Origin of the sequence: Aeromonas sp. FDAARGOS 1416, assembly GCF_019048085.1 — a bacterium.
In the GTDB taxonomy this organism is placed as follows: domain Bacteria; phylum Pseudomonadota; class Gammaproteobacteria; order Enterobacterales; family Aeromonadaceae; genus Aeromonas; species Aeromonas veronii.
Genome location: NZ_CP077301.1, coordinates 3,895,001 through 3,952,671, shown reverse-complemented (window position 1 = coordinate 3,952,671; position 57,671 = coordinate 3,895,001). Strand labels below are relative to the sequence as shown.

46 protein-coding genes, 1 tRNA gene and 3 rRNA genes (1 of these 50 cut by a window edge) are annotated in these 57,671 nt (G+C 60.9%); 15 read left to right on the top strand and 35 right to left on the bottom strand.

Annotated elements, in window-relative coordinates; genetic code table 11:
* Positions 1–146: 146 nt before the first annotated feature.
* The 5 genes from I6L46_RS17950 to I6L46_RS17930 form a co-directional block, all read right to left on the bottom strand.
* Positions 147–986 carry a PfkB family carbohydrate kinase gene (locus I6L46_RS17950; protein ID WP_100647089.1) on the bottom strand — a complete coding sequence of 280 codons (840 nt, stop codon included), beginning with the start codon at positions 984–986 and terminating at the stop codon, positions 147–149.
* A gap of 105 nt (positions 987–1,091) precedes the next feature.
* On the bottom strand, positions 1,092–2,063 hold the full coding sequence (locus tag I6L46_RS17945; RefSeq protein WP_216976592.1) for a LysR substrate-binding domain-containing protein: 972 nt from the start codon (positions 2,061–2,063) through the stop codon (positions 1,092–1,094).
* A gap of 183 nt (positions 2,064–2,246) precedes the next feature.
* Positions 2,247–2,975 carry a glutamine amidotransferase gene (locus I6L46_RS17940; RefSeq protein ID WP_005357481.1) on the bottom strand — a complete coding sequence of 243 codons (729 nt, stop codon included), beginning with the start codon at positions 2,973–2,975 and terminating at the stop codon, positions 2,247–2,249.
* 83 nt (positions 2,976–3,058) lie between these two features.
* Positions 3,059–4,555: a CoA-acylating methylmalonate-semialdehyde dehydrogenase gene (locus I6L46_RS17935; RefSeq protein ID WP_216976590.1), complete on the bottom strand. Its 1,497-nt coding sequence runs from the start codon at positions 4,553–4,555 to the stop codon at positions 3,059–3,061.
* An 81-nt stretch (positions 4,556–4,636) separates the two neighbouring features.
* Complete coding sequence (locus tag I6L46_RS17930) at positions 4,637–5,968, bottom strand: aspartate aminotransferase family protein (protein WP_216949825.1); 1,332 nt, start codon at positions 5,966–5,968, stop codon at positions 4,637–4,639.
* Positions 5,969–6,154: 186 nt separating this feature from the next.
* Between I6L46_RS17930 and I6L46_RS17925 the strand changes: the two genes are divergently transcribed.
* From I6L46_RS17925 to I6L46_RS17900, 6 genes are all read left to right on the top strand, one after another.
* On the top strand, positions 6,155–6,697 hold the full coding sequence (locus tag I6L46_RS17925; protein ID WP_005339643.1) for a cupin domain-containing protein: 543 nt from the start codon (positions 6,155–6,157) through the stop codon (positions 6,695–6,697).
* A gap of 124 nt (positions 6,698–6,821) precedes the next feature.
* Positions 6,822–8,318, top strand: a complete 1,497-nt coding sequence (locus I6L46_RS17920; protein ID WP_216976588.1) for an aldehyde dehydrogenase — start codon at positions 6,822–6,824, stop codon at positions 8,316–8,318.
* 126 nt (positions 8,319–8,444) lie between these two features.
* A complete protein-coding gene (locus tag I6L46_RS17915; protein ID WP_005341999.1) occupies positions 8,445–8,615 on the top strand; it encodes a hypothetical protein in 171 nt (56 codons plus the stop codon).
* A 125-nt stretch (positions 8,616–8,740) separates the two neighbouring features.
* Positions 8,741–9,637 carry an EamA family transporter RarD gene (gene rarD, locus I6L46_RS17910; protein WP_005356175.1) on the top strand — a complete coding sequence of 299 codons (897 nt, stop codon included), beginning with the start codon at positions 8,741–8,743 and terminating at the stop codon, positions 9,635–9,637.
* Between the two features lie 181 nt (positions 9,638–9,818).
* Entirely contained in the window at positions 9,819–11,438 is a 1,620-nt protein-coding gene (locus I6L46_RS17905) for a methyl-accepting chemotaxis protein (RefSeq protein ID WP_216976586.1), read from the top strand.
* Between the two features lie 122 nt (positions 11,439–11,560).
* Positions 11,561–12,670 (top strand): YeeE/YedE thiosulfate transporter family protein, encoded by a 1,110-nt coding sequence (locus I6L46_RS17900; RefSeq protein ID WP_216976585.1) that lies wholly within the window; start codon positions 11,561–11,563, stop codon positions 12,668–12,670.
* Between the two features lie 79 nt (positions 12,671–12,749).
* On the opposite strand, the gene ompA is transcribed toward I6L46_RS17900, so the two are convergent.
* From ompA to ilvG, 6 genes are all read right to left on the bottom strand, one after another.
* Positions 12,750–13,844: a porin OmpA gene (ompA, locus tag I6L46_RS17895; RefSeq protein WP_216976583.1), complete on the bottom strand. Its 1,095-nt coding sequence runs from the start codon at positions 13,842–13,844 to the stop codon at positions 12,750–12,752.
* A 302-nt stretch (positions 13,845–14,146) separates the two neighbouring features.
* Positions 14,147–15,667, bottom strand: coding sequence for a threonine ammonia-lyase, biosynthetic (ilvA, locus tag I6L46_RS17890; RefSeq protein WP_216976581.1), 1,521 nt, complete (start codon positions 15,665–15,667; stop codon positions 14,147–14,149).
* A 3-nt stretch (positions 15,668–15,670) separates the two neighbouring features.
* Positions 15,671–17,512 carry a dihydroxy-acid dehydratase gene (gene ilvD / locus I6L46_RS17885; RefSeq protein ID WP_216976579.1) on the bottom strand — a complete coding sequence of 614 codons (1,842 nt, stop codon included), beginning with the start codon at positions 17,510–17,512 and terminating at the stop codon, positions 15,671–15,673.
* A 143-nt stretch (positions 17,513–17,655) separates the two neighbouring features.
* Positions 17,656–18,600, bottom strand: a complete 945-nt coding sequence (locus I6L46_RS17880; protein ID WP_204380370.1) for a branched-chain amino acid transaminase — start codon at positions 18,598–18,600, stop codon at positions 17,656–17,658.
* 12 nt (positions 18,601–18,612) lie between these two features.
* Complete coding sequence (gene ilvM, locus I6L46_RS17875; protein ID WP_005342011.1) at positions 18,613–18,891, bottom strand: acetolactate synthase 2 small subunit; 279 nt, start codon at positions 18,889–18,891, stop codon at positions 18,613–18,615.
* Complete coding sequence (ilvG, locus tag I6L46_RS17870) at positions 18,888–20,534, bottom strand: acetolactate synthase 2 catalytic subunit (RefSeq protein ID WP_216976577.1); 1,647 nt, start codon at positions 20,532–20,534, stop codon at positions 18,888–18,890. Before ilvG ends, ilvM begins: the two co-directional genes overlap by 4 nt.
* 384 nt (positions 20,535–20,918) lie before the next feature.
* Between ilvG and I6L46_RS17865 the strand changes: the two genes are divergently transcribed.
* The 3 genes from I6L46_RS17865 to I6L46_RS17855 all read left to right on the top strand — a co-directional run bounded on the left by I6L46_RS17865 (position 20,919) and on the right by I6L46_RS17855 (position 24,431).
* On the top strand, positions 20,919–22,433 hold the full coding sequence (locus I6L46_RS17865) for a YifB family Mg chelatase-like AAA ATPase (protein ID WP_216976575.1): 1,515 nt from the start codon (positions 20,919–20,921) through the stop codon (positions 22,431–22,433).
* Between the two features lie 126 nt (positions 22,434–22,559).
* Complete coding sequence (locus I6L46_RS17860) at positions 22,560–23,459, top strand: acyltransferase (RefSeq protein ID WP_158110869.1); 900 nt, start codon at positions 22,560–22,562, stop codon at positions 23,457–23,459.
* 6 nt (positions 23,460–23,465) lie between these two features.
* Positions 23,466–24,431: an acyltransferase gene (locus tag I6L46_RS17855; protein WP_158110870.1), complete on the top strand. Its 966-nt coding sequence runs from the start codon at positions 23,466–23,468 to the stop codon at positions 24,429–24,431.
* Here the strand turns inward: I6L46_RS17855 and I6L46_RS17850 are convergent.
* Both I6L46_RS17850 and I6L46_RS17845 read right to left on the bottom strand, forming a co-directional pair.
* Entirely contained in the window at positions 24,356–24,859 is a 504-nt protein-coding gene (locus I6L46_RS17850; protein ID WP_005342016.1) for a DUF523 domain-containing protein, read from the bottom strand. The two genes, I6L46_RS17855 and I6L46_RS17850, sit on opposite strands and share 76 nt — an antisense overlap.
* On the bottom strand, positions 24,856–25,506 hold the full coding sequence (locus I6L46_RS17845) for a DNA mismatch repair protein MutT (protein ID WP_005339607.1): 651 nt from the start codon (positions 25,504–25,506) through the stop codon (positions 24,856–24,858). The genes I6L46_RS17850 and I6L46_RS17845 overlap by 4 nt, the downstream gene beginning before the upstream one ends.
* Positions 25,507–25,580: 74 nt before the next feature.
* Between I6L46_RS17845 and I6L46_RS17840 the strand changes: the two genes are divergently transcribed.
* Complete coding sequence (locus tag I6L46_RS17840; protein ID WP_216976573.1) at positions 25,581–26,216, top strand: nicotinamidase; 636 nt, start codon at positions 25,581–25,583, stop codon at positions 26,214–26,216.
* Positions 26,217–26,317: 101 nt separating this feature from the next.
* Positions 26,318–27,496, top strand: a complete 1,179-nt coding sequence (gene pncB / locus I6L46_RS17835; RefSeq protein WP_216976571.1) for a nicotinate phosphoribosyltransferase — start codon at positions 26,318–26,320, stop codon at positions 27,494–27,496.
* A gap of 73 nt (positions 27,497–27,569) precedes the next feature.
* On the opposite strand, the gene I6L46_RS17830 is transcribed toward pncB, so the two are convergent.
* The 9 genes from I6L46_RS17830 to rph all read right to left on the bottom strand — a co-directional run bounded on the left by I6L46_RS17830 (position 27,570) and on the right by rph (position 37,035).
* A complete protein-coding gene (locus I6L46_RS17830; protein ID WP_005339604.1) occupies positions 27,570–28,178 on the bottom strand; it encodes a thiol:disulfide interchange protein DsbA/DsbL in 609 nt (202 codons plus the stop codon).
* A 137-nt stretch (positions 28,179–28,315) separates the two neighbouring features.
* Positions 28,316–29,305, bottom strand: coding sequence for a serine/threonine protein kinase (locus tag I6L46_RS17825; protein WP_040095068.1), 990 nt, complete (start codon positions 29,303–29,305; stop codon positions 28,316–28,318).
* A 103-nt stretch (positions 29,306–29,408) separates the two neighbouring features.
* On the bottom strand, positions 29,409–30,860 hold the full coding sequence (ccoG, locus tag I6L46_RS17820; RefSeq protein WP_005356121.1) for a cytochrome c oxidase accessory protein CcoG: 1,452 nt from the start codon (positions 30,858–30,860) through the stop codon (positions 29,409–29,411).
* Positions 30,861–31,015: 155 nt separating this feature from the next.
* Positions 31,016–31,279, bottom strand: a complete 264-nt coding sequence (locus I6L46_RS17815; protein WP_005339598.1) for a YihD family protein — start codon at positions 31,277–31,279, stop codon at positions 31,016–31,018.
* 30 nt (positions 31,280–31,309) lie between these two features.
* Positions 31,310–32,464 (bottom strand): GGDEF domain-containing protein, encoded by a 1,155-nt coding sequence (locus I6L46_RS17810; protein WP_216976569.1) that lies wholly within the window; start codon positions 32,462–32,464, stop codon positions 31,310–31,312.
* Positions 32,465–32,591: 127 nt separating this feature from the next.
* Positions 32,592–32,981 (bottom strand): Cu(I)-responsive transcriptional regulator, encoded by a 390-nt coding sequence (cueR, locus tag I6L46_RS17805; RefSeq protein WP_005356117.1) that lies wholly within the window; start codon positions 32,979–32,981, stop codon positions 32,592–32,594.
* Positions 32,982–35,411 (bottom strand): heavy metal translocating P-type ATPase, encoded by a 2,430-nt coding sequence (locus I6L46_RS17800; RefSeq protein WP_216976566.1) that lies wholly within the window; start codon positions 35,409–35,411, stop codon positions 32,982–32,984. It abuts the gene before it with no gap.
* A gap of 178 nt (positions 35,412–35,589) precedes the next feature.
* Positions 35,590–36,243 carry an orotate phosphoribosyltransferase gene (pyrE, locus tag I6L46_RS17795; protein ID WP_203120137.1) on the bottom strand — a complete coding sequence of 218 codons (654 nt, stop codon included), beginning with the start codon at positions 36,241–36,243 and terminating at the stop codon, positions 35,590–35,592.
* Positions 36,244–36,318: 75 nt separating this feature from the next.
* Positions 36,319–37,035, bottom strand: coding sequence for a ribonuclease PH (rph, locus tag I6L46_RS17790; RefSeq protein ID WP_005339589.1), 717 nt, complete (start codon positions 37,033–37,035; stop codon positions 36,319–36,321).
* A gap of 147 nt (positions 37,036–37,182) precedes the next feature.
* Here rph and I6L46_RS17785 point away from each other — a divergent pair, with 147 nt between their 5' ends.
* A complete protein-coding gene (locus I6L46_RS17785; RefSeq protein ID WP_216976564.1) occupies positions 37,183–38,046 on the top strand; it encodes a YicC/YloC family endoribonuclease in 864 nt (287 codons plus the stop codon).
* Positions 38,047–38,166: 120 nt separating this feature from the next.
* Here the strand turns inward: I6L46_RS17785 and I6L46_RS17780 are convergent, their stop codons facing one another.
* Positions 38,167–39,072 carry a LysR substrate-binding domain-containing protein gene (locus I6L46_RS17780; protein ID WP_042055364.1) on the bottom strand — a complete coding sequence of 302 codons (906 nt, stop codon included), beginning with the start codon at positions 39,070–39,072 and terminating at the stop codon, positions 38,167–38,169.
* A gap of 120 nt (positions 39,073–39,192) precedes the next feature.
* Between I6L46_RS17780 and I6L46_RS17775 the strand changes: the two genes are divergently transcribed.
* Positions 39,193–40,320: an S-(hydroxymethyl)glutathione dehydrogenase/class III alcohol dehydrogenase gene (locus I6L46_RS17775; protein WP_120416233.1), complete on the top strand. Its 1,128-nt coding sequence runs from the start codon at positions 39,193–39,195 to the stop codon at positions 40,318–40,320.
* Between the two features lie 48 nt (positions 40,321–40,368).
* Positions 40,369–41,205 carry an S-formylglutathione hydrolase gene (gene fghA, locus I6L46_RS17770; protein WP_216976562.1) on the top strand — a complete coding sequence of 279 codons (837 nt, stop codon included), beginning with the start codon at positions 40,369–40,371 and terminating at the stop codon, positions 41,203–41,205.
* A gap of 50 nt (positions 41,206–41,255) precedes the next feature.
* On the opposite strand, the gene I6L46_RS17765 is transcribed toward fghA, so the two are convergent.
* Positions 41,256–41,978: a head GIN domain-containing protein gene (locus I6L46_RS17765; protein WP_216976560.1), complete on the bottom strand. Its 723-nt coding sequence runs from the start codon at positions 41,976–41,978 to the stop codon at positions 41,256–41,258.
* 363 nt (positions 41,979–42,341) lie between these two features.
* Here I6L46_RS17765 and ovoA point away from each other — a divergent pair, with 363 nt between their 5' ends.
* Positions 42,342–44,492 carry a 5-histidylcysteine sulfoxide synthase gene (ovoA, locus tag I6L46_RS17760; protein ID WP_216976558.1) on the top strand — a complete coding sequence of 717 codons (2,151 nt, stop codon included), beginning with the start codon at positions 42,342–42,344 and terminating at the stop codon, positions 44,490–44,492.
* A 79-nt stretch (positions 44,493–44,571) separates the two neighbouring features.
* Here the strand turns inward: ovoA and I6L46_RS17755 are convergent, their stop codons facing one another.
* From I6L46_RS17755 to I6L46_RS17705, 11 genes are all read right to left on the bottom strand, one after another.
* Positions 44,572–45,522, bottom strand: a complete 951-nt coding sequence (locus I6L46_RS17755; RefSeq protein WP_058056266.1) for a bile acid:sodium symporter family protein — start codon at positions 45,520–45,522, stop codon at positions 44,572–44,574.
* Between the two features lie 295 nt (positions 45,523–45,817).
* Positions 45,818–47,263: an amino acid permease gene (locus tag I6L46_RS17750; RefSeq protein WP_216976556.1), complete on the bottom strand. Its 1,446-nt coding sequence runs from the start codon at positions 47,261–47,263 to the stop codon at positions 45,818–45,820.
* A 166-nt stretch (positions 47,264–47,429) separates the two neighbouring features.
* On the bottom strand, positions 47,430–47,768 hold the full coding sequence (locus tag I6L46_RS17745; RefSeq protein WP_026080427.1) for a tRNA-binding protein: 339 nt from the start codon (positions 47,766–47,768) through the stop codon (positions 47,430–47,432).
* Between the two features lie 76 nt (positions 47,769–47,844).
* Positions 47,845–49,290, bottom strand: a complete 1,446-nt coding sequence (locus I6L46_RS17740; protein WP_216947691.1) for an amino acid permease — start codon at positions 49,288–49,290, stop codon at positions 47,845–47,847.
* A 103-nt stretch (positions 49,291–49,393) separates the two neighbouring features.
* A complete protein-coding gene (locus I6L46_RS17735; protein ID WP_194759672.1) occupies positions 49,394–49,849 on the bottom strand; it encodes a beta-galactosidase subunit beta in 456 nt (151 codons plus the stop codon).
* Complete coding sequence (gene ebgA, locus I6L46_RS17730) at positions 49,846–52,920, bottom strand: beta-galactosidase subunit alpha (protein WP_216976554.1); 3,075 nt, start codon at positions 52,918–52,920, stop codon at positions 49,846–49,848. Before ebgA ends, I6L46_RS17735 begins: the two co-directional genes overlap by 4 nt.
* Positions 52,921–53,241: 321 nt before the next feature.
* Positions 53,242–54,207 (bottom strand): transcriptional regulator EbgR, encoded by a 966-nt coding sequence (ebgR, locus tag I6L46_RS17725; RefSeq protein ID WP_005342046.1) that lies wholly within the window; start codon positions 54,205–54,207, stop codon positions 53,242–53,244.
* A 165-nt stretch (positions 54,208–54,372) separates the two neighbouring features.
* A 5S ribosomal RNA gene (gene rrf, locus I6L46_RS17720) occupies positions 54,373–54,487 on the bottom strand.
* Positions 54,488–54,514: 27 nt separating this feature from the next.
* Positions 54,515–54,590 (bottom strand) — tRNA-Thr (locus I6L46_RS17715).
* A 47-nt stretch (positions 54,591–54,637) separates the two neighbouring features.
* A 5S ribosomal RNA gene (rrf, locus tag I6L46_RS17710) occupies positions 54,638–54,752 on the bottom strand.
* 78 nt (positions 54,753–54,830) lie between these two features.
* Positions 54,831–57,671 (bottom strand): 23S ribosomal RNA (locus I6L46_RS17705) (it continues 48 nt past the right edge of the window).

Genomic DNA, 57,671 nt, shown 5'->3' with positions numbered 1-57,671 from the left:
GATTGATCGCAAACTTGCCGGGTTAGCCCGGCGTTTACCCGCTTTATAGCGGGTAAATCTCCCGAATAGTCCCCCTCGCCAAGCCCCTTCGACCAGCAGCCAGATGGCCTGAGAACCGCCCCTCAATCGACCGTCAAAGAGATGGTTCAGTGGGGTTGTTTCAGCCAGTTTTTCAGGGCGACCGAGGGGATGGAGCTCTCGGAGGCGACGGCAAACGCCCCCCAGTCCACCGCGCACTGCAACGCATCCTTGATCGCCATACCCCGCGCCAATCCGTGTATCAATCCGCCGGCGAAAGCATCCCCCGCCCCCGTGGTATCGACCACCGAGACCGGCCGGGCAGCGACCCGGATCTGCTCGTCGCCATGGATCGCTACCGCCCCCGCCTTTCCTTCGGTCAACACCAGCCATTCGAGCTGCTCCCCCGCCAGCTGGCGGGCATGTTGCCAGGGGTCGCTCACCTCGCCGAGATCGGAGCGGGAGGCCACCAGCACATGACAGGGGCGGCGCGCTTGGCCGCCCTTGGGATACTGGGCTACCACGAAGCTCTTGCCGAGCATCTGGCGCATGTAACTGATGATGGCGGTGCCGGGATAGTTCACATAGAGGCAATCCACCCCATCCAGCGGCAGATCGCCGGGCAGGTCGGGACGCCGCGGGCGGCGCAGTATGGTGCGCTCGCCGGTGGAGTCCACCAGGATCAGCAGCTCGCCGGTCTCGCCGCCAAAGCGCTCCACATGGCTGCAATCCAGCCCGTAACCGGCCGCCTGCTCCAGCAGCCAGTCGCCGGTCTCGTCCAGCCCGATGCGGGAGGCAATGGTCACCTCGTGACCTGCCCACACCAGCCCGATGCCGGTATTGGCGGCGCCACCGCCGAGCCTGCGCCCCTGATCCACATATTGCAGCCGGGCCCCCGCCACCAGCGGTTCGGAGAGGGAGAGCACATGATCACAGTTGAGATTGGCAAGCAGCAGAATGCGGGACATAGAGACCTCGGACGATGGAGATAGCCCAAAAGAGACAGGCTAACCCCGAGTAGAGCCCAGCCTGACAGAAGAGACAACCGGCAGCGATCGGGAATCCGATCGGGATCAATAGATGGGCAGCTCTACCCCGGCCAGCAGCTCGTCGATGCGCGCCTGGGTCGGCTGCTGCATCACGCTCTGGATCACCTCCTTGGTGAGGTGGGGCGAGAAGGAGCTGATGAAGTCATACATGTAGTTCTGCAGCAGAATACTCTTGCTGAAGCAGATCTGGGCCGGGCAGGGCTTGAACAGGTGCTCCAGATTGATGGAGACCAGCCCGGGGGTGTCATTGTCGTTGGCCACCAGCGAGGAGATGATGCCGATGCCAAAGCCCAGCTCCACGTAGCGCTTGATCACTCCGGCATCCATTACCGTCATGTAGTAGCTCGGGGTCAGGCCCGCCGCCTGAAACACCTCGTCCTGCACCTGCCGACCGGTGGCACCGCTCTCGTAACTGAGGATCGGGTAGTGGCAGAGCTGCTCCAGCGTCGGCTTCTTCACCTTGGCCAGCGGGTGATCCTGCGGCACCACCAGCGAGAGGGTCCAGAGGTAGGCAGGCAGCGCGATCAGCTCCTTGTCGAAGCCAATTTCGTGGGCAACGATGGAGAAATCGGAGTACCCCTTGCTTATCTGCTCCTTGCTCGCCGACATCACCGGATGGAGGTGGAACGAGATCTTGGGATACTTCTTGGTGAAGTAGGTGACCGACTTGGGCAGCAGATAGCGGGCGATGGTGTGGGTGGTGTGGATGTTGAGAGTGCCCACGGTCGGATCCAGATACTCGCGGGAGATCGCCTTGATCTTGCTCTCGATGTTGAGCATCGCCTCGGCACACTTGATGATCTCTTCCCCCACCGGCGTAATGCGGTGCAGGTGCTTGCCACGGCGCTCGAAAATCCGCACCCCCAGCTCGCTCTCCAGCAGGCCAATCTGTTTGCTGACCCCCGGCTGACTGGTGAAGAGCGCATCGGAAGCCACGGACACATTGAGGTTGTGGTCCCGGATCGCGATCAAATACTTCAATTGCTGTAGTTTCAAGGCGTCACACTCTCACACTGGTTTGGCTCAGACAGGTTTGGCTCAGGCCGGGACGGCAATCAAGCCAGACAAACAGGCCGCCACATGGGCGGCCAGTGTACCATCCGATCCCGACATCTCAGCGCTTGATCCTTCATTTTGCTACAAAATCTAGCATCCGAAGGGGTGGCTGACAAACCGGGCTCAGGCCGCGCCAGCCCGCAGCGGCAGGATCCCCAGAAACTGCAGCAGCCACTGCATCATGGTCGCCGAATCCACCTCTCCCTCCAGCGAGGAGAGGCTGCTCTGGTAGCGCTCGTCGGGCAACAGGCCACGGCGCCGCTCGATCAGCGCCCGGTTGTACTCCACCGAGAACTCCGGATGCCCCTGAATGGCGACGATGTGATCCCCCTGCAAAAACATGAAGTTGGGACAAAAATCGTTACCCGCCAGTCGGGTTGCCCCCGGCGGCAGCAGGGCCACCTGATCCTGATGGCTGGCCAGAATGCGGATCTGATCCCGCGCCGGCGCCATCCAGGGCTCATCTGCCAACATGGGATGTACCGACACTCCCAGTCCCCACCCCTTGGTAGACTTCACCACCTCGCCGCCCAGCGCCTGGGCGATCACCTGATGACCGAAGCAGACACCTGCCAGCTTGACGTCGGCATCGTGCGCCTGGCGGATCCACGCCCGCAGTGCCTGAATCCAGGGAATATCGCTGTAAGCATCGTGGCGCGAGCCGGTGATGAGCCAGGCATCGCACTCATGCAGGTCCTCCGGCAATTCCCCATCAAGAGCCGACCAGACCCGAAATTCCAGTTCGGGGGCCAGGGCCGCAAAGCCCCTGATAAACATCTCGGAGTAAACGGGGCCAAAACGATCCGCCAGATCGGGATCGAGCCGGTCACAATCGAGAATTCCCAATCGCATCTGTTGTTCCTTTACAGAGTTCGCCCCCGCCAATCATTGACCGGCGAGGGCAAGAGGTTAGGCCATGAGCACGCGCCAGCGCGTCACTTCATGGTCGGCATGGAGAACTCGGCACCACTACGCAGGCTCTGGGGCCAGCGCGCCGTCACCGTCTTCATCCGGGTATAAAAGCGAACCCCGTCCGGCCCGTGCATGTTGAGCGGCCCGAAGATGGAGCGCTTCCAGCCGCCAAAGCTGTGAAACGCCATCGGCACCGGAATGGGGACGTTCACCCCTACCATACCGACCTGCACCCGCGCCGTGAAGTCCCGCGCGGTGTCACCATCACAGGTAAAGATGGCGGTACCGTTGCCATACTCATGTTCGTTGATAAGGCGCAGCGCCGTCTCGTAGTCCGGCACCCGCACGATGGAGAGCACAGGGCCGAAGATCTCCTCGCGGTAGATGCGCATCTCGGGGGTCACCTGGTCAAACAGGCAGCCACCGATGAAGTAACCCTCGTCGTGGCTCAGCGTGCGACCATCGACCCGCAGCGCGGCCCCTTCGGCCACCCCCTGATCCACGTAGCCGCACACCTTGGCCAGATGCTCCTTGCTGATGAGCGGCCCCATTTCGTTCTCCGGGCTCTGGCCCAGCCCCGGACCCACCCGCAGTTTTTCCACCAGCGGCGTCAGCTTGGCCGCCAGCGCATCGGCGGTCTCGTCACCCACCACCACGGCCACCGAAATAGCCATGCAGCGCTCACCCGCGGCCCCATAAGCGGCCCCCATCAGGGCGGAGACCGCCTGATCGAGGTCCGCATCCGGCATCACCACCATGTGGTTCTTGGCGCCGCCCAGCGCCTGCACCCGTTTGCCGTGGGCAGAGGCGGTGGCATAGATGTACTGGGCGATGGGGGTGGAACCGACAAACGACACGGCACCTACTCGCGGGTCGGTCAGCAGCACATCCACCACCTCCTTGTCACCGTTCACCACGTTGAGCACGCCGTCAGGCAGACCTGCCTCCTTGAGCAGCTCGGCCATCCGCAGCGAGAGAGAGGGATCCTTCTCGGAGGGTTTGAGAATAAAGGTATTGCCGCAGGCAATCGCGACCGGGAACATCCAGAGCGGCACCATGGCCGGGAAGTTGAACGGGGTGATGCCGGCGCAGACCCCCACCGGCTGCATCATGGAGTAGCTGTCCACCCCGCGCCCCACGTTGAGAGAGTGCTCCCCCTTGAGCAGATGGGGAATACCGCAGGCAAACTCCACCACCTCCAACCCGCGGGTCAGCTCACCCTGCGCATCGGAGAAGACTTTGCCGTGTTCGCGACTGATGAGCTGGGCAAGCTCGTCCCTGTGCTGCTCCATCAACTCCTTGAAGCGGAAAAAGACCCGGGCCCGCACCAGCGGGGGGGTTTGCGACCAGTCAGCAAAGGCACGCTCGGCAATGGCGATCGCCTCCTGACACTCGGCGGCGCTGGAAAGCCCCACGCTCCCCTGTTGCTTGCCACAAGCGGGATTGAAGATGGCCCCGTGGCGCTCGCTGCGACTCTCCTGCGGCTGGCCGTTGATGAAGTTGCTGACCCGATATGTCATGTATCCTCCGTGATAACTGATGTGGTAAATGCGCTGAGCAAACCAACGCAAGGCCCCGCCAGTGCGGGGCCATCAAATGGGTTAGGGTTGTGCCTGCAGGGCATCCTGCAGCAGGGTGAAGAGATCATCGATCTGGCTGCGCTCGATGATGAGGGGTGGCGACAGGGCGATGATGTCGCCGGTCACCCGGATCAATGCCCCCTTCTCGAAGCAGCGCACGAACACCTCGTAGGCGCGCTTGCCCGGCGCATCGGGCATCGATTCCAGCTCGATACCGGCCACCAGCCCGTAGTTGCGCACATCCTTCACATGCTTGCAGCCCTTCAGCGAATGGGCCGCCTCCTCCCAGTAGCCCGCCAGATCGGCGGCGCGGCTGAGCAGGTTCTCGTTGCGATAGATCTCGAGGGTCGCGAGCCCCGCAGCCGCAGCCACCGGATGGCCGGAGTAGGTGTAGCCGTGGAACAGCTCGATGGCCCCCTTGCCTGCCGCCATCATGTCGTCATAAATGTGCTTCTGCACCAGCACCGCCCCCATGGGGATGGCGCCGTTGGTGAGCCCCTTGGCGCAGGTGATCATGTCGGGAATGACATCGAACTCCTGCGCGGCGAAGGGGGAACCGAGGCGGCCGAAACCGGTGATCACCTCGTCAAAAATCAGCAGGATGCCGTGCTTGGTACAGATCTCCCGCAGCCGCTTGAGGTAGCCTTTGGGGGGCATCAGCACGCCGGTACTGCCAGCGATGGGTTCGACGATCACCGCCGCGATATTGCTGGCATCGTGCAGAAAGACGATCTTCTCCAACTCGTCGGCCAGCGCCACATCCTCCTCGGGCAGCCCTTTGGTGAAGGCATTCTTGGCGATATTGAGGGTATGGGGCAGATGATCCACCCCGGTCAGCAGGGAGCCGAACCACTTGCGGTTGCCGGGAATCCCCCCCACCGAGATGCCGCCAAAGCCGACCCCGTGATAGCCACGCTCGCGGCCAATCAGCCGGGTGCGGGTGCCCTGACCGCGAGCCCGCTGCCAGGCCAGCGCGATTTTGAGCGCGGTATCGACCGACTCGGAACCTGAGTTGGTGTAGAAAACGTGGCCAACCCCCTTGGGAGCGATCTCCACCAGCTTGTTGGCCAGCTCGAACGGCAGGGGGTGGCCCATCTGGAATGTGGGGGCGAAATCGAGGTGGGAAATCTGCTGGGAGACCGCCTCGGCAATCTCGCGCCGACCATGGCCCGCGTTGCAACACCAGAGTCCGGCTGTGCCATCCAGTATCTTGCGGCCATCCTCTGAGTGATAATACATCCCCTCTGCCGACTTCAGGATACGCGGCGCCGCCTTGAACTGCTGGTTGGCGGTGAACGGCATCCAGAAGGCGGACATGTCGGAGGGCGTATTGATGTCGCTGATCGGTTTCATGGTCACCTCATCCTTAAGGTGTTTAGCAACTGTCGGCCAATGCCTATTAAATTAAACACCTGAATCCATAAAAAAGGGCCCGTTATCGCCCTGTCTGGTGCCACCCCTAGCTAGACGCATCAGCAGGGTGGTATAAGATATTTAACACAATTTTAATAATAGTAAACAGTCAAGGAGTGTCTATAGATGGATATCGGTCACCGCCTCAAGGCGGTTCGCACCAAGGCAGCCCTCTCCCAGCGCGAGCTGGCCAAGCGCTCCGGTGTGACCAACGGATTTATCTCCCAGATCGAGAAAAATCAGGTGAGCCCCTCTGTCGCCTCCCTGCGCAAGGTGCTGGAAGGCATCCCCATGTCGCTGGCCAGCTTCTTCACCGAAGAGACCGAAATGGGCACCGAAGTGATCTTCCGCGCCGCCGATATGCCGGATCTCGGCACGCATCCCATCAGCTACCGGCTGGTCGGGCACAGCCGCGCCAACCGCGCCATCGGCATGTTGCAGGAGGTGCTGCCACCGGGCGCCGACACCGGCGACGACATGCTGAGCCACGAGGGTGAAGAGTGCGGCATCGTCATCAAGGGCGAGGTTGAAGTGACCGTGGGCGAGCAGATCTACCTGCTGGGCGCCGGGGATGGCTACTACTTCGACAGCCGCACCCCCCACCGTTTTCGCAATAGTGGTGAACAGGAGTGCGTGCTGATCTCGGCCAACACCCCCGCCAGTTTCTGACATTCAGAGGCGCATCGGCAGGGGAGCAATGTTTAATGAATTGTTACAAGATGGATTTACAAGCGGCAGGATGTTTAGCATATTGATACGCGGAAACTGACTTTTGCCGGTTCAAGGAGTGAACATGAGTGACCTGACCCTGGCCCAGTGGCAACACAAGGCCGCCCATCTGACCCTGCCCTCGCAAGCCTTTATCAACGGCAGCTATCGGGATGCCGTCAATGGCGCCACCTTCGATTGCATCAACCCGGCCAACGGCAAGCTGCTGACCAAGGTAGCAGCCTGCGATGCCGCCGATGCCGAACTGGCGGTACAGGCTGCACGTGACGCCTTCAACGACAAGCGTTGGAGCGGCCTGCCGCCGAAACAGCGCAAACAGATCATGCAGCGCTTCGCCGAGCTGATGCGCCTTAACAAGGTTGAGCTGGCGCTGCTGGAGTCGCTGGATATGGGCAAACCCATCGGCGATGCCATGGGCTATGACGCTCCCGCCGCCGCCAACTGCATCGCCTGGAACGCCGAAGCGATCGACAAGATCTACGACCAGGTCGCCCCGGTGGAGGAATCCGCCCTGGCACTGGTGACCCGCGAAGCGCTCGGGGTGGTCGCCGCCATCGTGCCATGGAACTTCCCGCTGGTGATGGCCTGCTGGAAGCTGGGCCCGGCGCTCGCGACCGGCAACTCGGTCATTCTCAAACCTTCCGAGAAATCCCCCCTGACCGCCCTGCGCATCGCAGGTTTGGCCAAGGAAGCGGGCATTCCGGACGGTGTGTTCAACGTGCTACCGGGCTTTGGCCACACCGTGGGCGAGGCGCTGGCCATGCACATGGACGTGGATTGCATCACTTTCACCGGCTCCACCAAGATCGGCAAACATCTGGTGGAGTGCTCTGGCAAGTCCAACCTCAAGCGCGCCTTTATGGAGTGCGGCGGCAAGAGCCCCAACATCATACTGGCGGATGCGCCGGATCTGGACGCCTCAGCCAAGAGCGCCGCTGGTGCCATCTTCTACAACCAGGGCGAGGTGTGCACCGCCGCCTCCCGCCTGCTGGTGCAAAACAGCATCAAGCCGCAATTTATGGAGCGACTGCTGGCCCATGCCCGCGAGTGGATCTCGGCCAACCCGCTCGACCCTGCGACCCGCATCGGCGCCATGGTGGATCACATCCAGATGGAACAGGTGCTGCGCTATATCGAGATTGGCAAGCAGGAGGGGGCCAAGCTGCTGCTGGGGGGCAAGCGCACCAATACCGAGAGCGGCGGCTTCTATATCGAGCCCACCATCTTCGACGAGGTAACCCCCGAGATGCGCATCTTCCGCGAGGAGATCTTCGGCCCCGTGCTGGCGGTGACCGGCTTCGACACCCTGGAAGAGGCCATTGCGCTGGGCAACGACACCGACTACGGTCTGGCGGCCGCAATCTGGACGGCGGATCTCAACAAGGCGGTGAAGGGCTCCCGCGCCCTGCGCGCCGGTACCGTGTTCGTCAACAACTGGGATGGCGGCGACATGACCATGCCGTTCGGCGGTTTCAAGCAGTCCGGCAACGGCCGCGACAAGTCACTTCATGCGCTGGAGAAGTACACCGAGCTGAAAAGCACCTGGATTCAGCTGGAATAACACGACAAAGCAGCACTATCGGATCAAAAAGGGGGAGAAATCCCCCTTTTGCATTTTTGGCCTTCCATCACCGGGCTCAATCCTTATAATGATAAAAAAGCCAACATGTTAAATATAAAGACAAAAATGCTATTTTTTCTGGGAAGCGTACTTTTTCTGGTGATCGGTTTGCCCCTGCTGTTCTTCGTGCTGGGGCACGGCGAGGCCTACGTGACCTGGGGCCCCTGGATCTCAGCCATCGCCCTGATGTTGTGGCTGTTGATGGACGTCGACAAGATCCGCCGCGGTAAAGGCTGACCTGCCAGCCACACTCCTCCTATCCCTCAAACTTCGTTTATTCGCTTCTTTCCCCGCAAAAGGATCGCTACACTGATTTTTTGCGATGTTTTCCCGCATCCAACGCTTCAGTAAAGGTCATCTGCATGCCGCAACAGATCCAGCGTCAGGGCGTCATCTACGCCCTGTGCGCCTATACCCTTTGGGGCATAGCCCCCATCTATTTCAAGACCATCTCTGCCGTCCCGGCCGCCGAGATCCTGACCCACCGGATGATCTGGTCCTGCGTGCTGCTGATGGTCCTGACCCTGGCAGGCCGTCAGTGGCACAAAGTGCAGGCGGTGCTGCGCCAGCCAAAAGTGCTGCTCACCCTGGCGTTTACCTCGGTTACCGTCGGCGGCAACTGGCTGCTGTTCATCTGGGCCATCAACAACGGCCATATGCTGGATGCCAGCCTCGGCTACTACATCAACCCGCTGTTCAACGTACTGTTGGGAATGGTGTTTCTGAGCGAGAAGCTGCGCCGCCTGCAGTGGTGGGCTGTGGCGCTGGCCTTTGCCGGGGTGGCGATCCAGCTTATCGCCTTTGGCTCCTTGCCCTGGATTGCGCTGGTGCTGGCATCGAGTTTTGCCATCTATGGACTGGTGCGCAAAAAACTGGCACTCGATGCTCTCACCGGTCTGCTGATCGAAACCATGATCATGCTGCCGCCAGCGGCCATCTATCTGTGGGGCTTTGCCGACAGCCCCACCAGCCATCTCACCCAGAACGATTGGCACCTCAACCTGCTGCTGATCGCCGCAGGCGCCGTCACCACGGCCCCCCTGCTTTGCTTCACCGCCGCCGCGACCCGGCTCAAGCTCTCCACCCTGGGCTTCTTCCAGTACATAGGCCCCAGCCTGATGTTTATCCTCGCAGTCACCCTCTATGGGGAAGCGCTGGCGATGGACAAACTGCTCACCTTCGCCTGCATCTGGAGTGCGCTGGTGCTGTTCAGTCTGGATGGGCTGCGCAGCGGCAAAGCCGCGCCAAGCCGAACCTGACACCGCCTCACCACCATCGACCCCGGCTCATCAGCCGGGGTTCTTTTTCGTGCCACCAGTGACCTTCAGACTGCGACTTCCCCTTCTCCAGAGCCGACTGACCATCAACAGACCACATTCGAGTCTCACCATCCCGCCAGAGAGCTATGCTATCCATGGAACGGAGCCGAATGGAGGCAACATGCTCAAGCACATTCACGACAGATCCCTGCTTTTTGGTCAGATTCTGGGGATCATGGTCATTATCACGCTGATCTCCATCAGCTTTTTCGGGCTTTACTCGGTCCGGAGCGCAGCCGATCAGATGGGACAGGGGAAGGATGTGGTAGCCGATATTCTGCCGCCGCCTCTCTACCTCATCGAATCCCAGTTGCAGGTCTACACCCTGCTCCATGCCAAACCGGAGGAGCGGGAGGCCCTGCTGCAAACCCTCGCTCGACTGCAGCAAGAGTTCGAGAGCCGTAACCGTTTCTGGCAAGAGAGCAGCCTGAACGAGCCGCTCAGGGAACTGCTGCTGGGGGAGCAAAAAGTGCAGGGGGAGCTGTTCTGGCAGTTACTCAACGATAAGTTTGTCCCCGCCATCAAGGTGGGGGATCTGGCGCAGGCGGGCGCGATTGCAGCACGCCTGCACACCCTCTATAACGCCCACCGGCTAGGGGTGGACGCCACCGTCATCCGCGGCAACGAGTATGCCGCCGAGCAGATGGCCCATCTCGCCAACACCACTCGACTCTGCTACGGCCTGCTGTTGTGCGCTGCACTGCTGGGGGCCGGGCTCATCTTCTGGCTGGGACGCCCCACCCAACAGCGACTGCTGGCCGCAGGCAAGGCGACCGCCGCCATCGCCGAAGGGGAGTTGAACCGCCCCATGCCGGAGCCGGGCCTTGATGCCATCGGCGAGCTGATCCGCCAGATCGGGGCCATGCGTGACCAGCTGGCAACCCTGGTGGAGTCCCTGCAGCGCAGCGCCAGTACGCTGGATGATCGCGCCACCAGCCTGACCACCATGGCACAACGGCACACCGATGACAGTCAGGCGCAGGTCGGGGCGGCCCACCATATCGAACAGGCCATCGAACTGCTCACCCACTCCATTGAACAGGCGGGTAGCCAGCTGCATCAGGTGGGGGAGCAAACCCTGCAGTCAGCAGAGCGGGCACAAGAAGCATCGCGCGCCATGCGCACCGTGGAGCAGGTGATCGAGGAGCAAGCCACTGGAGTGAAGCGGGTATCCAGCACCATTTCAGATCTGGCTGGCCTTTCGCAGCAGATTGCCGGGCTGGCGGGCGCCATTCACGATATTGCGGAGCAGACGAATCTGCTGGCGCTCAACGCCGCCATTGAAGCGGCGCGGGCAGGTGAACAGGGACGCGGTTTTGCTGTGGTGGCCGATGAAGTGCGCTCGCTGGCGACCCGTACCGGCAGCGCCACCACCGAGATCAACACCATCATCGGCAAGATCCAGGATGTCAGCCTGCGCGCCGCCAGCGAGATGGATACCGAGCTGGCCCGGGTCGAACAGGCGGTCACTCACACGATGACAGCGCGCCAAAGCGTCGCCCGGATCGCGCAGAGCTGCGAGGAGATCAACCAACGCATCGCTCAGGTCGATCAGTTGATGAGCGATGAGACCCGGCTGGTGCAGGGGATCCACCATCAGGTCGGCGAGATGTCGCGGTTGGCGGCCGAGGCCAACCAGAGCGCCAGTCAGGCCGCCGAAGAGGCGACCATGGTCGCCCAGCACGCCCGCATCCTGACCAGGCAGACTCACCACTTCCATCTCGACGCCACCCGCCATTGATCCCCGGCGCTGACGGGAGTCAGCGCCCCCCTTTTTCTCTGCACTGGTTAAATGGGTAGCATTAGACTCCATGAGGGAATAGGATCCGCCCCTCTGAAAACCAACTGCAAGGATCAACTGACATGACTCGAAAATGGTCGCTCCCCATCGTGGCAATCGCGGGGGGAGCGTTACTCTGGCTTGGCAATACTTTTGGTATGAAATGGGCTCTGATGGCCCTGATCGGATTCGGCTTCGGCTTTACCCTCTCCTTCAGCCGCTTCGGCATCGTATTCGGTTGGCGCGAAATGCTGACCAAACGCAACAGCTACTATGTGCGGGTTCACCTGCTCACCATTGCCATCGAAATTCTGCTGTTCACCACCTTCCTCTCCTTTAGTCACGCCCTGTTTGGCGATGCCATGGTGGGTAACGTGATGGCTATCGGCATTCCCTTCATCGTCGGTGCCTTCCTGTTCGGCATCGGCATGCAGCTGGCAGGCGTCTGCGCCACCGGCACTCTTTATTGCTGCGGCGAGGGGCAACCCCGCTTCTGGCTGGTGCTGATCTGCTACGGCATCGGCACCCTTATCAGCAACCAGTTCCGCCCCGAACTGGAGGCCACCTTCTCCAGCCATGTGGTGCTGGCCCGGGATCTGACCGGCAATATCTGGAGCGGCATGCTGCTCAACCTGGCGCTGGTCGCCGCGCTGTTCCTGCTGTTTCGCAACAGCGAACTCAAGCGTACCGGTGAACTCAAGCCCCTCTTCAGCGGCGGCAATCTGTTCTGGCGCGATGGCCGATTCACCGTGCTGACCGGCGGCATCATCATCGCCATACTCAACTCCACTGTCGTCGCTCTGCACGGCTCGGCCTGGACCATCACCGGCGCCGTCTATGACATGGCGCTGCGCGGCGCCTCTCTGTTCGGCCTGTTCGAGGGCAACCCCAAGCTGGCCCAGCCACTCTTCATCAATCCCATGGTCGGCATGTTCTGGCTCGGCATTCTGGGGGCCATGCTGGCTCGTTGCATCAGCGGTGGCGGCAACTTCGCCCCGATGCGGCTCGGCAACAGCCTGGCCTCCATCATTGGCGGTCTGCTGATGGGGATGGGCGCCATGTACGCCGCCTGCAACCTCGGCGGCTTTTTCGATGGCACCGCCTCTGGCAGCCTGCACGGCTGGGTCTGGATGTTGATGGCCCTGGCTGGCAGCTTGATCGGCATTCGCCTGCGGCCGCTGTTCGGGCTCTGAGGCTCAACATCGTAAACACCCCATAAGAAACGGGAGGCCAAGCCTCCCGTTTTTACATTTATGGCTCCCGTCGCTCTGCTTATTGGACAGGCTGGGAAACCCCTTCCAGATGGATTTCCACCCGGCGATCCGGTGCCAGACAGGCGATCAGCTCTTGCTTGGAGCGGCTGGCACAGCTGTTGCCAGTGACCGGATTGGCCTTGCCACGCCCCTCGACCCGTACCTTGTCGGCATACAAGCCTTTGGATACCAGATAGCTGGCCACGCTCTGGGCCCGCTTCTCGGAGAGGGCCAGGTTGTAGTTGTCGGAACCTATGCGGTCGGTATAACCGATGACAGTTGCGACACCATCTTTCGGATTGGCTGCCACAATCTGGCTGAACAGGGCATCGAGCGCCTGATTGGCTGCCGGTTTCAGGGTCGCCTTGTTGAACTCGAACAGCACATCGGAACTCAGACTGAAGGTCTTGGGCTCAACCACGGCTACAGGTGCCGGTTCGGCGGCCGGAGCGGGAGCCGGTGCTACGACCTCGCCACCTTGCTGACCGAAGCGATAGAGCATCCCGAACGAGATCAGGCCGTTATCCATTTCGATACCGGAACGATCGAGAGAGGCATCTCCCAGCGGCGTGGTGTACTGGTACTCCAGACGGGCAGCCCAGTCACGATCGATAGCGTATTCGGCACCCAGCGCACCAACGAAGGCGGCGCCATGCTTCTTGCCGGTCTCGCTGGTATTGGCGAAGCTGATCTCGCTATCCGTCCAGGCATAAGCACCGCCCAGTCGGCCATAAAGATCGAGCACGTTCGTTGCCGGGAAGCTGATCTTCATGGTGGCCTGAATCATCTGGCTCTTGGCTTCGGTCTTGAGGGTATTGGCGCCAGTGCCCGAAGTGGTGTCGTATTTGCCAAGCCAGTCATAACCCAGCTCGAAGCCCAGATTGGGGTTGAGCTGGTAACCGGCGAACAGACCCAGACCCAGATCATCCGTGTTCTCACTGGTATTACCCAACGTCTGGGTAATCGACTCGGCATACTGGTTGTGGTCAACGCCATAGTAATTGGACCAACCGGCCTTGCCACCGACATACCAGGTATTGTCCTGAGCGGCGGCATGTACGGCTCCGGCCGCCAGCAAACCACTGACCAATACGGCAAGCATGGATTTATTCATATTTTCGCCTCTGCAATAAGTCGTTATGGGCGCCTGAGTGCGCACTTTCCCTGTGTGAAGCCGTCAGGCGGCCTCTCCGCTATTCAGGGTATCCCATCCGAACGCAGCCTCAAATGACCAAGCCATCAGGAGTGTGAGCTTGCCAGCAATATCCGGCGTAAAAATCACCTGTGTACCTATTCACACTGTTTTGCCAGCTAAACCATGACGTTGCGTCGTACGGAGTGAACCTATCCACACGCAGCAATAGAAAAGGGAGGCATAACGCCTCCCTCCCGATGAGTTGTTGAAGCCCCCCTTGCTCAACTGGCCAGGAACAGCCGGTAGGCGGGGTCGTCGCTCACCTCTTTCCAACCGTAGCCAATCTCGCGCAGGTAGTCGTGGAAGGCGGCCACGTCCTCGTCCGGCAGCTCGAAGGCGCAGAGCACCCGACCGTAGTCAGCACCGTGGTTACGGTAGTGGAACAGGCTGATGTTCCAGCGACAGCCCAGGGTCTCGAGGAAACGCATCAGGGCGCCCGGCTGCTCCGGAAACTTGAAGCTGTAGAGCCGTTCACCGAGGGGCCGGGCCGGGCGGCCGCCAATCATGTAGCGCACGTGGTTCTTGGCCAGTTCGCTCTCGGTCATGTTGACCACCGGGTAGCCGTTGCCGCCGAGCTGATCGATGATCTGCCCGAGCTCCTCGTCACCGCCGGTGAGGCGCACCGAGACGAACAGCGACGCCTGCTCGGCATCGGCGTAGCGATAGTTGAACTCGGTCACCATGCGCGGCCCGAGCTGACGGCAGAAGTCGAGGAAGGCCCCTTTGCGCTCGGGGATGATCACCGCCAGCATGCCCTCGCGCTTCTCGCCAATCTCGCAGCGCTCCGACACATAGCGCAGGCTGTGGAAGTTGACGTTGGCGCCGGAGAGAATGGCCGCCATCCGCCCCCCTTTCACCTGCTCCCGCTCGCTGTAGGCCTTGAGGCCCGCCAACGACAGGGCGCCCGACGGCTCGGCAATGGCGCGGCAGTCATCGAAGATATCTTTCAGCGCGGCGCAGATCTGGTCGTTGGAGACGGTCACCACCTCGTCCAGATACTGGTTGCACAGGCGGAAGGTCTCCTCGCCGATGCGCTTGACCGCTACACCATCCGCAAACAGCGAGACCCGCTCCAGATTGACCGGCTCGCCAGCCGCCAGCGCGGCCTTGAGGCAGGCAGACCCTTCAGCCTCCACCCCGATCACCTTCACATCCGGCAGCAGCTGCTTGATATAGACCGCCACCCCGGCGGCCAACCCGCCCCCCCCCACCGGCACGAATACGTGGGTGAGGTGGGTATCCTGCTCCAACAGCTCCTTGCCGATGGTGCCCTGCCCGGCGATCACCTCAACGTCGTCAAACGGCGGGATCAGGGTGTAGCCCTCAAGCGTGGAGAGGCGGCGACTCTCGCCATAGGCCTCGTCGAAGCTGTTGCCGAACAGCATTACGTTGCCGCCCTGACGGCGTACCGCATCGATCTTGATGTCCGGCGTGGTCTTGGGCATCACGATGATCGCCTTGATGCCGAGCTTGGCGGCAGACAGGGCGACCCCCTGCGCGTGGTTGCCCGCAGAGGCGGCGATGACGCCGCGCGCCTTCTGCTCCTCGGTCAGGGTGGCGATCTTGTGGTAGGCACCGCGCAGCTTGAAGGAGTGGACCGGTTGCAGATCCTCCCGCTTCAGGCTGACGTGGTTGCCGAGCCGCTCGGAGAGTTTCTTCAGGGTTTGCAAGGGGGTGACCCGCGCCGCCTCATAGACGGGAGAGAGCAACACCTTGCGTAGATAATCAGCCGCAGAGACCATGGTTTATTCCCCCAGCATCGAGCGATCGCGCACCGCACCTTTATCGGCGCTGGTGGCGAACATGGCGTAGGCGCGCAGGGCAAAGGAGACCTGACGCTGGCGATCGAGCGGCTTCCAGCCACGAGCTTCTACGGCGACACGGCGGGTGGCCAGCACGCTGTCAGCCACTTCCAGCACCATACTGCGGGCCGGGATGTTGATGCTGATGATGTCGCCATCCTCCACCAGACCTATGGTGCCGCCAGAGGCAGCTTCCGGCGATACGTGGCCGATGGAGAGGCCCGAGGTGCCGCCGGAGAAGCGGCCGTCGGTGATCAGGGCACACGCCTTGCCGAGCCCCATGGACTTGAGATAAGTGGTGGGGTAGAGCATCTCCTGCATGCCCGGACCCCCTTTCGGCCCTTCGTAGCGGATCACCACTACCTCGCCCGCTTTCACGGTGCCGTCGAGGATACCGTTCACCGCGCTCTCCTGACTCTCGAACACCCGGGCCGGGCCACGGAAGGTGAGGTTCTCCTCATCCACGCCTGCGGTCTTGACGATGGCGCCATTGACCGCGAGGTTGCCGGAGAGTACGGCAAGGCCGCCCTCCTGGCTGTAGGCATTTTCCAGCGAGCGGATGCAGCCTTCGGCGCGGTCCAGATCCAGCTCTGGCCAGCGGCAATCCTGACTGAACGCCTTGGTGGTGCGGATGCCGGCCGGGCCAGCGCGGTAGAAGTCCACCACCTCCTGACTCGGCTGGCGGCTGACGTCATATTCATTGAGCTGTTCGACGAGGGAGCAACCCAGCACGGTACGGGCATCCCCATGCACCAGACCCGCTTTTTCCAGCTGGCCCAGAATGGCGACCACGCCACCGGCGCGGTGCACATCTTCCATATGGTATTTCTGGGTAGAGGGCGCCACCTTGCACAGTTGCGGCACCTTGCGGGACATGCGGTCGATATCGGCCATGGTGAAGTCCACCCCGGCCTCCTGCGCCGCCGCCAGCAGGTGCAGCACGGTATTGGTGGAGCCGCCCATGGCGATATCGAGCGCCATGGCGTTCTCGAACGCCGCCTTGGTGGCGATATTGCGCGGCAGTGCCGAGGCATCGTCCTGCTCATACCAGCGCTTGGCCAAAGTCACGATGCGCTGACCCGCCAGCTTGAACAGCTGCTCGCGATCGGCGTGGGTAGCCAGCATAGAGCCGTTGCCCGGCTGGGAGAGGCCGAGCGCTTCGGTCAGGCAGTTCATGGAGTTGGCGGTAAACATGCCGGAGCAGGAGCCGCAAGTAGGGCAGGCACTGCGCTCAACCTGTTCACTCTGGGCGTCGGAAACTTTGGGGTCGGCGCCCTGAATCATGGCATCCACCAGATCCAGCTTGATGATCTGGTCGGAGAGCTTGGTCTTGCCCGCTTCCATCGGGCCGCCGGAGACGAAGATCACCGGAATGTTGATGCGCAGGGCGGCCATCAGCATCCCCGGAGTGATCTTGTCGCAGTTGGAGATGCAGACCATGGCGTCGGCGCAGTGGGCGTTGACCATATACTCCACCGAGTCGGCAATCAGCTCCCGCGATGGCAGGGAATAGAGCATACCGCCGTGGCCCATGGCGATGCCGTCATCCACTGCTATGGTGTTGAACTCCTTGGCAACACCACCCGCGGCTTCAATCTCGCGGGCCACCAGCTGACCCAGATCCTTTAGGTGGACGTGGCCCGGCACGAACTGGGTGAAGGAGTTGACCACGGCGATGATGGGCTTGCCGAAATCCTGATCGGTCATTCCGGTGGCGCGCCACAGGGCGCGGGCCCCGGCCATGTTACGTCCGTGAGTGGTGGTGGCGGATCTCAACTTCGGCATGTCTCTACTCCCTGAATGCCCATATGGGCTCGATGCGTTATGCGGTGATGATACGAGTGGATCGGAATCGATCCTGGTGAAGACTCCTCTGGGAAGCACTCACCGGAAGCGACTCGGGGAGGCACAGCGCCTCCCCTCTCTCATCAGTCATTGACGGGCGTCAGCCAACCCCACTTGTCCTCGGTCTTGCCATTGAAAAGGCCGAAGAAGGCGTTCTGCAGCCGCTCGGTCACCGGGCCACGGCTGCCAGCCCCTACCTTCATCCGATCGACGGAGCGCACCGGGGTCACTTCGGCGGCGGTGCCGGTCATGAAGATTTCGTCTGCGACATAGAGCGCCTCACGGGGCAACGCCTGCTCGCGTACCTCGTAACCCAAGTCACGCGCCAGCGTCATGATGGTGTCACGGGTGATGCCGGGCAGGATGGCGGCGGTAGCGGGCGGGGTAAACAGCACGCCGTTCTTCACCAGAAACAGGTTCTCCCCCGCCCCTTCGCTCAGATAGCCGTTCACATCCAGCGCCAGCCCCTCGGCAAAGCCGTTGCGCTTTGCCTCGCGGCTGATGAGCTGGGAGGAGAGGTAGTTGCCGCCCGCCTTGGCGCCGGTGGGAATGGTGTTGGGCGCGAGCCGGTTCCATGAGGTGACGCACACATCCACCCCGTTTTTCAGCCCCTCTTCCCCCAGATAAGCGCCCCACGGCAGAGCGGCAACCATCAGGTCAGCCTTGGCATCCAGCGGCGGATGCAGCCCCAGCCCCACGTTGCCGACAAAGGCCAGCGGGCGCAGGTAGCCGCTCTTCAGGCCGTTCTCGCGCACCACGGTGCGGCAGGCTTCATTCACTTCGGACTCGCTGTAGGGGACGTCCATCCAGTAGATCTTGGCGGAGTCGAACAGGCGGCGGGTGTGCTCCTGCAGACGGAAGATGCAGGTGCCTTTGGGGGTATCGTAGGCACGCACCCCCTCAAACACCGAGGAGCCGTAGTGCAAGGCGTGGCTCATCACGTGCACCTGGGCATCCTGCCAGGGCACCAGTGTGCCGTTGAACCAGATGTATTGCGGGTGAGTGGCGGATTGGGAAGGCTGTGACATTGGCTTGGCTCCTTAAGCTCTGATCCGGGGTTGCTGTTCCAGTGCATCGACCCGGGAGACGTCCACCAGCTTCACCAGCTGGCTCCACAACTGCTGGATGGGACGCACCGACTCGACAGTAACCGTGATCCGCAGCTGTTGGCAATCCTGCTCCATGTTCAGAGCGCAGAGATTGAAGCCGCGGTGGCGCACCACCCGCAGCACCCGCTCCATCACTTCGGGTCTGGGCTGGGCGTGGATATGCAGGGTGTGTTGTGCAAATGCTGGCTGTGCAAGGGTGTGCGGGTTCATGGGCGTTGCTCCATCATCTGGTGGTTGGCGACTCCCGGCGGAACCAGGGGCCAGACGTTTTCTTCCTCTGAAATAGCCACATGCAGTAAATAGGCACTCTCGCTTGCCAGCAGGCGATCGAGGGCACCGGCTATCTGCTCCTTGCATGTGATGGTCTCACCCGGAATGCCGAAAGCGGCAGCCAGGGCGACGAAATCGGGGTTGTCGGAGAGGATGGTCTCGCTGTAGCGGCCGTCGAAGAACAGCTCCTGCCACTGGCGCACCATGCCGAGGCGCTGGTTATCCAGCAGCACCATCTTCACCTTGAGCTGGGCCCGGCGGATGGTGCCAAGCTCCTGCACATTCATCATGAAAGAGCCGTCACCGCTTACCAACACCACTTCATCCTCCGGGCGCGACATCTTGGCGCCGATGGCGGCCGGCAGACCGAAACCCATGGTGCCGAGACCGGCGCTGGAGAGGTGGTTGCGCGGGCTGGTGAAACGCATGTGTTGGGCCACCCACATCTGGTGCTGACCCACATCGCAGGCCACCACGCTGCTCTCCGGCAGCCGGGCAGAGAGCTGCTTGAGCAGAGCCGGGGCATAGATGGCCTGACCCGGATGGTCGTAGCGAAACGCATATTCGCGGGCCATGGCGGCGCAGTGTTCACGCCAGGGGGCGATGTCGAGAGTCATGGCGAGGCTTGGCAACACCTGCTTGAGATCCGTGGTGATACCCACCTCGGCGGCGCGGCGCTTGCCGAACTCGGCGGCGTCCACATCGAGATGGATCACCTTCGCCTCGGGGGCAAACTCCTCCAGCTTGCCGGTCACCCGATCATCGAAACGGGCACCCACCACCACCAGCAGATCGCACTGCTGCACCGCATAGTTGGCCGCCTTGGTGCCGTGCATGCCGAGCATGCCCAGATAAACAGGGCTGTCGGGGTCGAGTGCGCCGATCCCCTTGAGGGTGGTGACTGCAGGCATGCCGGTGGCGGCGGCAAACTCGCGCAGCTGCTGCTCGGCATTGGCCATACCCACCCCGCCACCGACGTAGAGCACCGGGCGCTCGGCGGCAGCCAGCAGGGTGCGGGCTGCGGTCAGTTCCGAGGGGTTGAGCGCCTCCGGCTCTTCCACCGCAAACAGCGGGCTCTGGGGCGGCACGGCAGCCAGTTGTACATCCTTGGGGAGATCGATCAGCACAGGTCCGGGGCGCCCTTCGGTGGCGATGGCGAAGGCTTCTGCCAGCACCCGCCCCAGATCGGCGGCATCAGTCACCATAAAGGAGTGCTTGGTACAGGAGAGGGACATGCCGAGCACGTCGACCTCCTGAAACGCATCGGTGCCGATGGCGGAACAGGGCACCTGACCGCTGATGGCCACCAGCGGCACCGAATCGAGCAGCGCCTCCGCCAGACCGGTCACCAGATTGGTAGCGCCGGGGCCGGAGGTGGCGATGCAGACGCCCACCTGACCAGAGGCGCGGGCATAACCGACCGCAGCCATGGCGGCGCCCTGCTCGTGGCGGCAGAGCTGATGGGCCAGACCACCGTCATACAGAGCATCGTAGACCGGCATGATGGCCCCGCCCGGGTAACCAAACACCTGGGTCACACCCTGTTTCTTGAGAGCCTGTACCAAAAACTGCGCGCCGTTCATGTGGAAAATCCTGTCCTTTGGTCGAAAAAAAACCCCCGAGCTGTGAGGCTCGGGGGTCGCTTGTTTCGTTCTGTCCGGTGGTGGGTCTATCCCTTGTTCCGTGCAGCTAAACGAGCCCCGAGCGGTGAGATAATAATCACCACTAGGACCACAATAATGCTGACGAAACGGGAGGCCATGTTCATAGTTACAACCGGAAATCCTGTGAAATTGGGGCGGTTTCTACCGCGAATGGCTATTAGAACTAGCACGGTGATTTTTATTGGGCAAGCCTTTTTTCTGTGACAACCCACTGATTTTGGCTATTCCTCAGCCGGAACTCTGGAATAAAAAACCAACAACAAGCAGTTAGTCAGAACATATATCAACTCAAGGACGGGATTAATGTCATTAGCTGTGGTTTATAGCCGTGCCAGCCTCGGGATCGCGGCCCCGCAAGTTACAGTGGAAGTTCACCTCTCCAACGGCCTGCCCGCCTTCAACATGGTCGGCCTGCCGGAAACCTCGGTGAAGGAGTCACGGGATCGGGTGCGCAGCGCCCTGCTCAACGGCAATTTCGAGTTCCCGAGCAAACACATCACCGTCAATCTGGCCCCCGCCGATCTGCCCAAGGAGGGAGGCCGTTTCGATCTGGCAATCGCCATCGGTATTCTTGCCGCTTCCAAGCAGATACCTGCAAGATATCTGCTCGATCACGAATTTTTAGGCGAGTTGGCCCTGACCGGCGAAATTCGTCCCGTACTCGGGGTGCTGCCCGCAGTGCTCGCCTGCCGCGATGCGGGGCGCACCCTGCTGGTACCGCGAGAGAACGGCCCGGAAGCCTCTCTCATTCAGGATGCCGAGGTGCGCACCGCCCACCAGTTGCTGGCCGTTACCGCCTGGCTGGCCGGTCAGTACGAGTTGCCGCTGCCGGATCAACAAAGCTCGGAGAGCCTGCCCGACGTACCAGACCTGCAGGATGTTATCGGCCAGTCCCAGGCCAAGCGTGCACTGGAGATTGCCGCCGCTGGCAGCCACAACCTGCTGTTCATCGGCCCGCCCGGCACCGGCAAGAGCATGTTGGCCAGCCGATTGCCCGGCATTCTGCCGCCGCTGAACGAGCAGGAGGCGCAGCAGACCGCCGCCATCCACTCCATCGGCGGCCTCACTCCGCGCGCCGGTCACTGGCACCACAGACCCTATCGCGCACCCCACCACAGCGCCTCGGCAGTGGCGCTGGTGGGTGGTGGCAGCCACCCAAGGCCCGGCGAAATATCGTTGGCCCACAACGGGGTGCTGTTTCTGGATGAATTGCCCGAGTTCGAGCGCAAGGTGCTCGACTCCCTGCGCGAGCCGCTGGAGACGGGCCACATCACCATCAGTCGGGCCGCCCGGCAGGTGGATTTCCCCGCCCGCTTCCAGTTGGTCGGCGCCATGAATCCCAGCCCTTGCGGACACTATGGCGACGGCCAGACTCGCTCCAGCCCGGATCAGATCCTGCGCTATCTCGGCAAACTCTCCGGCCCCTTTCTCGACCGCTTCGATCTGACTGTGGAAGTGCCACTGCTACCCAAAGGGAGTCTGACCGGCAAGGCGGAGCGAGGGGAGTCGAGCCGGCAGATCCGCGATCGGGTGCTGGCGGCACGAGAGCGTATGCTGAGCCGTAACGGCAAGCTCAACAACCTGCTGGATAGTCGCGAGATAGAGGATATTTGCCGACTATCACTGCAAGATGCCGAATTTTTGGAGAACGCCATCCAGAAGCTGGGGCTCAGCATCCGGGCCTGGCATCGCATCCTGCGGGTGTCACGCACCATCGCCGATCTGGCCGGGCAACCCGCCATCGGCAAGGAGCATCTTATCGAGGCGCTCGGTTATCGCGCCATGGACAGGCTGCTGTCGCGACTGCGCAGCAGCTGACAGAAGGGAAAGGGTGAGTCCAACCCCGTAACGGCTCTGAATGGTCTCGCAGGCAATCGGCTGATATTATGGCCACAGATCTGACCACTTGATGGCCCTTTATCGACAGCAAGACGGACCCGACTCATGCCCAACAAGCTGACAGAGCGACTGCGCGGCAGCCTCTCCACCCTGCTCTATTTTTTCAACACCCTCTTCTGGTTTGTCCCCATCTTCTCGCTGGGTCTGCTCAAGCTCCTGCTCCCCCTCAAGGGGTGGCGCACCCTCTGCAACTGGCTGCTCGATGGCTGTGCCAGCTGCTGGATCGGTTTCAACAATCTGATCCAGAAAACCATCATCAAAACCCCTTTCGAGGTGGTCGGAGTGGACAAAGGGCACCGGAATGAGTGGTATATGGTGATTGCCAACCATCAATCCTGGGTCGACATACTGGTACTGCAGCGGGTTTTTAACCAAAAAATCCCCTTCCTGAAGTTTTTCCTCAAGAAAGAGCTGATTTGGGTACCTTTTCTCGGTCTGGCATGGTGGGCGCTTGATTTCCCCTTCATGCGGCGATATTCCAGGAAATTTCTGGAAAAGCATCCCCATCTGAAGGGAAAAGACATTGAAACAACCCGTAAAGCCTGTGCCAGGTTCCGCCACATTCCAGTGAGTGTGATGAACTTCGTCGAAGGCACCCGCTTCACCAAGGGCAAACATCAGAAGCAGGGTTCGCCCTATCGTCACCTGCTCCAACCGAAAGCAGGCGGCATCGCCTTTACCCTGGCAGCCATGGGTGACCAGTTGCATCAACTGGTGGATGTCACCATCGCCTATCCGGACGGCATCCCCAGCTACTGGGACTTCATGTGTGGCCGGGTCGGGCAAATCAAGGTTCAGGTCCGCTATTTGCCGATCGACCGCAAGCTGGTGGGGGATTACTTCAATGACCCCGAGTTCCAACAAGAGTTTCAACAGTGGTTGAACGGGATCTGGCACGAAAAGGACCAGACCCTGAGCCAACTGCTGGCAACCAAGGCGCAGTAAACATTCATGCTATCCCTGCTTCCCGGCCCCCTGGTGCTGATCATCAGTGCGGGCCTGACCATTCTCTTTACCGCCTTGTGCGCCAGCCTGATCCTGCTGGTGTCGCTGGCCAAACTAATACTGCCGCTCCCGCCCTTTGGTCGCGCCTGCAGCCGCCTCAACAACCGCTTCATGCGCCTGTGGCTGGCCTGCAATGCGCTGGTGATCCGCCTCACCACCCGCATCGACTGGCAGGTGGAGGACAATACCAAGCTGCGCAAGGATGGCTGGTATCTCATCATCAGCAACCACATGAGCTGGACCGATATCGTGGTGCTCGGCCACCTGTTCCGCGACCGGCTGCCGGTGCCCAAGTTCTTCATGAAGCACGAGCTCATCTACATCCCGCTGCTGGGGCTCGCCTGCTGGGGGCTCGATATGCCCTTTATGCGTCGCTACTCTCGGGAGTTTTTGCTGAAGAACCCGCACCTGCGCGGCAAGGATATCGAGACCACCCGCAACGCCTGCGAGAAGTTTCGCCACATCCCCACAACCGTCATCAACTTCGTGGAAGGGACCCGCTTCACCGAGCAGAAACGGGACGCATCACGCTCCCGCTACCGCCATCTGATGCCGCCCAAGGCGGCGGGGCTGGCCTTTACGCTGGCAGCCATGGGCGAACAGTTCGACAGCCTGATCAACGTCACCATCCGCTATCCTGACAACGCCGAGACCCCGTTCAAGGACTTCCTGATGGGACGGGTAAAACGCATTCAGGTGCGGATCGAGGAGCTGCCGGTGGATGAGGCGCTGATTGGGGATTACTTCAACGACAAGCAGTTCAAGCGCGGTTTTCAGGAGTGGCTAAACCAGCGCTGGCAGGAGAAGGATGAGGTGCTGGAGGGGTGGCAGAGCGGTCAGTCACCGCTGCCAGTTGCCGCCAAATCCGGGGAGGAATCCAAAGAGAGCGCAGAAGCCAACTCGGCCAACTGATTTTCGGAAAAGACAGCAATCCCGTGGCGGCGCAGCAGGGCGGTGGTCTTGCCCTCGCCCGCCACAGAAACACCTTCGAAGCGGCCGTTATAGATACGGCCGCTGCCACATGAAGGGCTCCCCTCTTTCAGCAGGGCGAAGCGAATGCCCTGCGTCTGACAGATTTCCAGCGCCAGCTCGGCGCCACGGTCGAACTCGGCAGTCACATCCAGTCCGCTCGCCGTCACTACGCGCTCGCCCTGCCGCTCGGCAGGAGGGCGAGGGGTCGGCAAACCGCCAGCCACTTCGGGGCAGAAGGCCAGCGCCCGCCCCTCGGCACCCAGCGCACTCAGCCAGTCGCTGACGATCCCCTTGCTCTGGCCGTCGTAACGCACCGGCTGACCCAGCAGACAGGCGCTGATCAGCACACGAACGGGATTCGTACTCACGCTTCTGCTCCGTGCATCACCTGATCGAACATTACGCAGCAGGGGCTCTCCAACCGGTAGAGAATGGCGGGGCGCTGTTTGCCGGTGCGTTTGCGGCCGGTATCTACCAGAATGTCGGCGCGATGGATCCGCTTGCGAAATGCCGCCGTATTCATGGGTGTTTGCAGGATGATTTCGAAGGCGCGCTGCACCTCGGAGAGGGTGAACTCGGGCCCCAGCAGTTGCAGCGGCAGGGTGCTGTAGCGGCTCTTGATCCGCAGCCGCTCCAGTCCCTTGGCGATAAGCTGGACATGGTCGAAGGCGAGGCTCAGCCCCGGCAGGTTGGCGAGCGGATGCCAGCAACCGTGGATCGCCTCCACTTCCGGATCGACCAGACAGAGATAGACCAGGGTCGTGGACCAGCCGCGGGGATCCCGCTCCAGATTGCCGAGGGTGCAGACCTGCTCGCTGTAGCAGTGACCGAGCCCCCACTCCGCCAGCAGACGGCGCTGGGCGGCATCCAGATCCCGATCCCGGGTCTCGTCGATGCGCAGCGCCGGCAGTTGCCAGCAGTGGGCAAAGGGGGGGCGATCGCGGGTCTCGAGCAGCAGCTCGAGCCGCTCCTCATGCAACCGCAGCACCACCATATCCAGACTCATTCTCAGCATGCCGATCGCCCTGCTCGCCTTCCATTAATGTTTGGTAGATAATATCACACGAATAGTATGTGCAGGAGCCAATCATGGGAACCGTCGCCAGCCTGGATATTGATGCGCAGAAGGGCTTTACCCCCCTCTGCCCGAACGAACTGCCCGTCGCGGGCGGTGATGATATTGTGGCTGCGCTAAACGCTCAGGCCACCCTCGCCACGCTGCGGATCGGCAGCAAAGACTCTCACCCTGCCAATGCCGACTGGGCCGTCTCTGACCCCGCAGGCATGCTGCTGCCGCTGGATCTGCCCAACGCAGACCTCACCTGGCCGGTGCACTGCGTACCGGGCAGCAAGGGCTTCGAGCTGCTCGACGGCCTGCCCGCCCCCATCGACTATGACTTCTTCGTCTGGAAGGGGGTCGAGCCGGATCTGCATCCCTACGGCACCTGCTTCCACGACCTGGCCGAACGGCGCAGCACCGGACTCATCGAATTCCTGCAAGCCAGCCAGGTCGATACCGTACTGGTCGGCGGCCTCGCCACCGACTACTGTGTCAAAACCAGCGTGCTGCAACTGCGCCGCGCTGGTTTCCGGGTGATCGTACATCTCGATGCTTGCCGTGGCATCGCCCCCGCGACGGTTGCCAGCGCCCACACCCAGATGATCGAGGCAGGGGCCGAGCTGGCCCAGACCCTGATCGATGTACAACGCCTGCTGGACGCCTGATATGCCACCGATTCTTACCAGCCTGCTCGACACCGACGCCTGCACGTTACATATGCGGCAGGGGAGCTCCATCGTGCTCACCAGTCTGCGAGGAGCCTGATATGCCTCCAATCCTCACCAGCCTGCTCGACACCGATGCCTACAAACTGCATATGCAGCAGGCGGTGTTCCATCGCTATCCGGATGCCGAGGTGGTAGCCGAGTTTCACAGCCGCAACGAAGAGGACCTGCTGCCCATGATGGGGCAGATCGAGGAGCAACTGCGCCTCGCCGGTTCCCTGCGACTGACCAGGCCAGAGCTCGATTTTCTGGCCGAGCGTCCCTTCTTCACTCCTGACTACCTCGACCACCTGCGCCGCAAGCCGCTCGACGCCTCCCTGCTCAAGGTGTTCGAGCAGGATGGCCGCATCAATGTGCGGGTCGAGGGCCCCTGGCAGGATGTGATCCTGTGGGAGATCCCGGTGCTCGCCATCATCAGCGAGATGCGCAACCGCTTCCGCTACCCCCAGTTCGGCGTCAGCCACGCGCTGGAGCGGCTCGATCAGAAGATCGACAAGCTGGAGAAGGAGCTGAGCCGCGACGAGATGAGCGAGTTCAACCTCATCGACTTCGGCACCCGCCGCCGCTTCTCTCACGCGGTACAGGATGCTGTAGTGGGTCGCCTCAAGGAGCGGCTGCCGGCGTTTCGCGGCACCAGCAACTACATGCTGGCCCAGAAGTACAAGCTGCCCGCGGTCGGCACCCAGGCCCATGAGTGGTTCCAGGCGCACCAGCAGCTCGGCTTCCCGCTGGAGCACAGCCAGCGCGCTGCCCTCACCAGCTGGCTGGACGAGTTCACCGACCATCTCGGCATCGCACTGACCGACTGCATCACCATGGATGCCTTCCTGCGGGACTTCGACTTCGAGCTGGCCAGCAGCTACCAGGGCTTGCGTCACGACTCCGGCGATCCGGTGGTGTGGGGCGAGAAGGCGATCAGCCACTATCAGCGGCTCGGCATCGAGCCTACCGACAAGACCCTGGTCTTCTCCGACGGGCTCAACCTCGACAAGGCGGTGCAGCTGTTCCGCCACTTCCGTGGCCGCATCAACACCAGTTTCGGCATCGGCACCAAGCTCACCTGCGATCTGCCCGGTGTCAGCCCGATGAACATCGTCTTCAAGCTGATCGAGTGCAATGGCGGCCCGGTCGCCAAGATCTCCGACAGCCCGGGCAAGACCCTCTGCCGGGATGCGGAGTTTATCCGCAACCTCAAACAGGCGTTCCACGTCGGGGTCTGATCTTCGAGATCGCCAGAAAACAAAAAGCCCGCCGGTTCGCACCGGCGGGCTTTTTTAATCAACTCAAAAGGTATCAGTCTTTCTTGGCCAGCAGGAACTGCACCAGCTTGTTGAACTGCTCTTGAGAGGTGATGGATTCAATCTTCACCATGTACTTGCCGTTCACCAGGAAGGCCGGTACACCGCGAATGTTGTAGCTCTCGGTGTTGCGATCGAACTGGGAGACCATGCCGGAGACGGCGAAGCTGTCGACGGCACCGTCGAACTCTTCAGCTGGTACGCCGTTGTCCACGAAGATCTTCTTCACATCGTCACGGCTCATCGGCGGCTGACGCTGGGTGTGGATCTTGGTGAAGATGGCCGGGGTCAGCTTGGCTTCGGCGTTGAGCAGGCTGGCAACAGCGTAGGCACGCTGCATCTCGGGGCCCATCTCGCGGCCGAGGAAGGCAACCGGGTTCTTCTTGAGGGGCACGCCCTCTGGCAAACCGGCCTTCAACTGTTCAACGATCGGTTCGAAGGTAGCGCAGTGCGGGCAGTAGTAGGAGAAGAACTCCATCACTTCCGGCTGGGCACTGCCAGTCTGTTTGACCACATCGTAGTTGACGCCTTCCTTGAACTCGGGGGCGGCGTGAACCATGGGGATCATCAGCATGGCAGCAAGGAAAAATAGAACTTTTTTCATGATGTTTCCTGTTAAGGGATCACTGTGAGGCACGCCCGGCGAACCGAAGCAGTGCCAAGCCTATTGTTTCGCCATGCTGACGTCAATGGTCAGGGCCGGAGATCGAGTCCCCCTTGCCGCGCAAGATCCCTTCTATTTCACCAGTTTGGCATCAGGCTCAGCGGTGGCGCCTTGAGTGCCTCCAGCTGATCGTGCAGTGTCGCTATCTGTTGACGCCAGTAGTGATCGGTATTGAACCAGGGGAAGTGACGGGGGAAGGCGGGATCTTCCCAGCGCCGCGCCAGCCACGCCATGTAGTGAACGATGCGCATCGCCCGCAGCGGCTCGATCAGCGCCAGCTCCCGCGAGTCGAACTCCATAAACTCCTCGTAGCCCGCCAGCAGGGTGTCGAGCTGGATCTGCTGCTCGTGGCGCTCGCCGCTGAGCATCATCCAGAGATCCTGAATCGCGGGGCCGGTACGGCAATCATCGAGGTCGACAAACATGGGGCCATCGCGCCAGAGGATGTTGCCCGGGTGGCAGTCGCCATGCAGGGAGATCTGCGCCACATCGAGCGTCATGGCGTCGCTGACATGTTTAATCAGCTCATCCAGCACCCCGAAGAATTGCTTCGCCAGCCCGCTTGGCAGCCATTCGCCAGACGCCAGCAGCTGACGCGGTTCGTGCAGCATGCTCTCCACATCGAGCCGCACCCGATGGTGAAACGGCTTGCTGGCGCCGATCTGATGAATGCGACCGAGGAAACGCCCCACCCATTCAAGCTGGTCGAGATTATCCACCTCGAACTGGCGGCCACCGACGCTCTGCCAGATGGCAAAGGGGTAGCCCTCGTGCTCCAGCAGGGTCTCGCCCGCGAAGGCGAGCGGCGCGGCGACCGGGATCTCAGCCTCTGCGAGACGGGTGGCAAACTCGTGCTCCTCGAGGATCTGGGCCCGGCTCCAGCGGCCGGGACGGTAGAACTTCACCACATAGCGGCGACGATCCTCATCCTGAAACTGGTAGACCCGGTTTTCGTAGCTGTTGAGCTCGATAAGGCCGGAGTCGAGCCGCAGGCCACTGAGATCGAGCGCATCCATGATGAGGTCGGGATTGAGGTCGGAATAGTTGAAACGCATGTCATCCACCATAAGAAAGGGGCGCCGTTGCGCCCCATTCTATCACTACTGACCGGCATTGCCGTGCTCGCTGGTGACCGGACTGGTGTCACGCCCCGCCCGCAGCCACACGCAGTTACAACCGGCTGATAAACTTGCTGCCCTGGCGCAGGTTGCCCTTGCTGTCATCGGGCGCCGCCCCCTCCCGTTTCAGCACGAACTGGATATCCAGCGCTGGCCGTTTCAGGTTGTAGGGATCGACCGCCAGACTGACCGGCAGGGTGTAGATCTCGCCCGCCTTCAGGGTCACTTCACGGGGGCCGAACCACTGATACTCGGGCAAGCCCTCTACATCCAGCTGGTAGGTCTGGGACTGCAGGGTCTTGTTGAGGATCTTGAGGGTGTAGGTGTTCTCAATCAGCCCCTCGCTGTTTTCGCGGAACAGCTGGTTGCGATCCCGCAGGATATCGAGCCCCATCGGCATGATGGACATGGCGTTGTAGACAAATACCCCCAGCATCACCGCCATCACCAGCCCGTAACCAATCAGCTTGGGCCGCGCCACATGGGTGGAGTCGTTGGCCAACTTGTGCTCTGTGGTGTAGCTGATGAGCCCTTTCGGGTAGCCCATCCGCTCCATGGTCTGGTCGCAGGCATCGACGCAGGCGCCGCAGTTGATGCACTCGTACTGCAGGCCGTCGCGGATATCGATACCGGTCGGGCAGACCTGCACGCAAAGATCGCAGTCGATACAGTCACCCAATCCCATCGCCTTGGGATCCGCCTTGCGGGAGCGGGCGCCACGGGTCTCGCCACGCTTGGTGTCATAGCCGACGATGAAGGTGTCCTTGTCGAACATGGCGGACTGGAAGCGGGCATAGGGGCACATGTGGATACACATGATGGCACGCATCCAGCCAGCGTTGCCGTAGGTAATGATGGTGAAGAAGAGCACCCAGAACAGCACCCATCCGCTGGCCTGCAGGGTGAAGAGGTCCGGCACCAGTTCAGTCACATCCTGGAAGTAGGCGACGAAGGTCAGGCCGGTCACCAGCGAGATCGCCAGCCAGGCCAGATGCTTGGCCCCCTTGCGGGCCAGCTTCTCGCCGCTCCAGGGCGCCTCGTCCAGCTTGCGCCGCTTGTTGGCGGGCCCTTCCAGCTTCTCTTCAAACCAGATGAACATGAAGGTCCAGACCGTCTGCGGGCAGAGATAGCCACACCAGACCCGACCGAGGAAGGTGGTAATAAAGAAGAGTCCGAAGGCGGCGATCATGAAGAGCCAGGCGAGCAGGGTCAGATCCTGCGGCCAGATGGTGGCGCCAAAGATATGGAACTGCTGGTGACCGAGGTCGAACAGCACCGCCTGTCGCCCGTCGTAACGCAGCCAGGGCAGCAGCACGAACAGCGCCACAAAGAACCAGCCCATGGCCTTGCGCATCCGCTGCCAATACCCTTTCTGGGCCCGCACATAGATGCGGTTGCCCGGGTTGAATCTGTCGTCGCTGGCTTTGAACGTATTGGGGTTGAAGGTCCCGGTTACGCCCTTGTCGGTGACGTCCTTGATATCGATTTTATCGTGGTCGGCCATTGCAAGACATCGCTCCCTTATTTGTTATGGAGCGGATTATATCTTAAACAGCATGCTAATTGTGTGGATTAGATGTATCTAATATTGGGGTTTGATCGCAATTTTCGGCAACAAAAAAGCGCATCACCACGAGGTGATGCGCTTCCGCTAAAGATTCACTTGATTCCGCGAGCCTTAAGCAGTGCCTCTTTGAAATCGGGCACATGATCCTTGGCCAGACCGGGGATCATCGCCTGCTTGTCGGATTCCCGCATCTTGAGGTGATAGATCAGCATGTCGTCGGTCAGCTCGGACAGAGGCCCTTCAAATCCCGCTTCTTGGGCCAGTTTGGCAACAAACTGCACCAGGCTGAGATCTTGTTCCTTGATCCAGGCAGGCTGCAACAACTCCAGCAGCTCTTCGATACGATGACATTGCATAGACAACCTCTTTAATCTGTCACGTTAAATTCAGGCAACCTTACCCATCAAGGCTACTTCGATTCGATCCCGCCCATTATGCTTGGCCTGATAGAGTGCCGCATCCGCTTTTTGGATCAAATCGGCGATTTTCATGCTGTTGTCCGGTATCAGTGTCGCAACACCAAAACTACATGTGACCCGACCGGAGACCAGTGACTTCTGGTGCGGGATGGCCAGCTCCTTGAGCGCCTGCCGCACATTGTCCGCCACCTGCAACGCCCCCTGCATGCCGGTGCAGGGCAGCAGCAGGGCGAACTCTTCGCCGCCATAACGGGCCGCCAGATCGTCCTCGCGCCGCTCCACCTCGGCCAGCAGCCCCGCCACCTGTTGCAGGCAGTCATCCCCCAGCTGATGGCCGTAGAGATCGTTGAACTGCTTGAAGTAATCCACATCCACCAGCACCAGCGACAACGGCGCCCGGGCGCGGTGACAGCGCCGCCAGGCCCGCTCCAGAGAGTCGTCGAGATGGGCGCGGTTGGCGATGCCGGTCAGGCCGTCGAGGCGGGAGGTGAGACGCAAATGCTCAGAGACCGCCTTCAGCTCGGCCACCAGTTCGGCGTTGGAGAAACGGTGGTGGAGCGAGGCGATCTGATCCCGCCGCATCCGGCGCAGCAGGGTCGGCAGAAAGACAAACAGATAGCCCGCCAGCATGCAGGAGACAATCCGCTCCTGCTCGTTGCCATTGCCCAGCTCGAACAGCATCGCCATACCCAGCGGCAGGGCGGAACCATAGAGGGTACGGCGGCTGCCAAACAGCATGATGGCGCTGCCGGTAAGAATGAGGCTGGAGAGCATCATCATGGCGGCCCGGTAGGTATCGGGCAGCTTGTCCATGTAGAGCAGCACCCCGAGGGCCCAGATGATGGAGGTGATGGTGGCTCCGATAAAGAGCTCCCGCTCCAGCACCGGCAACGGCGTCTGGTGCAGGCGGGCTCGGCGCCAGCGCAGGTGCCAGCCCCGACCCAGCAGCCACAGGAAAGTGCCTGCCAGCCAACCGAGCGCTTCGATGGTGGGTAGATAGTCGTGAAACAGCAGACTCCAGCCAAATGCCAACACGCCCAAACAGGGGAGACTGAACGATGCATGGGTATAGAGCTGGGCCATAATGGCCTGCTTAACCTGGCGTGTCACACTCTGGGTCAACTGAGTACTCCTGTACAAGAGCCGAGCAGTCTACCATTACCCCCTGACCCGCAACAATAAAGCGCCGCTTATTAAGAAGTTAATCAATCAATAACGATTTCTTCTGCGCTGGCAGGTGAGTCCTTGCTCACCCCTTCTCCAATTCGTCGAGGATCGGGCACTCGGGATTTTCATCCCCGTGGCAGCAGCAAACCAACCCTTCCAGGGAGGTAAGCATGGCCTGCAAGCCGGCAATGCGGGCGCGCAGATCGACGATCTTCTCCTGCGCCAGCTTCTTCACCTGGGCACTGGTTCTGTGCTCGTCCCGATAGAGCGCCAGCAGCTCCTGACACTCTTCCAGATTGAAGCCGGTCTCCCGCGCCCGTTTGACGAAACGCAGCTCGCGCAACGCCCCCTCGGTGTAACTGCGATAGCCGTTGTCACTGCGTACCGGGGCGGTGATGAGGCCAATGCTCTCGTAATAACGGATGGTCTTGGCGGTCAGCCCAGTGGCCTTGGCAACCTTGCTGATGTTCATTTATGCCTCCTTACTGATCGGGTTGGATGCTGGCCCGTGCGCCGCCCTGGGCTGCCAGCGTTTCAATAACAGGGAATTGCTCAAAACGGTAATGCTGCTCAGGGCCATGGCCGCCCCCGCCAGCTCGGGGCTGAGGTAGCCCAGAGCCGCCAGCGGAATGCCGATGATATTGAACACGAAGGCCCAGAACAGATTCTGCTGTATGGTGCGCCAAGTGGCCGCCGAGATGTCGATGGCATCGGCCACCAGCCGCGGGTCAGATCGCATCAGGGTGATGGAAGCAGTCTCCATCGCCACATCGGAGCCGGAGCCCATGGCAATACCGACATCCGCCGCCGCCAGCGCCGGGGCGTCGTTCACCCCGTCCCCCACCATGGCCACCAGCCCGCGGGTTTGCGCCCGCAGCGCCGCGACCTTCTCCACCTTGCCCGCTGGCAACACGGAGTCGAAGGCCCCGTCCAGCCCCAGCTTGGCGGCGATATGGGCCACGGGGGCCGGCGCGTCGCCGCTCACCAGCCAGCTGGCGATGCCGCGCTGGCGCAGGGTGGCGATGGCTTCCGGACTCTCGGGGCGCAGGGTATCGGCCAGCGCCGCGATGCCGGCCACCACGCCGTCGATGGCCACCCAGACCCGGGTCGCCCCATCGGCGGCTTGTTCATCCTGTTGCGGCTGATCAATGCCGAGCTGGGCCAGCAGGGAGCCATTACCGATGGCGACTGTGTGACCCGCCACCTGACCGACAATACCGGCACCGACCCGCACCTCGACCGCGTCGGGCTGGGGCAACGCTGCCCCTTTGCCAACCGCCTCGCGCATGGCCAGCGCCAGCGGGTGTTCGCTCGCCTGCTGCAGGGCGGCAGCGAGGCGCAACTGCTCGTCATTGCCACTCCAGCTGGCCAGTACAGGCTTGCCCTGAGTGAGCGTGCCGGTCTTGTCGAAGATGAGCGCCTTGATGGCGTGGGCCTTCTGCAAGGTATCCACATCCTTGATCAGGATGCCGTGGCGCGCCGCGACGCCGGTGCCGGTGACGATGGCCGCCGGTGTGGCCAGCCCCAGCGCACAGGGGCAGGCGATCACCAGCACCGCCACCGCTGCCAGCAGCGCCTGACCGAAGTCGTTGCTGATGGCGTACCACACCAGCAGGGTGAACAGGGCGATGGCCATCACCACCGGTACGAACACGGCAGAAACCTTGTCCACCAGCTGTTGCAGCGGGGCCTTGCCCATCTGGGCACTCTCCACCAGAGCGATGATCTTGCTGAGGCTGGAGTCCTCCCCCACGGTAGTGGCTTCGATCTCCAGCACGCCGGAGCGGTTGATGGCGCCGCCCAGCACCTTGTCGCCCGTACTGCGCGGCACCGGCAGACTCTCACCGGTGAGGATCGACTCATCCAGCTCGCTGGCGCCGTTCACGATTTTGCCGTCCACCGGCACCCGCTCACCCACCAACACCCGCAGCCGATCGCCGCGCAGCACCTCATCGATGGCGACGCTCTGCCAGCTCTCGCCACGCCAGACGGTGGCGGTTTCCGGCCGCAGCGCCATCAGTTCGCGAATAGCGGACTGGGTGCTGCGTCTGGCCCGTGCCTCCAGCAACTTGCCGAGGGATATCAGGGTAATGATGATGGCGCTCGCCTCGAAGTAGAGCTTGCCGCTGGCGGCCATCCCCAGCGTCAACAACAGATAGAGACTGTAGAAGTAGGCGGCGCTGGTACCGGTCGCCACCAGCACATCCATGTTGGCGGAGCGGTTCTTGATGGCTAGCCAGGCACCGCGATAGAAGCGGGCACCGATCCAGAACTGCACCGGGGTGGCGAGCAGCAGCTCGAGCCAGGCGGGCAGATGCCAGGGGAACAGTCCGGCCATGGCCAGCATCCCCACCAGCAGCGGCAACGTCAGCAAAGCCGAGACGATGACCCGGGTCTGCGCCTGACGGGCTGTGGCGGCCTCCTGCGCTTCCCGCTCCAGCAACTGCTGGCGGCGGCCGCTGGCCGAGCCTTGTGCCAGCTGGGCGCCAAAGCCGAGCGCTTCAATCTGCTCGCGCAAAGCGGCCGGGGTCTGCATCCCGGGCACCAGCACGATCCGGGCCTGTTCGATGGAAAAATTGACCTCGGCGGAGATCACGCCGGGCAGCGCGGCCAGCATCTTGTTCAGTCGAGCCGAACAACCGGCACAAGTCATACCGGTAATTTGAAACAAAAAGGTCTCGCTACCGTAGTCATAACCCTGACTCTTGATGCTTTCGAGCACCGCAGGCAGACGGTCGGGGCTGGCCAGCTCGATGGCCGCCTGCTCCAGCGCGAAGTTGACGGTGGCCGATACCCCGTCGAGTTTGTTGAGGCTGGTCGCGATGCGGCTGGCGCAGTTGGCGCAGCTCATGCCGCCGAGCGGCAACTGTAGATGAATGGGTGATTGAAGATGAGTGGTCATGTTGTTCCTCCCCGGAACCCGTCGGCACCACAAAACGCCGACTGGCAAACCCTAACCTTTACTGTAAGGGCAAGCTCAAGCCACATGATCCACTTTTTGCAGATGAAAAAACGGCGCCCGTTTGCTGCCAGAGAGCAAACGGGCGCCGCATTCAGCTATTGCGCGGTATGAGCGGAACTCAGATACCGTACTGGGCGCGGTAAGCCTTCATCGCCGTCAGTTGCGCCGCCAGCTCCGGCTGCTCGGCCTGCTTCTCTTCCAGATAGGCGATGAGATCGCTCATCTGGATGATGGCGATGATGTGGGCGCCGTAGTCACGCTCCACTTCCTGAATGGCGGAGAGCTCGCCCTTGCCCTTCTCCTGACGATCCAGCGCGATCAGCACGCCCGCCAGCGAGGCGCCGTTGGCCTGGATCAAATCCATGGATTCACGGATGGCGGTGCCGGCGGTGATGACATCGTCCACCAGCATGATCCGTCCCTTGAGCGGGCTGCCCACCAGATTGCCACCCTCGCCGTGATCCTTTGCCTCCTTGCGGTTGAAGCACCAGGGCACGTCCACATCGTGCTGCTCCACCAGTTGCACTGCGGTAGCGGAGGCGATGGGGATCCCCTTGTAGGCCGGACCAAACAGCACATCAAACTCGATACCGGCATCCATCAGAGCTGCGGCATAGAAGCGGCCGAGACGGGCCAAATCGCGGCCGCTGTTGAACAGACCGGCGTTGAAGAAGTAGGGGCTTTTACGACCGGATTTCAGGGTAAATTCACCGAATTTGAGGACCTGTTTTTCCAGGGCGAACTCGATAAATTGACGCTGGTAGGCTTTCATTCTGGCTCCTTGCTTGGCTTGTCGTTGTCTTGTGTGGGGGTATAAAAAAACGCGGTCAATGCCGCGTTTTTAAAATTATGAAAGTGACTGCTTCTGCAACGCAATGATGTCGGCGATGCCGCCCTTGGCGAGCGCCAGCATCTCCAGCAGCTCTTCATGGGTGAAGGGTTCGGCCTCCGCGGTGCCCTGCACCTCGATGATGCGACCATCTTCGGTCATCACCACGTTCATGTCGGTCTCGGCGGCGGAGTCTTCGATGTACTCCAGATCGCAGATGGCTTCGCCCTGATACATGCCGACGGAGACGGCGGCGATCATCTGCTTGAGCGGGCTCTGCTTGATCATGCCCTTCTCGACCATCCAGTTCAGCGCATCCACCAGCGCCACGCAGGCACCGGTAATGGAAGCGGTGCGAGTGCCGCCATCGGCTTGCAGCACGTCACAGTCAACGGTGATGGAGTGCTCGCCCAGCGCAGTCAGGTCTACCGCGGCGCGCAGGGAGCGGGCGATCAGACGGGAGATCTCCAGAGTGCGGCCACTCTGCTTGCCGGAGGCCGCTTCGCGGTTCATCCGGGAGTGGGTGGAGCGCGGCAGCATGCCGTATTCGGCAGTCACCCAGCCCTGATTCTTCCCTTTCAGGAAGCGCGGAACGCTGGTGTCGACGCTGGCGGTGCAGAGCACGCGAGTGTTACCGAACTCCACCAGCACTGAGCCTTCTGCATGTTTGGTGAAATTGCGGGTAATGGTAACCGGGCGAAGTTGCGCGGCACTGCGATCGCTTGGACGTGACATGGAACGGACCTCTGGGCTGGCTCAAATTGGCGGGGGATTATAAGTGATCCCGCCCCAAATATCAGCCGCTAAAACCACGGCATCGGCTGACGAGCAGGGCCGGGCTGAGTATACTGGCCGCACACTTCATCAAGCCCGGAACAATCAATGATTCACAGCATGACCGCCTACGCCCGCAAGGAACTCAAGGGCGACTGGGGCACAGCCGTTTGGGAAATTCGTTCGGTCAACCAGCGTTATCTGGAGACCTACATTCGCCTGCCGGAGCAACTGCGCAGCCTGGAGCCGGTTCTGCGTGAGCGTTTCCGCGCCAAACTGCAGCGCGGCAAGGTGGAGTGCAACCTGCGCTTCGAGGCCGCTCAGGCCGCAGCCAGCCAGCTCCATATCAATGAAGAGCTGGCCAAGCTCATCATCGACAGCGCCAGCTGGGTAATGAAAGAGGCGGGTCAGGGCCAGCTCAATCCGGTCGACGTATTGCGCTGGCCGGGCGTCATGGCTGCCGCCGAGCAGGACATGGACGCGGTTGCCACCGAGCTGCTCGGCGGTTTTGACCAGACCATGGAAGATTTCCTCGCCTCCCGCGCCAGCGAAGGGGCCAACCTCAAGGCGCTGATCGAACAGCGTCTGGCCGGCATTCAGATGGAAGTGAAGAAGGTGCGCGTCCATCTGCCGCAGATCATCGAGTGGCAGCGCCAGAAGCTCACCGACCGGCTGGCCGAAGCCAAGGTGGAGCTGGATCCGGCCCGCATCGAGCAGGAGATCGTGCTGCTGGCCCAGAAGATCGACGTGGCCGAAGAGCTGGATCGTCTGGAGATGCACATCAGCGAAACCATCAAAATCATGAAGAAAGGTGGCGCCTGTGGCCGTCGTCTCGACTTCATGATGCAGGAGTTCAACCGCGAGTCGAACACCCTTGGCTCCAAGTCCATCAACGCCGAAGTGACCCAGTCCGCCGTCGAGCTGAAGGTCCTTATCGAGCAGATGCGCGAGCAGATCCAGAACATCGAGTGATGGGTCACTGACCATCCGGTTGCTACCTGCAAAAGAGCCCTTGATTCCTCAAGGGCTCTTTTATTTTCCGGCTATCACACTTGTCGCCCGCCGCCAATGAGTCAGCGGCTGGGAAGCGCCCTAACCTATCGGCATCACCAGCGCCGGTTGGTGCGGGTCACTCAGCCGCTCGGCCAGATAGTCCACCAGCAGCCGCACCTTGGGGGAGAGGTGGCGGTTATGGGGATAGAGGGCCCAGATCCCCTCGGCCGGGGCCCGCAGTTCGGGCAGCAACTCGATCAGCTCCCCTCGGGCCAGATGGTCGCTCACGTAGTAGTCCGGCAGCTGGATGATGCCGATCCCCTTGAGCGCCGCATCCAGCAGGGCGTGGCCGCTGTTGCACTGCAACAAGCCGCGCACCCGTACGCTGTGGGGGCGGCCATCCAGAGTGAAGTGCCACTCGTCGCTGTTGCCCACCAGGCAGGTGTGGCGGGTCAGCTCGGAGAGGCTGTTGGGCATGCCGTGGCGAGCGGTGTAGGCCGGTGAGGCGCAGACATAGGGCACCCGCTGCGCCAGCTTGCGCGCCACCAGCGTCGAATCCTTGAGGTGGCCAAGCCGCAGCGCCAGATCGTAGCCTTCATGCACCAGATCCAGCAGCTGGTTGGTGAGGTTGAGGGTCACCTCCAGCTGGGGGAAACGCACCATGAAGTCATTCACCAGCGGGGCGATGCGGCTCTCGCCGTAGGAGACGGGGGCCGTGATCCGCAGGGTGCCTTGCGGCACCGCCTGATGGCGCCCCACCGCCAGCTCCGCCTCGTAGAGGTTATCGAGCAGCTGGCGGCAGTGGCGATAGTAGATCTCGCCAAGCTCGGTGAGCCGCACCTGACGTGTGGTGCGCAGCAGCAGCTTGGCCTGCAGCCTGTCCTCCAGCTGTGCCACCTGCCGGCTGACTTGCGCCACCGACACCCCCAGCTTGCGCGCCGCCGGGGTAAAGCCCCCCTGCTCTGCCACGCTGACAAATTCACAGATCCCTTCCCAGCCGAACATTATTACCTGTGTGTAAAAGTGATTTGAGATTTGCCCTCATTATCACCAAATCGGCGGGAAACTACACTGAATGCCCGAACTCATCTCTGTTCACCCTGCTCAACAAGAAGGATGTCATTCATGGCACAGGTTCAAAGCATCAAGTGTAAAGCCGCCATCGCCTGGGGCCCGGGTCAGCCCCTCTCCATCGAAGAAGTGGAAGTCATGCCGCCCCAGGCGGGCGAGGTGCGGGTGCGCATCGTCGCGACCGGCGTCTGCCACACCGATGCCTTCACCCTCTCCGGTGAGGATCCGGAAGGGGTCTTCCCCTGCATTCTCGGCCACGAAGGGGGCGGCATCGTCGAATCGGTCGGCGAAGGGGTCACCAGCGTCAAGGTGGGCGATCACGTGATCCCGCTCTACACCCCCGAATGCGGCGAGTGCAAATTCTGCAAATCCGGCAAGACCAACCTCTGCCAGAAGATCCGCGCCACCCAGGGCAAGGGGCTGATGCCGGACGGTACCACCCGCTTCTCGAAAGATGGCCAGCCCATCTATCACTACATGGGCACCTCCACCTTCAGCGAATACACGGTGCTGCCGGAGATCTCCATTGCCAAGGTAGACCCGGCCGCCCCGCTGGAAGAGGTCTGCCTGCTCGGCTGCGGCGTCACCACCGGCATAGGCGCCGTGATGAACACCGCCAAGGTGAAAGAGGGTGAGAGCGTCGCCATCTTCGGGCTGGGGGGCATCGGCCTCTCCGCAGTGATCGGTGCCCGTCTGGCCAAGGCCGGTCGCATCATCGCCATCGACATCAACGAGAGCAAGTTCGAACTGGCACGCAAGCTGGGTGCCACCGACTGCATCAACCCGAACGACTACGACAAACCGATTCAGGAGGTGATCGTCGAGCTGACCGATGGCGGCGTCGACTTCTCCTTCGAGTGCATCGGCAACGTCAAAGTGATGCGTGCGGCGCTGGAGTGCTGCCACAAGGGCTGGGGCGAGTCGGTCATTATCGGCGTCGCCGGAGCGGGTCAGGAGATCAGCACCCGTCCGTTCCAACTAGTGACCGGTCGGGTCTGGCGCGGCAGCGCCTTCGGCGGGGTACGCGGTCGCAGCGAACTGCCGAGCTATGTGCAGCGCTACATGCAGGGTGAGTTCCGTCTCGATGACTTCATCACCCACACCATGCCGCTGGAACAGATCAACGAGGCGTTCGATCTGATGCACCAAGGCAAGAGCATCCGCACCGTCATCCACTACTGAGCATGATCACCCCGCCCGCCATCGTGGGCGGGGTACAGGAGTCCTTCGATGAATCTGGAGATTATCAGCAGCAACAAGAGCTTCGGCGGCTGGCACAAGCGCTATCGCCACCACGCCAGCGTGCTCGGCTGCGAGATGAGTTTTGCCATCTATCTGCCGCCTCAGGCCCTCACCGGCCAGAAGGTGCCCGTGCTCTACTGGCTCAGCGGCCTCACCTGCACCGATGAGAACTTCATGCAGAAGGCGGGTGCCCAGCGCATCGCCGCCGAGCTTGGCATCGCCCTGGTGGCGCCGGACACCAGCCCCCGCGGCGACGGCGTAGCGGACGACCCCGGTTATGACCTCGGCATGGGCGCGGGCTTTTACGTCAATGCCAGCCAGAGCCCCTGGCAGGCGCACTACCAGATGTATGACTACGTCACCCGCGAGCTGCCTGACTTGATAGAGACTCACTTCCCGGTCTCGACCCGCCGCGCCATCAGCGGCCACTCCATGGGCGGCCACGGTGCGCTGATCGCCGCGTTGCGAGAGCCCGGTCGCTACCGCTCGGTGTCGGCGTTCAGCCCGATCTGCCATCCAAGCCGCTGCCCCTGGGGCCAGAAGGCGCTCGGCGCCTACCTCGGCAGCAATCCTCTGTTGTGGCAGGAGTGGGATGCCTGCCAGCTGCTGCGCCACCAGCCGGTCACGCCGCTACCAACCTTGGTGGATGTGGGGCTGGATGATCCCTTCCTCGCCGAGCAGCTGCATATCGATGCGCTGGCCGAAGTGGCCGCCAGCAAGGAGTGGCCGCTGGAGCTCAACCGCCACGAGGGCTATGACCACAGCTACTACTTCGTGGCGAGCTTTATCGAGGCGCACCTGCGCTTTCACGCCCGCCACCTCTGATCAACACAGGCCCGTTGCGGGCCTGTTTCAGTTGTGGTGATCGGTTGATATCAGCTGCCCGCTCGGGTCACGCCGCCGGAGCCTGCGATCTGCTGCTCCACCTTGGGATCGCCCCAGTAGGCGATGTTGCCTGAGCCGGCGATGCCGACTTTCAGCGTCTCCTGCGCCCGTACCGCCACATCACCGCTGCCGGCGATATTGACCTCTACCTCGTTGCCGCGCATCTCGCTCCCGAGCACGTCGCCAGAACCGGCAATGTTCAGCTCGATGGCCTGCGCCGAACCGCTGCCCAGCTCCAAACTGCCGGTGCCAGCGATATTCCCTTCCAGCCGTTTCAGCTCCAGCTGACTGGCGACGATGTCACCGGTACCGGCCACCGACAGCACCAGCTCATCGCCCTTGAAGCCGCTCAGATCGCCGTTGCCGGTCCCGGCCAATGCCAGTTCGTTCAACACCGGCAAGGTGATGGTCAGCTCCAGCGGCTCGGTAGGATCGAGCCGGTAACCCTCCTTCACCTCGATCTCCAGCTTGTCGCCGCTCTCGGTCAGCACCAGATAGGGCAGCAGGTTCTCCTGCCCCTTGATCAGGATACCGCGCGGCTCCCCCGCGACCAGATGGAGGGTGGCAGGCACCCCCGCCAGCACCCGGGTCACCCCGTCACCGAGCCCCTGCTGGCGCTCGACCACAGCCCCCGTTCCGGTCACTCTGGTCTGATCCAGCCAGTGACAACCACTGAGCCCCGCCATCAACATGACAACCATCATCCATTTCATCGCTACTCTCCTCCTTATGTGTTGGCCATCCAGGGCCAATTGGTTTTCATGCTCTGCAAAGCGTGAGCCAAAAATTAACTTAATGATTCAAAAGGAAATAACCATTAAACCCAGAACAAACCGAAGAATTAAGAGAGCCATTTAGACCATATTTTGGTGAAAATAACCATTCTCGAACGGATATGATTGTGGCTGATTGGCGGGTCGCCCTGCCGGTCACTATGCTGACAGCCCGTAGAAGTTTTTAATTGCCCTGCCGGTCTGTTGAGCCAATAGTGGTACTTCGTGCGTACCAAGCTCTCCATTGCGGTAATCTCATTACCACTGTCTTGTCAGTCTTCACTGCCAACAAGGAGTCAGAGCGTGACCCAAGCAAGCCCTCTCTATGCCACCGCCACCGGTCTGCCGGAACCGACTCGCACCCCGTTGCTGACCGGCAGCGATCCCGAGCAGAAACGGCGCGAGCTGCTCGCCTACTTCTGCCAGACCTTCGATCTCTACGACTCACTGTTCGACTGTCTGGCCGATGAGCGGGCCTGGTTCAACAAGGCGATCCCGCTGCGCCATCCGCTCATCTTCTACTACGGCCACACCGCCGCCTTCTTTATCAACAAGCTGCTGGCGGCGCGCCTGATCGACCAGCGGCTGGATGCCCGCATCGAGGCCATGGTCGCCATCGGGGTGGACGAGATGAGCTGGGACGATCTGGACGAGACCCACTACGACTGGCCCAAGGTCAGCGAGCTGCGCAGCTATCGGGCCAAAGTCCGTTCGCTGGTGTGCGATTTCATCCGCCAGATGCCGCTCACCCTGCCCATCGACTGGCAGAGCCCGGCCTGGGTGATCCTGATGGGAATAGAGCACGAGCGCATCCACCTCGAGACCTCCAGCGTGCTGATCCGCCAGTTGCCGCTCACTTGGGTGCGGCCGCAGCCTTATTGGCCCGCCTGTACCGAAGCCCGCCACCGCATTGACCAAGTCCCCGCCAACAGCCTGCTGCCGGTGGCTGGCGGCAAGGTGCGCCTTGGCAAGCAGGACGCCACCTACGGCTGGGACAACGAATATGGCGAGCGCCATATCGAGCTGGCCCCGTTTCAGGCCAGCCGCATGCTGGTGAGCAATACCGAGTACCTCGCCTTCGTCCAGGCGGGCGGCTACGGCCAGCAACAGTGGTGGGATGAGGAGGGGTGGGGTTGGTGTCAGTACGCCAAGGCGCAGATGCCTACCTTCTGGGTGGGTGATCCCACCGAGCCCGAACAACTGCAGCTGCGGCTGATGGCCGAGCAGATCGCCATGCCATGGGACTGGCCGGTCGAGGTGAATCAGCTGGAGGCGGCAGCCTTCTGTCGCTGGAAAGCGGCCCTGACCGGACTCCCCATCCAGCTGCCGAGCGAGGCGGAATGGATGCTGCTACGTGAGCAGCTACCCGGCGATCAGCCGGACTGGACACAGGCCCCCGGCAATATCAATCTGGCCCGTTTCGCCTCCTCCTGCCCGGTGGATGCCTGCCCGCAAGGGGAGTTCTTCGATCTGGTGGGCAATGTCTGGCAGTGGACCAGCACCGCCATCGATGGCTTCGACGGCTTTAAAATCCACCCGCTCTACGACGACTTCTCCACCCCCACCTTTGATGGCAAGCACACCCTGATAAAGGGCGGCAGCTGGATCAGCACAGGTAACGAAGCGCTCAAATCATCCCGTTACGCCTTCCGGCGTCACTTCTTCCAGCATGCGGGTTTCCGCTATCTGGTCTCCCGTTATCAGGAACCCGTTATCGTGAATCCCTATGAAACCGACACGCTGGTCGCTCAGTACCTCGACTTCCAGTACGGCCCGAGCCACTTCGGGGTCGCCAACTACGCCAAGACGCTTGCTGATCTTGCTGGCGAGCTGTGCAGCAACCACCAGCGGGCACTGGATATCGGCTGTGCCACCGGCCGCGCCAGCTTCGAACTGGCCCGTCACTTCCAGCATGTGGACGGGGTGGACTACTCGGCCCGCTTCATCGATGTGGCGCTGGCCCTCGCCAGTCAGGACAGTTTCCGCTACGCCATTCCGCTGGAGGGTGAACTGGTGGAGTATTGCGAGGCGCGCCTGTCGAGCCACGGGCTGGGGGCGAGTCAGGCGGAGCGCATCCACTTCAGTCAGGGGGATGCCTGCAACCTCAAGCCCAAATATGACCACTACGATCTGGTGCTCGCCTCCAACCTGATCGACCGGCTGCGGGAGCCCGCTCGCTTCCTGCGGGATATCGCCCCCCGGCTGCGCAGCGGTGGCCTGCTGGTGCTTACCAGCCCCTATACCTGGCTGGCGGAATATACCCCGCCCGCCAACTGGCTCGGCGGTATTCGCGAAAACGGCGAGGCGCTCACCACCTATCAAGCGCTGCAACGGCTGCTGGCGGCGGAGTTCGAGGAGCACTGCCCGCCCCGGGATGTGCCTTTCGTCATCCGCGAGACCGCCCGCAAGTACCAGCACACGGTGGCGCAGCTGACCGTCTGGCGCAAACGCTAGCACGCCGGTCGACATGCAGATGAGAAGAGGGAGGCCAACGGGCCTCCCTCTTGTTATGGCAATAAAAACGGCGCGAGTATCAATGCCCCTGCTCGTGATAGCGGCGGGCCAGCACGGCGCAGACCATCAGCTGGATCTGGTGGAAGATCATCAGCGGCAGCACCATCACCCCGACGCTGGCGGCCGGGAACATGACGTTGGCCATCGGCACCCCGTTGGCGAGACTCTTCTTGGAGCCGCAGAAGACGATGGTGATCTCGTCCGCCTTGTCGAAGCCGAGGCGACGGCTGATCCAGACGTTCCAGCAGAGCACCAGCGCCAGCAAGACGCAGCTCAGCAGCACGATACTGGCCAGATCGTACCAGCCGACCTGGTGCCAAATCCCCTGCACCACCGCTTCGCTGAAGGCGACGTAGACCACCAGCAGAATGGAGCTCTGATCCAGCTTGCCGATAAGCGGGCGGTGGCTGTCGACCCAGCGACCGATCAGCGGGCGCGACAGGTGGCCCACCACGAACGGCAGCATCAGCTGCATCATGATGGACTGGATGGAGTGCCAGGTGTCGATCCCCTCCCCCTGCACGTGGATCATCATCCCCACCAGCACCGGCGAGAGGAAGATCCCGAGGATGCTGGAGGCCGAGGCGCTGCACACCGCCGCCGACACATTGCCCCCCGCCATCGAGGTGAAGGCGATGGCCGACTGCACGGTGGCAGGCAGGGCGCAGAGATAGAGGAAGCCGAGGTAGATGGCCGGGCTCAGCCAACTCGGCACCAGCGGGGTGAGCAGCAGCCCCAGCAGCGGAAACAGCACGAAGGTGCTGAGCATCACCACAAGATGGAGCCGCCAGTGGCCGAGGCCTGCCAGCAGGTTCTGGCGCGACAGCTTGGCGCCATGCATGAAGAACAGGAGCGCCACCGCCAGCTTGGTCAGCAGACCGAACCAGACGGCTACCTGCCCCTCGCAGGGAAAGAGGGAGGCCAGGGTGACCACCGCAATCAGCACAACAGTAAAGGGATCCAGACGCACGAAAGGTCTCCATCAGAAGGGCATCCTGCAGCCATGGCGACAGTCAGGATTGGGGAGGACAAGAAACAGAGCGGGAGATGTCTGGCACCTCCCGCTAAAACGAACCTCCAGCTTACCCCGATAACGGAGAGGCGCAAAGTTGAGCGGCGAATAATTGTTCATCAATGCTTAACGCCGTCGCCATATCGAGCAGCAAAAGTTGACGATAAAACGGCCCTGACAGCTCCCAAACGGCTAAAAATGGATAAAAAAACGGGCGACCAAGGCCGCCCGTTCCGTGTTTTCACTCAGCCGATCAGCGCTGGCTGGCCAGCGTGCCGTTGCCGATCTTCTTGTCATTGCCGGCGAGCTTGCGGGCCTGCCGCTTCTCGAAGCGGGAGATCCACCAGTAGGCCAGCGCCGAGAAGACCGCGGTCATAAAGACGTTGATGAAGAAGGCGCGCACCAGATCCACCCCGGCCGGGAAGGCGGAGGCACTCATGCTCACCACGAAGATGGCGATCAGCACCGACACCACGCCCATCCCGAACTTGCGCGACCCCATACGGAAGTCGCGGGGGGTGTCGTCATGTTTCCAGCGGAATACGAAGTAGGCCACCATGATGAAGATCGGCGGCAGCATGGCGGTACCGGCGGTGAGGTTGATGGCAGTGTTCATCATCTGCTGCACCGACTCGGAGCCGAAGCCGTTGACCACCAGCATCGCGAACACGAAGACAAACTGCCACCAGGCGGCGCGCACCGGCACGCCGTGCTCGTTGAGCTGGGTGGTCTTCTCGCCGTAAACCCCCTGCGGGATCTCGGAGAAGTGGATCTTCACCGGCGCCGAGGTCCACATCATCATGGAGCCGAACATGGCGATGAACAGCACCACGCCGACGAAGCGGCCCACCAGCGCCTCGGAAAGCCCGAAATACTGCGCCATGCCGGTGAAGATCTCCACCATGCCGCCGGCATAGGTGAGGCTCTCGCGCGGTACGAACACGTTCACCAGCAGGGAACCGACCGCATACATGGCACCGATGACGATACCGGCGCTGATGATCACCTTGATGAAGGACTTCTGGCCGCCCTTCACATCATTGAGATAGGCCGCTGCGGTCTCGGCACCGCCCGCCGCCTGGAAGATCCAGCACATGATGCCGAGGGTCGCCCAGTTGACGGTAGGGGTCATCGCCTCCAGCGTGATGGGCTGGGCTAGCACATGATCGCCACTCAGGGCCATCAACGCGCCCAGCACATAGATGGCGAACAGGGCAAATACCCCGTAGGCCACGATCTCCGCAATCTTGCCGAGCCAGCTCGCACCCTTGGTGGAGATGTGGGTCGCCGCCGCAAACAGCACGATGGAGATGATCGAGGTAACCATGGGCGAGAAGCTGTACTCATAGCCCAGCATGGCGTAGGAGGCGTAGGCGATGACGTTGGGCAGCAGGGAGACGAACCAGAACAGGTTCACAAACCAGTAGAGAAACGACCCCAGATAGGCCATCCGGGTGCCGAGCGGTTTTTTAAGCCAGTCGTACATCCCCGACTCGGAGTTTTTATTGGCCGAGACGAACTCGGCGATGATGAAAACAAACGGGATGAAGTAGACGATGGTCGCCAGCAGGAAGATGGGGGCGGAGCTGAGCCCCAGCTCGATGTTGTTGTTGACGATGTTGCGCACGTTGAACACGGCGGCAAAGGTCATCGACAACAGGGCAAACTTGCCTATGGTGCCGCGTACGGATTCAGACATGGTGTCCTCCAGTGGACTCGCGCTCCCTGCGGGTAACGCTGTGACTCTGTGATGTGTTCGGCAAGGGTCTGTCGGCCCCGCGCTTTACTCTCTTGTTATGATCGGGCCGCGTGGACGGCCTCGTTGCTGAACCGGTGCAGTCTCCCGCACCGGCTCGCAATACCGTTCAGACGATCGGGGTGCCCGGCGCCATCGGCACCCGCGGTTGCAACAGCACGCTCTGGCTCTCGTCCGGGGTCTCGGCGCAGAGCAACATGCACTCGGATCGCTCGCCGCGCATCCTGGTCGGTTTGAGGTTGGTCAGCACCACCACCTCGCTGCCCATCAGCTCCTCTTCGCTGTAGTAAGGCACCAGACTGGTGACGGTCTGCAGCGGCCGCTCGCCACCCACGTCGATCTGGACGATGTAGAGTTTGTCGGCCCCGGGGTGACGCACCACCTCCAGCACCTTGCCCACCTTCATCTCGACCCGTTTGAATTCGGCAAACTCGATCGTCTCGCTCATGCTCTTTTCCTTTTCTGGTTCAACGGTTTGCGGGTGGCCAACGGCCACCCGGTTTGATTGGAATTCAATGCAGTGCCTATGGCGTCTGCATGGCAACCTGCGCTGTCGGCTGGGCCTCTTTGGCACGCGCTTCGGCACTGAGGGAGGCCTCGTATCTGTTGTATTTCCACCAGGCGAAGCCGAGGAAGATCACGATCCCGCCGACGTTGTAGAAGATGATGGTCATGATGTCGGCGCCGGTCGGAAAGGTGGAGGCGAGGAAGCCCACCGAGAAGATGGCGATCAACACCGAGACCACGGCGATGCCGGTGGTGCGCGAACCCATCCTGAAATCCCGCGGCAGGTGATCGAGCTTCAGACGCAGATTGAGGTAGGCCAGCATGATGAACAGCGGCGGCAGCATGGAAGCGGCGGCGGTCATGTTGATGACGGTGTTCATCAGATCCTGCGCTGTGTTGGAGCCCAGAGTCGGGATCACCATCAGCGGCAGCACGATGAGGTACTGGATCCAGGCTGCCCGGGCGGGCACGCCGTTCTCGTTGAGCTCGACCGTCTTCTTGCCAAAGATGCCGGCCGGGATTTCGGAGAAGAAGATCTTCACCGGGGTCGCCGTCCACATCAGCAGGGAGCCGAACATGGCGGTGAAGGAGACCAGACCGACGAAGCGGTTCATCAGGATCTCCGGCAGGCCGAAGTAGGCCGCCAGCCCTTCAAACACCTGCACCGAGCCGCCGGTATATTTCAGGGTACCGCTCGGCACGAACACGTTGATCAACAGCGAGGCGATGGAGTAGAGCACGCCGATAAAGATCCCGGCGACGATGATCACCTTGACGAAGGATTTGGAGCCGCCCTTCACGTCATTGACGTAGACCGCCACCGACTCGGCGCCACCGGCTGCCATAAAGATCCAGGTGGTGATGCCGAGGAAGGCCCAGCTGAAATCGGGGATCATGGCCTCTACCGTGATGGGGTCGGCCGGTTGCACGCCACCCACCAGTGCCGCACCTGCCAGCAGGATGTAGGAGAGGGTCAGCAGCAGCATCAGGGACGAGGTCACCGAAGTGATGGGGCCGAGCATCTTGGCACCGTTGGTGGAGACGTAGGTGGCAAAGGCAAACAGCACCATGCTCAATGCCGTGGTCGCCACCGGAGTGAGAATGTACTCGTAACCGAGGAAAGCATAGGAGGCGTAGGCGATGACCCGCGGCAGCAGCGAGGTGAAGAAGAAGAGGTTCACGAACCAGTAGGTGTAGGCGGAGATAAAGGCCCAGCGCCCGCCGAGGGAACTCTTCACCCAGGCATAAACCCCCGCTTCGGAGTTCTTATTCAGTGACACAAATTCCGCAATGATCAGGCAGAACGGAATGAAGTAGAAAATGGTGGCCAGAAAGAACATCGGGGCGGAGGCCAGACCGATCTCGATGTTGTTGTTGATGACGTTGTTGAAGCTGAATACCGCCGCGAAGGTGAGCGACAGCAGACCAAACTTGCCTATCGTATTGCGTTTGGAATCAGACATGGTGCATCTCCAGACCTGTAGTTATTGCCGCGAAAGGGCGGGGCATGGGTTGTAGGGTGAACCCCGCCCTTCCGGCTTTTATCAGTGCAGAACCGGCGGCTTGTTATTTGTTCTTGAAGTAGCCGCCTTCGACGGTGACCTTGATGATCACCTTGCGCACCGGGCTGTCGCCGACGAATCGGTAGGCCTCGTCGTTCTCGAAGATCACCACCTGACCATTGCCGACCTGCTGGCGCTCACGCACCTCGCCGGCCAGCCACTCGCGGTCGGTGGTGTCGTCATAGGCCTGCTCGACCGCCAGCTCCGATTTGGGGGCCCACTCCACCGTCTCTGCTCCTTCCAGGTAGTAGTGGACGTCGAAGTAGCGGCGCTGCCCCTCGAACAGTGAGGTGGCCGGGCTGGCCCCCTCCTGCAAGCGGTAGGTGAGGGAGTCACCGATGGAGTGGCAGATGCCGGGCTTGAGGTTCGGCAGGTTGTTGATGGCCTCCACGCAGCGGCCCCACTTCTTGCCCTCCCGGTAGATGTTTTTGAACAGGGTCAGGTTGTCCAGGGTGATCATGCGAGGTTCCTCCCGCCGTTGATGGTGAGGTCGAGCCCGGCCAGCGCAGCCGGATTGAGGTTGCCACGAGCGATAGGCAGCAGGGTCAGGCCGAAGCTGAACAGCTCGAAGCGCACCCGCCAGGAGTCCAGCACCTCGGAGCCCCAGGAGTTGGAACCCAGCCCCAGTACCTTGTGATCCAGATTGAGGGTGAGATAACCACTCGGCTCCAGCTCGTTGATGTGTTGCGCCGCGTGGATATGCTCCCAGCTGTAGGGCCAGACGCTCAGGTTGATGGGGGCATCGGGCCGCACGTAGAGACCGGCGCCGTGGCGGTTGGTCAGGGTCGCCCAACGCACCTGCTGGCGGTTGCCGTTGTCCTGCGGGAAGGGGTAGTGCTCCCACATCTCGCCGACTGTGCTCTGGAAGCTGTCGATCCAGTTGCTCTGGCGGCTGTCCTGATAGTTTTCGCCCGGCCCCATGCCGTAGTAGTGCACCCGGTCGAGATCCTGACGAATGCCCAGCTCGAAGCCGATCTTGGGAATGATGTCGTCATAGCCGCCGTAGGGCTGGCCGGAGAGTGCCACGTGCAGCTGACCGTTCGGGCTCAGGGTGTAGACGTAGCGGCAGCGCATGCCGAAGTCGAACACCGGCGGCGCGATCAGGCTCTCGACCGTCACCTCGACCGCGTCACCCAGCTGGCGCCAGCTTAAGGTGCGGAAGTGCTCCTGCATGATCTGCAGGTGGTTCGGGTGCCACAGGCTCTCGTACTCCTGCTTGTGGTTGTCGATCATCGGCTTGAAGAAGGTGAGGCGCGGCGAACGCTCGATGAGCTCGATACCATCCTGCTGCCAGCTCACCAGCTTGCCGTCGAGGTGCGAGAAGCGCAGGGCAAAGCCGCTACCGCTCAAGGTCAGCGCGAGGCGCTCATCAGCGATATCCAACGGAGTAGCGTTGGGATTGGCAAAGGGCTGCAGCTGGCGAGTCGACTCTTTCAGCTGGAACTGGTACTGGCCCAGCTCGTGCTCCGCCGCGCTGTAGCGGGTAGCTGTGGCCTTGATGACCCGCAGCTGGACGAAGGTTTCCCGCCCATCTAAAGAGGGCAGCTCGAGTTGCAGCTCTGTGGTGGCACCGGGGGCAACCCCTTCCAGCCGGATTTGCTGGCTGGCCAGCAGTTCGCCTTCGGCCTTCACCTCGACCAGCAGGCGGATGTCGTCGAGAGTGGAGAACCAGTAGCGGTTTTCCAGCTCAAGCCAGCCGCTCGCCAGATCCAGTGCCCGCACCTTGACCGGGCAGATCACCTGCTTGTATTCGCGCAGTCCCGGCCCCGGAGTCTGATCCGGATAGATGAGACCATCCATGCAGAAGTTGTAGTTGTTGGGGTAGTCGCCGTAGTCGCCGCCGTACTTGTAGACGGGGCGTCCCTGCTCGTCCTGATCCAGAATGCCGTGATCGCACCACTCCCAGATGTAGTGGCCCTGAATGTGAGGATGGCGGTCGAACACCTGCTGATATTCGCTGAGGCCACCCGGGCCGTTGCCCATGGCGTGGGCGTATTCGCAGAGGATACGAGGCTTGGCCATCGGGAACTCGCCGAAGCAGTTCATCTGGGAGACGCGCGAATACATGGTACTGACCACATCCACCACCTCGGCATCGCGATCCTCTTCGTAGTGCACCAGCCGGGTCGGGTCGATCGCCTTGCAACGCTGGTACATGGCTCTGATGTTGCAGCCGTAGCCGGACTCGTTGCCGAGCGACCAGATGATGATGGAGGGGTGGTTCTTCTGGGCGTGCACGTGGCGTTCGATGCGATCCACGAACACCGGCTCCCAGAAGGGGTCGTCGGTGATGCGGCTGAGATCGCCGACGTTGGCAAAGCCGTGGGTCTCCACGTCGGTCTCCGCCATCACGAACAGGCCGTACTGATCGCACAGCTCGTAGAAGCGCGGGTCGTTCGGGTAGTGGGCGGTGCGCACCGAGTTGAGGTTGTGCTGCTTCATCAGCACGATATCGCGCTCCACTCGGTCCATACCGACCGCGCGGCTCTTGAGGTGGTCGTTGTCATGGCGGTTCACCCCGTGCAGCTTGAGGTAGTGACCGTTGACGTAGAAGAGGCCATCCTTGACCTTGATTTCACGCACCCCGACCCGCTGCGGGATCACCTCCAGCAGCTCACCCTGACCGTTGTAGAGGGAGAGTTGCAGCTGATAGAGGTAAGGATCTTCGGCGCTCCACAGATGGGGGTTGGCCAGATCCAGCGTGAAGCGGCAGTCACACTTGCCATCGATGGCGAGATGGTCGAGCGAGCCTCTGGCGATCTCGCTGTCCTGATCCAGCAGCGACCAGACCAGACGGTGATCACGGGCTGCCGCCCCCAGATTTTCCAGCTGGATATCGCAGCTCAGAGTGGCACTTTGATTGTCATCCGCCAGCGCGGTGCGGATGAAGAAGTCCTGCACATGGGCGGCCGGTTTGCCCACCAGATAGACGTCGCGGAAGATCCCCGCCATCCACCACATGTCCTGATCTTCGATATAGGTGGAGTCAGCCCACTGCATCACCCGCACTGACAGCAGGTTCTCGCCAATGTTGGCGTAGGCACTGATATCGAACTCGGCGGTGAGACGGCTGCCCTTGCTGAAGCCGACGTAGTGGCCGTTCACATAGACCTCGAAGTAGGTCTCCACCCCGTCAAACTTGATGATCACCTGCTCGCCGTCCCAGGCAGGGCTCAGCGTGAAGCTGCGCTGATAGGCGCCGGTGGGGTTGTTGGTAGGCACAAAGGGCACATCGATGGGGAAGGGAAAACCTTCGTCGGTGTACTGCAGCTGACCATGTCCTTCCATCTGCCACATGTTGGGCACGGTGATCTGGCCCCACTCGCTCATGGGGCTGTGATAGAAGGCCTCCGGCACCTGCAGGGGGTGGTCGAAGTAGTGAAACTGCCACTGGCCGCCAAGGCTCAGAAAACGGCGGCTCAGCTCGCGCTGCATGGTGGCCGCCAGCCCGTGGTCGGCATAAGAGAAGAAGTAGGCGCGCGGAGCCAGCCTGTTTTCACCAACGAATTGGACGTTTTCCCAGTTATTCACATGTCCTCCCGGAACAAGGCAACTTTGACTGGGTAAACCCTAGATAAATATTTACTAAATATCAGCTTTGGGTTGGTAAAGTTTTAACCTGATCACAATGAACAGATGGTTTTGTGAGCGAGATCAGAAGCGGGAGATAAAGGAGGGCAAGATATGGATGAGTGGCATGGATGTTGATAGTAGTTGGCTTAACTGCAATAAAATCAACGATAAAACAATATGATATGACGTAATGGGATGATGTAGAAAAGAGGTTTGCTTGGGAGAGGTGTCGCACCACCGCAAGATGGTGCGACTAAAAAGCCCGTGATTTTACTAAAATCAGCGAGTGGTGCCACGCAGGGTCAACTTGCTCGGTACCAACACTCGGAGTGGAATATCCCGCTCGTCTCGCAGCCGCTCAACCAGCAAATTGACCCCCTGGGAGCCCATCAACTCGGAGTGGATCCGCACCGTGGAGAGCGGCGGGAAGGTGAACTTGGCGGTCGGAATATCGTTGACGCTGATAAGCTCGATCTGCTGGGGAATCGCCAGTCCCTTCTCGTGAATGGCACGCAGCACGCCAATGGCGATGGAGTCGGAGGCGACGAACAGCGCCTTGGGCCAATCGCCGGCCAACATCTCCTTCGCCAACTGGTAGCCGGAAGCGCTGGAGAAGTCCCCACGATAGAGATCGCTCTCCTGCACCACCCCCAACCGCTGGCCATAATCGCGGAAGGCCAGTTCACGCAGATCCGGATTCTCATCCTGACCACCGATATAACCGATGCGCTGGTGCCCCTGCGCGATGAAGTAATCGACGACCTGCTGGCTGATCAGGGCGAGATCCACATCGACCGAGTCGAACTCTCCCTGTGAACGGCAGTCGACAAACACCAGCTGGCTGGAACAAGCCCTTAGCTGGACGAGACGCTCGGCTGTGAGGGTACCGACCACCAGAATGCCATCCACGGCGCTCAGTTCGCGCCCTTCACCGCAGTTGTAGAGATGGGTCAGTTCGATATTGAGGCGGGCACTCTGGGTCTCGATGCCATAACGGATAGCGAGATAGTAAGGGTCGTTGACCTCGGTACTCTGGGGATAGGCATAGACCACCAGAAAGTGCAGCTTGCTCTTGTGTACCCCCTTGCGGGCGCTGCTGGTCTTGTACTCCAGCCGCTCGGCAATCTCGAAGATCCGCTGCTTGGTCTCTTCCTTGACGCTCAGGCTGGGATCCTCGTTCAGTACCCGGGATACCGTCGCGAGAGAAACCCCCGCTTCCTGTGCAATTTCCTTCAACGTAGCCATCAATACCTCGCTGGCAGCATCACGTGTTAATCGGTAACGGCTAAAGAGTAACGGGCAATCCCTTGATAGCCCAGCACTTTTACTAAAATGCCGGCGGCATGACAGATTTTTGGAACGCAGAAATGCAAAAAGGCCTCCCAAATGGGAGGCCTCTTCTAAATAGGTGCCTGACAGTGTCCTACTCTCGCATGGCGAATGCCACACTACCATCGGCGCTACCGCGTTTCACTTCTGAGTTCGGCATGGGATCAGGTGGTTCCACGGCGCTATTGCCGTCAGGCAAAAGCTTTTAAAACTAACTTAAAGATGGTGCTGATACCCAGAATCGAACTGGGGACCTCATCCTTACCAAGGATGCGCTCTACCGACTGAGCCATATCAGCACACTAACCGGTAAAGACCACGCTATCCGCGTAATCTAAAATTGGGTGCCTGGCAGTGTCCTACTCTCGCATGGCGAATGCCACACTACCATCGGCGCTACCGCGTTTCACTTCTGAGTTCGGCATGGGATCAGGTGGTTCCACGGCGCTATGGCCGCCAGGCAAATTCTTCAATCTGAGAAAGCTGATGTAAGTAGTTTCGTATTCGTTACAAGGCTCGAAACACTTCTTGGGTGTTGTATGGTTAAGCCTCACGGGTAATTAGTATGGGTTAGCTCAACACATCACTGCGCTTACACACCCCACCTATCAACGTTGTGGTCTCCAACGGCCCTTTAGGACCCTCAAGGGGTCAGGGATGACTCATCTCAGGGCTCGCTTCCCGCTTAGATGCTTTCAGCGGTTATCGATTCCGAACTTAGCTACCGGGCAGTGCCACTGGCGTGACAACCCGAACACCAGAGGTTCGTTCACTCCGGTCCTCTCGTACTAGGAGCAACTCCCTTCAATCATCCAACGCCCACGGCAGATAGGGACCGAACTGTCTCACGACGTTCTGAACCCAGCTCGCGTACCACTTTAAATGGCGAACAGCCATACCCTTGGGACCGACTTCAGCCCCAGGATGTGATGAGCCGACATCGAGGTGCCAAACACCGCCGTCGATATGAACTCTTGGGCGGTATCAGCCTGTTATCCCCGGAGTACCTTTTATCCGTTGAGCGATGGCCCTTCCATTCAGAACCACCGGATCACTATGACCTACTTTCGTACCTGCTCGACCTGTCCGTCTCGCAGTTAAGCTGGCTTATGCCATTGCACTAACCTCCTGATGTCCGACCAGGATTAGCCAACCTTCGTGCTCCTCCGTTACTCTTTGGGAGGAGACCGCCCCAGTCAAACTACCCACCAGGCACTGTCCGCGAGCCCGATTCAGGGCCCTGCGTTAGAACATCAAACATACAAGGGTGGTATTTCAAGGACGGCTCCAGCGCAACTGGCGTCACGCCTTCAAAGCCTCCCACCTATCCTACACATGTAGGTTCAATGTTCAGTGCCAAGCTGTAGTAAAGGTTCACGGGGTCTTTCCGTCTAGCCGCGGGTACACCGCATCTTCACGGCGAATTCGATTTCACTGAGTCTCGGGTGGAGACAGCATGGCCATGGTTACACCATTCGTGCAGGTCGGAACTTACCCGACAAGGAATTTCGCTACCTTAGGACCGTTATAGTTACGGCCGCCGTTTACCGGGGCTTCGATCAAGAGCTTCGCTTGCGCTAACCCCATCAATTAACCTTCCGGCACCGGGCAGGTGTCACACCCTATACGTCCACTTTCGTGTTTGCAGAGTGCTGTGTTTTTGATAAACAGTCCCAGCCATCTGGTCACTGCGACTCCCGACAGCTCCATCCGCAAGGGACTTCACCATCAAGAGCGAACCTTCTCCCGAAGTTACGGTTCTATTTTGCCTAGTTCCTTCACCCGAGTTCTCTCAAGCGCCTTGGTATTCTCTACCCGACCACCTGTGTCGGTTTGGGGTACGATGACTTGTAATCTGAAGCTTAGAGGCTTTTCCTGGAAGCAGGGCATCAATGGCTTCCACACCGTAGTGTGTTCGTCTCGTGTCTCAGTGTTGTGTCTCCGGATTTGCCTAGAAACACCACCTACGCACTTTCACCAGGACAACCGTCGCCTGGCCCACCTAGCCTTCTCCGTCCCCCCATCGCAATTACAAGTCGTGCAGGAATATTAACCTGCTTCCCATCGATTACGCCTTTCGGCCTCACCTTAGGGGTCGACTCACCCTGCCCCGATTAACGTTGGACAGGAACCCTTGGTCTTCCGGCGAGGAGGCTTTTCACCCCCTTTATCGTTACTTACGTCAGCATTCGCACTTCTGATATCTCCAGCATACCTCTCGATACACCTTCGCAGACTTACAGAACGCTCCCCTACCACTTGCACTAAGTGCAAATCCGCGGCTTCGGTGCCTGGTTTGAGCCCCGTTACATCTTCCGCGCAGGCCGACTCGACTAGTGAGCTATTACGCTTTCTTTAAATGATGGCTGCTTCTAAGCCAACATCCTAGCTGTCTGAGCCTTCCCACATCGTTTCCCACTTAACCAGAACTTTGGGACCTTAGCCGGCGGTCTGGGTTGTTTCCCTCTTCACGACGGACGTTAGCACCCGCCGTGTGTCTCCCGGATATTACTTACTGGTATTCGGAGTTTGCATGGGGTTGGTAAGTCGGGATGACCCCCTAGCCCAAACAGTGCTCTACCCCCAGTAGTATTCGTCCGAGGCGCTACCTAAATAGCTTTCGGGGAGAACCAGCTATCTCCGAGTTTGATTGGCCTTTCACCCCCAGCCACAGGTCATCCCCTAACTTTGCAACGTTAGTGGGTTCGGTCCTCCAGTTGATGTTACTCAACCTTCAACCTGCCCATGGCTAGATCACCCGGTTTCGGGTCTACACCTTGCAACTAGACGCCCAGTTAAGACTCGGTTTCCCTACGGCTCCCCTATACGGTTAACCTCGCTACAAAATGTAAGTCGCTGACCCATTATACAAAAGGTACGCAGTCACCCCGAAGGGCTCCCACTGCTTGTACGTACACGGTTTCAGGTTCTATTTCACTCCCCTCACAGGGGTTCTTTTCGCCTTTCCCTCACGGTACTGGTTCACTATCGGTCAGTCAGGAGTATTTAGCCTTGGAGGATGGTCCCCCCATATTCAGACAGGATGTCACGTGTCCCGCCCTACTCGATTTCACATCAAGGTTGTTTTCGTGTACGGGGCTATCACCCTGTATCGCCGGCCTTTCCAGGACCGTTCCACTAACTTCCAAGATGCTTAAGGGCTAATCCCCGTTCGCTCGCCGCTACTGAGGGAATCTCGGTTGATTTCTTTTCCTCGGGGTACTTAGATGTTTCAGTTCTCCCGGTTCGCCTCTGTTACCTATGTATTCAGTAACAGATACCCGAGTTATCTCGGGTGGGTTTCCCCATTCGGAAATCTGTGAGTAATAGCGTCTCTTACCGACTTCTCACAGCTTATCGCAGGTTAGTACGTCCTTCAT

Bases quoted from the DNA above. Each gene is read 5' to 3' on its own strand.
- I6L46_RS17765 (WP_216976560.1), bottom strand. From the start codon at position 41,978: ATGAAATGGATGATGGTTGTCATGTTGATGGCGGGGCTCAGTGGTTGT.
- cueR (WP_005356117.1), bottom strand. From the start codon at position 32,981: ATGAACATCAGCAAGGTTGCCAAGGCCACTGGGCTGACCGCCAAGACC.
- I6L46_RS17775 (WP_120416233.1), top strand. From the start codon at position 39,193: ATGGCACAGGTTCAAAGCATCAAGTGTAAAGCCGCCATCGCCTGGGGC.
- ilvM (WP_005342011.1), bottom strand. From the start codon at position 18,891: ATGAACCCGCACACCCTTGCACAGCCAGCATTTGCACAACACACCCTG.
- I6L46_RS17920 (WP_216976588.1), top strand. From the start codon at position 6,822: ATGAGTGACCTGACCCTGGCCCAGTGGCAACACAAGGCCGCCCATCTG.
- I6L46_RS17780 (WP_042055364.1), bottom strand. From the start codon at position 39,072: ATGTTCGGCTGGGAAGGGATCTGTGAATTTGTCAGCGTGGCAGAGCAG.
- I6L46_RS17950 (WP_100647089.1), bottom strand. From the start codon at position 986: ATGTCCCGCATTCTGCTGCTTGCCAATCTCAACTGTGATCATGTGCTC.
- I6L46_RS17915 (WP_005341999.1), top strand. From the start codon at position 8,445: ATGCTATTTTTTCTGGGAAGCGTACTTTTTCTGGTGATCGGTTTGCCC.
- ilvA (WP_216976581.1), bottom strand. From the start codon at position 15,667: ATGGTCTCTGCGGCTGATTATCTACGCAAGGTGTTGCTCTCTCCCGTC.
- I6L46_RS17750 (WP_216976556.1), bottom strand. From the start codon at position 47,263: ATGTCTGAATCCGTACGCGGCACCATAGGCAAGTTTGCCCTGTTGTCG.
- fghA (WP_216976562.1), top strand. From the start codon at position 40,369: ATGAATCTGGAGATTATCAGCAGCAACAAGAGCTTCGGCGGCTGGCAC.
- I6L46_RS17880 (WP_204380370.1), bottom strand. From the start codon at position 18,600: ATGTCACAGCCTTCCCAATCCGCCACTCACCCGCAATACATCTGGTTC.
- I6L46_RS17840 (WP_216976573.1), top strand. From the start codon at position 25,581: ATGGGAACCGTCGCCAGCCTGGATATTGATGCGCAGAAGGGCTTTACC.
- ompA (WP_216976583.1), bottom strand. From the start codon at position 13,844: ATGAATAAATCCATGCTTGCCGTATTGGTCAGTGGTTTGCTGGCGGCC.
- I6L46_RS17735 (WP_194759672.1), bottom strand. From the start codon at position 49,849: ATGATCACCCTGGACAACCTGACCCTGTTCAAAAACATCTACCGGGAG.
- I6L46_RS17845 (WP_005339607.1), bottom strand. From the start codon at position 25,506: ATGCTGAGAATGAGTCTGGATATGGTGGTGCTGCGGTTGCATGAGGAG.
- I6L46_RS17860 (WP_158110869.1), top strand. From the start codon at position 22,560: ATGCCCAACAAGCTGACAGAGCGACTGCGCGGCAGCCTCTCCACCCTG.
- I6L46_RS17785 (WP_216976564.1), top strand. From the start codon at position 37,183: ATGATTCACAGCATGACCGCCTACGCCCGCAAGGAACTCAAGGGCGAC.
- I6L46_RS17905 (WP_216976586.1), top strand. From the start codon at position 9,819: ATGCTCAAGCACATTCACGACAGATCCCTGCTTTTTGGTCAGATTCTG.
- I6L46_RS17815 (WP_005339598.1), bottom strand. From the start codon at position 31,279: ATGCAATGTCATCGTATCGAAGAGCTGCTGGAGTTGTTGCAGCCTGCC.
- pncB (WP_216976571.1), top strand. From the start codon at position 26,318: ATGCCTCCAATCCTCACCAGCCTGCTCGACACCGATGCCTACAAACTG.
- I6L46_RS17930 (WP_216949825.1), bottom strand. From the start codon at position 5,968: ATGAAACCGATCAGCGACATCAATACGCCCTCCGACATGTCCGCCTTC.
- I6L46_RS17830 (WP_005339604.1), bottom strand. From the start codon at position 28,178: ATGAAAAAAGTTCTATTTTTCCTTGCTGCCATGCTGATGATCCCCATG.
- ilvG (WP_216976577.1), bottom strand. From the start codon at position 20,534: ATGAACGGCGCGCAGTTTTTGGTACAGGCTCTCAAGAAACAGGGTGTG.
- I6L46_RS17745 (WP_026080427.1), bottom strand. From the start codon at position 47,768: ATGAGCGAGACGATCGAGTTTGCCGAATTCAAACGGGTCGAGATGAAG.
- I6L46_RS17935 (WP_216976590.1), bottom strand. From the start codon at position 4,555: ATGACATATCGGGTCAGCAACTTCATCAACGGCCAGCCGCAGGAGAGT.
- I6L46_RS17740 (WP_216947691.1), bottom strand. From the start codon at position 49,290: ATGTCTGATTCCAAACGCAATACGATAGGCAAGTTTGGTCTGCTGTCG.
- I6L46_RS17800 (WP_216976566.1), bottom strand. From the start codon at position 35,411: ATGACCACTCATCTTCAATCACCCATTCATCTACAGTTGCCGCTCGGC.
- rph (WP_005339589.1), bottom strand. From the start codon at position 37,035: ATGTCACGTCCAAGCGATCGCAGTGCCGCGCAACTTCGCCCGGTTACC.
- ccoG (WP_005356121.1), bottom strand. From the start codon at position 30,860: ATGGCCGACCACGATAAAATCGATATCAAGGACGTCACCGACAAGGGC.
- ebgR (WP_005342046.1), bottom strand. From the start codon at position 54,207: ATGGCTACGTTGAAGGAAATTGCACAGGAAGCGGGGGTTTCTCTCGCG.
- I6L46_RS17865 (WP_216976575.1), top strand. From the start codon at position 20,919: ATGTCATTAGCTGTGGTTTATAGCCGTGCCAGCCTCGGGATCGCGGCC.
- I6L46_RS17855 (WP_158110870.1), top strand. From the start codon at position 23,466: ATGCTATCCCTGCTTCCCGGCCCCCTGGTGCTGATCATCAGTGCGGGC.
- pyrE (WP_203120137.1), bottom strand. From the start codon at position 36,243: ATGAAAGCCTACCAGCGTCAATTTATCGAGTTCGCCCTGGAAAAACAG.
- I6L46_RS17825 (WP_040095068.1), bottom strand. From the start codon at position 29,305: ATGGTGGATGACATGCGTTTCAACTATTCCGACCTCAATCCCGACCTC.
- I6L46_RS17900 (WP_216976585.1), top strand. From the start codon at position 11,561: ATGACTCGAAAATGGTCGCTCCCCATCGTGGCAATCGCGGGGGGAGCG.
- I6L46_RS17940 (WP_005357481.1), bottom strand. From the start codon at position 2,975: ATGCGATTGGGAATTCTCGATTGTGACCGGCTCGATCCCGATCTGGCG.
- I6L46_RS17925 (WP_005339643.1), top strand. From the start codon at position 6,155: ATGGATATCGGTCACCGCCTCAAGGCGGTTCGCACCAAGGCAGCCCTC.
- rarD (WP_005356175.1), top strand. From the start codon at position 8,741: ATGCCGCAACAGATCCAGCGTCAGGGCGTCATCTACGCCCTGTGCGCC.
- ilvD (WP_216976579.1), bottom strand. From the start codon at position 17,512: ATGCCGAAGTTGAGATCCGCCACCACCACTCACGGACGTAACATGGCC.